Source organism: Streptomyces sp. NPDC041814 (assembly GCF_055590565.1).
In genome coordinates this window covers 569091-619933 of the sequence record NZ_JBVJAM010000003.1, presented here as the reverse complement: position 1 = coordinate 619933, position 50843 = coordinate 569091, and the positions used below count along the sequence as shown (strand labels likewise).

Here is a 50843-nt window from a genome sequence, read left to right as displayed (position 1 = left end):
CGCCGCGGGGGGGGGGGGGGGGGGGGGGGGGGGGCGGGCGGGGGGGGGGGCCGGGCCGGGCGGCGGGGGGGGGGGGGGGGGGGGGGGGGGGGGGGGGGGGCCCCCCCCCCCCCCCACCCCCGCTCCTCAATCGCCGGAGGGGCTTGAAGTGCTCAGAAGAACGTGCGGACGAAGTCCGTGACCGTGCCGTCCGCCTCCACGAGCGGGATCAGCTGCCACTTGTCGAAGCTGGTGCAGGGGTGGGACAGGCCCATCCCCACCCAGTCCCCGACCTCAAGGCGCGCGCCCTCGTCCGTGCGGACCCAGGTGTGCTGGTCGGACAGGCCGGTCACGGTGATCCCCTCGGCCGGGCGCACCGAGCCGTCCCGGCCCGAGCGCACCACCTGCGCCTCGGGCAGGTCCAGGTCGTACGCCGCGTCCCGCTTGCCCGCGTTGAGGAACGCCTGCCCGGCGGACGGGCGCGACACCACCTGCGCCCAGAGCCGGAACGCGGGCTGCAGGGCGCCCTCCTCCGGGACGCGGTTGAACGGTGTCAGGTGGCGGTAGTGGCCGTCGTCGTGCGAGACGTACGCCCCCGAGCGCAGCAGCTTGAGCACGGGGGCGGAGAGCTCCGGGATTCCGGCGAACACGTCCGCCACCGCGTCGAACCAGGCGCTGCCGCCCGCGCTGACCACGATGCGCTCACCGGCCCCCAGCGCGGCGAAGCGGCCCGCCGCGTCGAAGTCCGCCGCCAGCGCGACGAGCCTGCGCAGCCAGGCCCGGACCCGGTCACCGTCCGCGTCCGGCACCTCGCCCTCGTACCCGGCCACGCCGACCAGGCGCAGGGCCGGCGCCCCGGCCACCGCGTCCGCCACGGCGGCGCAGTCCGCCTCGGTCCGGGCGCCGGTGCGCGCGCCCTCGCCCGCGCCCAGCTCCACGACGACGTCGACCGGGCGGGAGGCGCCCGCAGCCCGCAGGGCCTCGTCCATCAGCTCGACCCCGCGCACGGAGTCCACGTAACAGACGAAGGCGAAGTCCGGGTCGGCGTCCAGCTCGCCCGCCAGCCAGCGCAGCGCGGCGGCGTCGACCAGCTCGTTGGCGAGGAAGATCCGGCCGATCCCGTACGCGCGGTAGACCCGCGCCTGGTGGGGAACGGCGGCCGTGATGCCCCAGGCGCCGTGCTCCAGCTGGCGGGCGAAGAGCTGCGGGGACATCGACGTCTTGCCGTGCGGGGCGAACGCGAGGCCGTGGCGTTCCGCGTACGTCTCCAGGAGCGCGAGGTTGTGCTCGACCGACTCGGCGGAGAGCGCGAGCACGGGGGTCGTGAACCCGCCGCCGAAGAGGTTGCGGCGCTCGGCCGCCAGGGCACCGACGGTCAGGCCCTCGGCGTCGGGCGGGAGGCCCTTGAACCGGTGGTCGACCGGTTCGTCGGCGAGAGCGGTCACGTCGTGCGCGGCGGCCATGGGGGTCTCCTCGGTCCGGGTCCGGTCAGCAGTCGATTGCAACATATGCAACACCCATTGCGTATATCGCTCAGGGCTGTCTAACATCCGAGCCGACGCCCGGTCAATGGTGAGTGCCGGTGCCGCCGCCCGACTGCTGAGGAGCCCCGCGTGTCCGGAACGACGCCCGCCGATGTCGTGTGCCTCGGTGAGTCCATGGTGACGTTCCTGCCCTCACGGCCCGGACGCCTCGCCGACGTGCCGTCCTTCGACCGGGGCATCGGCGGCGCCGAGTCCAACGTCGCCTGCGCGCTGGCCGCGGCCGGGCACCGGGCGGCGTGGGTGAGCCGGGTCGGCGCGGACGGCTTCGGCGACCACCTCGTGGAGGCGGTCGCCGCGTACGGCGTGGACACGTCCTTCGTGCGGCGCGATCCCGCGCGGCCGACGGGGATCTACTTCCGTACGGCCACGGACCGGGCCACGGATGTCCACGAGGTGGCGTACTACCGGGCCGGGTCCGCGGCCTCCGCGATGTCGCCCGCGACGGTGCCGTGCGACGGCCTGCCCGCCGGGCGCGTCCTGCACCTCTCCGGGATCACCGCCGCGCTGTCGGCGGACTGCCTGGCCCTGCTCCACGAGCTGACCGCCCCGCGGGCGGAGCGGCCGTTGATCTCGTTCGACGTGAACTACCGGCCGGGGCTGTGGCGGGGGGAGCCGGCCGGGGTGCTGCTGGAGCTGGCGCGGCGGGCGGATGTGGTGTTCGTGGGGGAGGACGAGGCGGAGGAGGCGTGGGGCGTCGTGGGCGCCGCCGCGATCCGGGAGGCGCTGCCGGAGCCGGGGGTGGTCGTGGTGAAGCGCGGTGCCGACGGCGTGACGGTGTTCTCTCATGACCCGGGGCCCCGCCCCGGACCCCGCGCCTCGAACGCCGGCGGGGCTGATGAGGTCACCCACGTCCCCGCGCTCCGCGTCGACGTCGTCGCCCCCGTGGGTGCCGGCGACGCCTTCGCCGCCGGGTTCCTGTCCGCCACCCTCCGCGGACTCCCGGTCCGGGAGCGGGCGCGGCACGGCCACCTCATGGCCGCCGCCGTCCTCACCGTCCCCGGCGACCTCACCGCGCCCCCCGCCCGCGAGCACGCGGACCGCCTCGCGGCACTGGACGACGACGCGTGGGGGAGACTGCGACTCGGCCCCGGGTGGACGGGGGACGACACGGAGGTACGTACGCCATGAGCCAGACCGTCGACCGCGCGCTGAGCATCCTGCCGCTCCTCGCCCAGGGGCCCGCCGACCTCGGACAGGTCGCCGACCGCCTCGGCGTCCACAAGTCCACCGCGCTGCGCCTGCTCCGTACGCTCCACGAGCACGGGCTCGTCTACCGGCAGCAGGACCAGCGCTACCGCCTCGGCGCCCGGCTGTTCGCGCTCGCGCAGGAGGCGGTCGAGAACCTCGACGTACGGGAGATCGCCCACCCGCACCTCGCCGAGCTGAACGAGCTGTGCGGCCACACCGTCCACCTCGCCGTGTACGAGGAGAACGAGGTCCTCTACATCGACAAGGTCGAGAGCCGCTACCCGGTCCGGATGTACTCGCGGATCGGCAAGCCCGTCGCCATCACCGTCGCCGCCGTGGCCAAGCTGCTCCTCGCCGACCTGAGCGAGGCCGAGCGGCGGGCCATCGCCGAAAAGCTCGACTACCCCATGTACACGTCCCGTTCGACGCCCGGCGCCGCCGCGTTCCTCAAGGAGCTCGCCGCCGTACGCGAACAGGGCTGGGCCACCGACCTCGGCGGCCACGAGGAGTCCATCAACTGCGTCGGCGCCCCCATCCGCGGCGCCGACGGGCGCGTCGTCGCCGCGATGTCGGTCTCCGCGCCGAACGTGGTCGTCACGGCCGAGGAACTCCTCACCCTGCTCCCGCTGGTCCGTCGCACCGCCGACACCATCAGCCGGGAGTACTCCGGCAGCAACCGACCCAAGAAAGCCTGATCCCCGATGACCGACAAGACCGCGCTCACCCCCAGCACCCACACCACCCCGCCCGCGAAGTTCTCGCACGGCGTGCGCAAGGGCAACATCCTCCAGGTCGCCGGCCAGGTCGGCTTCCTGCCCGCCGTCGAGGGCCAGGCGCCCACCCCGGCCGGCCCCACCCTGCGCGAGCAGACCCTCCAGACCTTCGCCAACGTCAAGGCGATCCTGGAGGAGGGCGGCGCGACCTGGGACGACGTGATGATGATGCGCGTCTACCTCACGGACGTGGACCACTTCGCCGAGATGAACGAGATCTACAACGCGTACTTCGCCGAGCAGAACCTCAAGGAGGCCCCGGCCGCGCGCACCACGGTCTACGTCGGCCTGCCGAAGGGCCTCCTCATCGAGATCGACGCCCTCGCCGTCCTGGGCTGAGCCATCCCCGTAATCCGCACCCCGCCCGGCACGGCGCCGCACATCCCCGAGGCGCCGTGCCGCGGTCCCCCCTGCCCAGAAACATGGACGAACAACGGAGTTACCCATGCAGCTCGCCGCAGGTCCCACCCCCGCCGAGGCGCCACCCCACACCGGCGGATTCCTCCTCCTCGTCGACGGCACGCCCGGTCTGCTGACCGTCGCCGCCCTCGGAATCGCGCTCCTCCTCTTCCTGATCATCAAGGTCAGGCTCCAGCCGTTCGTCGCGCTGCTCGCGGTCTCCATAGCCGTCGGCCTGGGCGCCGGGCTCTCCGTGACCGAACTCTTCGGCACCGTGCAGAAGTCCGCCGCCGTCTCCGTCATCGAATCCGGCATGGGCGGCATCCTCGGCCATGTCGCGATCATCATCGGCCTCGGCACGATGCTCGGCGCGATCCTGGAGGTCTCCGGCGGCGCCGAGGTGCTGAGCGCCCGGCTGCTGCGGCTCTTCGGCGAGAAGCGCGCCCCGCTCGCGATGGGCCTGACCGGTCTGATCTTCGGTATCCCGGTCTTCTTCGACGTCGGCATCTTCGTCCTCGCGCCGATCGTCTACGCCGCCGCCAAACGGTCCGGAAAATCGATCCTGCTGTACTCCATGCCGCTCCTCGCGGGTCTCTCCATGACCCACGCCTTCCTGCCGCCGCACCCCGGACCGGTCGCCGCCGCCGGTCTCTTCCACGTCTCGCTCGGCTGGGTCATCCTGATGGGCGCCCTCGTCGGCATCCCGTCCGTGCTGGCCGCCTGGGGCTACGCCGCGTGGATCGGCAAGCGGATCTTCGTGGATGTCCCGCAGGACATGGTCGAGGCAGCCGAGGAGGCGAAGGCCGCCGTCGTCGCCGAGCAGCGGGCCGCCGGGGTCACCCCGCGCGAGGAGCCGGTCGCGCTCTCCACCGTGCTCGCCATCATCGGCACCCCGCTGATCCTGATCCTCGCCGCCACGTTCTCCTCGATCGCCATGGACCCCTCGACGGGCCGCTCGGTCATCGAGTTCTTCGGCAACCCCTTCGTCGCCCTGACGATCGCCCTGCTGCTCGCGTACTACCTGCTCGGCATCCGGCGCGGCTGGTCCCGCAAGTCCCTGGAATCCGTGTCGACTTCCTCGCTGAAGCCGGTCGGGAACATCCTGCTCGTCGTCGGCGCGGGCGGCATCTTCGGCGCCGTGCTCAAGGGCAGCGGCATCGCGGACGCGCTCGCCGACACCTTCAACGACGTCGGCCTGCCCGTCATCCTGCTCGCCTGGCTGATCTCCGCCGTGCTGCGCATCGCCCAGGGCTCGGCGACCGTCGCCATCGTCACCACCGCCGGCATCGTGGTGCCGCTCGTGGAGAACCAGGGCTTCTCGCAGGCCCACCTCGCGCTGATCATCATGGCGATCTCGGCCGGATCGATCATCGCGTCGCACGTCAACGACGGCGGCTTCTGGATGGTGTCGAAGTACTTCGGCATCTCCGAACGCGACACCCTGAAGTCCTGGACCGTGCTCGAAACCGTCCTGTCGGTCGCCGGGTTCGCCGTCGCGGCGCTGCTCAGCCTGGTGATCTAGGGCCTGCTACGCGTACGGGTCAGGCCGCCGAGGCGCAGATGATGCTGCGGCCCTGGTTGACCTGCCAGTACCAGAACCGCTCGCCGGGCCCCGCCGGACAGGTCCAGTTCTGGCCCTTCTTCGGGGCCCGGTAGAAGCCGGTGATCCGCAGGATCGACTGGCCCGCCTTGGGCACCTTGGCCGCGTTGCAGCGCCACACCACCGTCAGGTCCGCGTTGGTCTCCCCGTTCACCTTCGCCGGGAAGCACTGGCCCGCCCTGTACACCCGGTCCAGGCACAGCGTCCGTGTGATCCCGTCGTCGCCCGACCGGCTCCACCAGGTGAAGCCGGCGCCCGTGTCGCAGGAGCTGGACGCACCGGTGCGGGTGCTCACCCGGTTGACGTGCATGTACGCGTTCGAGGCGTCGCAGTTCACACGGTTCGGGCGGCTCGCGCTCATGTTGTCGTAGCCGTCGTTGTAGACGTTGAGGCAGTCGCCCACGTGCACGGCGGCGAACGCGCGGTCGGTGGCGTCCATGGTGGGCGTGGGGGTGGGTGTCGGGGTCGGCGTCGGCTCTTCCGTGACGGTGTCGTCGGAATCGGTGTCGGTGTCGGTGTCGCTGTCCGTGGAGCCGCCGCCGCTGCTCGATGTGTCCGTGTCCGTGTCGGCGGTCGTGCTGTCGTCCGCGTGCGTGTCGAGGTCGCTGCCCGAGGTGACGGAGCCGGACGCGCTGCTGCCCGACGCCGAACCGCCCCCCGCCTTCTCCCACGGCTGCCAGGTCAGCAGCCCCGCCACGGCGACCAGGGCGAGCAGCCAGCCCAGGGCGGCGGCGCCGGAGGACGACGAGCCGGTGCGCGGGCCCGCCGGGGCGGGTACCGGGGTGGGCGAGGCGGTCCGGGCCCGGGCCGCCCGCTCGGCGCGCTCCCGCTCCGCGCGCTGCCGGGCCGCCCGCTCCTGCTCGGCGCGCTCGCGGTCGGCCCGCTCCTGGGCGGCCCGCACCCGCGCCACGCGCTCGGCCTCCAGGCGGGCGGCTTCGCGGCGGGCGGCTTCGCGGCGGGCGGCCTCCGCGCGCTCACGTTCCTCCCGCTCGGCCCGCACCCGGGCAAGGCGCTCCGCCTCCTCGCGCTCCGACTGCTCCCGCTCCGCGCGCTGCCGCTCGGCCAGCTGGGCGAGGGCCGCCATCTCGCGGCGGGTGCGGTCGCGGTCGGCCCGGGCCTGCCGCTGCGGCGAATACACCAGCGTCGGGGGCGGCTTCGGCACCGCGCGCGTCCGCTGCGTCACGGTCGGGGCGTGCGACGGGCCGCCCGGGGCCCGGCCGCCCGCCCACTCCAGGCCCTGCTTCGCGTACGCGTCGATCAGCGCCGTCCAGCGCGGCGGCAGCCAGCGCGTGCCGCTCGTCGTCACGGGCAGCCCGGCCTGCTGTTCCCGGAAGCGGGCCAGCAGCTCGGCGGGGGTCGGACGGTGCCGGGGCTGCACGGCCAGGCACGGCCGGATCGTCGCGACCAGCTCCTTGGGCAGCCCGGTCAGATCGAGCTCGCCGCGCTGCACCCGGGCCAGCAGCCGCAGCGTGTCGCCGTCCGCGCGGTAGGGCGCCCGGCCGGTGGCCAGCAGGAAGAGCGTGGCGCCCAGCGAATACACGTCGGACGCGGCGGTGGACTCCTCGCCACGCGCCTGCTCCGGCGAGGTGAAGGCGATCGTGCCCAGCGTGAGGCCCGTCAGGGTGAGGTCGCTGGCGTGCGAGATGCCGAAGTCGATGACCCGGGGCCCGTCCAGCGGCAGCAGCACGTTCTGCGGCTTCACGTCGCGGTGGACGATGCCCACCCCGTGCAGGGTGACCAGGGCCTGGGCGGTGCCGGCCGCGATCCACCGCACGGCCGATGCGGGCAGCACCCCGCAGGAGCGGACCAGTTCGGAGAGCGGGGGCGCGGCGATGTAGTCGATGGCCATCCAGGGCCGCTCGGCGTCCGGATCGGCGTCCCGGACGCGCGCGGTGTAGGCGCTGTCCACCCGCTGGGCGACCGCCACCTCACGGGCGAAGCGCCGCCGGTCGGTGTCGCTGACCCGGCCCTCCGCGAGGAGCGTCTTCACGGCGACGAGGTCCCGGCCGCCCGCCCGGGCCAGATAGATCCGGCCCATGCCGCCGGACGCCAGCCGCCCGAGCAGCCGGTACGGCCCGAGCGTCACCGGATCGTCCCCGCCCAGCGCTTCGATCCGCGCCCCGGCCATGTCACTCCCCCTGTCGCCCCAGAACCGCGCCCCACAACCGTGCCACGTGCGAGCGCGGACAGCCATGCGGTGGGGCAACTCCCGTACACGACTGTTGCGTTACCGGTACCGAAGCCGGGCCTTCACGTGCTGCGCCGAGCCACCCCGTACACGCAGCAGCGCCGCCGGGGGAGCGGCGGCGCTGCTGGTCATGGGGATGTGGTTTACGGGAGGCCGTGGACGTGCGGGCCGACCGCGTTCGACCAGGCGTTGCCGGCCGTCGCGTCCCAGTTGGTCGACCAGGTCATCGCGCCGCGCAGACCCGGGTAGGTCTTCGACGGCTTGAAGCTGCCGCAGCCGGTGCCCTTGGCCAGGCAGTCCAGGGCCGCGTTCACGACCGACGGGGCGACGTAGCCGCTGCCCGCGCCCCGGGTGGAGGCGGGGACGCCGAGGCCGACCTGCGAGGGGTCGAGACCGCCCTCCAGCTGGATGCAGGCGAGCGCGGTGAGGAAGTCCACCGAGCCCTGCGAGTAGACCTTGCCGTCGCAGCCGAGCATCGAACCGCTGTTGTAGTACTGCATGTTGACGACGGTCAGGATGTCCTTGATGTTGAGCGCCGTCTTGAAGTACTCGCCCGCGGTGGACTGCATGTCGATGGTCTGCGGGGCCATCGTGATGACGAGGCCGGAGCCCGCCTTCTGCGACAGGGAACGCAGCGCCTTCGTCATGTACGTGGAGTTGAGGCCGTTCTCCAGGTCGATGTCGACGCCGTTGAAGCCGTACTCCTGGATCAGCGCGTAGACGGAGTTGGCGAAGTTGGTCGCGGACGCGTCGCTGTTGACCGAGACCGACCCCTTCTCACCGCCGACCGAGATGATGACGTTCTTGCCGGCCGCCTGCTTCGCCTTGATGTCGGCCTTGAACTGGTCGACCGTGTAGCCGTTCAGGCCCGCCGAGTCCAGGTTGAAGGTGACGGCGCCGGGCGTGGTCGTCGCGTCGGCGAAGGAGACCGCGATGATGTCGTAGTTCGCGGGCACGTCGCTGAGCTTCTGGACGGTCGCGCCGTTGTTGAAGTTCTGCCAGTAGCCGGTGACCGCGTGCTTCGGCACCGAGGTGCCCGGATTCGGGTTGGTGCCGCCCGACGTGGCGGTCCGGCCGCTGACGGTGGCCGACTTCACTGACTCACCGGCCGCGTTGGTGGCGGTCACCGCGAACTGGTAGGCCGTGTCGGCCGCGAGACCGGTGACGGTCGCCGAGGTGCCGGTCGAGGTGGTCGCCTTCACGCCGTCCTTGTAGACCGTGTAGCCGGTCGCGCCGGACACCGAGTTCCAGGACAGGTCGATGGAGGAGGACGTGGTCGAGCCGACCGCGAGCCCGGCCGGGGCGCCGGGGATCGACGGGCCGGGGTCGGTGCCGCCGCCCCCGTCGGGGCCGGTCACCGAGAAGTCGTCCACGAGGTAGGCCGCCTGGCCGTACCAGCCGTGCGTGTACACGGTGACGGACGTGGTGTTCGCACCGGTCGTGAAGCTGGTCTTCAGTTGCGTCCAGCCGGTCGAGCCGGGCGTCCACGTCGAGACGTCGGTGGTGCCGGTGCCGCTGGCGCCCAGGTACGCGTAACCGCCCTGGACCCAGGAGCTGAGCTGGTACGTCGAGTTGGGCTTGACGGCCACGGTCTGCGAGCACTTGGCGTTGTCCTGGCCGGCCGGGGTGGCCTTGAGGGCGGAGGTGCCGCCGTGCACGGGGGAGGAGACGGTGGTGCCGGAGTTCCCGGTACACGTCCAGTTGGCGAGGCCCGATTCGAAGCCGGCGTTCTTGGCGACGTTGACGTCGGCGGCCTCGGCGCTGGTCACGAGGCCGGTGAGGGTCAGGGCGCCGGCCGCCACGACGGCCATGGCGGAGCCGAGGACCGGGCGGGTGCGGCGTCGTCTGCGGCTCGGGGCGGGGGAACGATCCACTTGCTGCCTCCGGGAGGAGTCGGGGATGGCGGGGGGACGACACGGGGGTGCCGGGGTGTGGAATCGAGGAACGGTGGCCACCGCTGGCCGATAAACTGGTCCAGACCAATCAAGTTGTCAAGACCTCTGGCGGTCTCCGGTCCCCCCGGAGCCGCCCGTGACCTCATCACCCGTGCTCCGCGGGCTTCTTGAAAGTGTTCTCTGTCCTGCCGTACGTGGATAAAGTGCTCAGGCGGGAGCATCCGAGCGGAAGCACCCGGCGGGAGCGAGTGCGGCCGTGCGCGGCGGCCCGAGGAACGGGGAGCGGCGTGCCGACAGCCATAGCAGTGACCGGTCCCGGCCTCGCCCTGCCCCCGCAGGACCGCCAGACGCCCCCGGCAGTCGTCCTGCGCGCTCCCGGCGAACAGTCCCTGGACCAGGCGGTGGACGACATGCGGCTCCTCCTGGAGCAGCACGGACACGTCATCGCCGTCTACCCGGCCGGCATCCCCGCCGCGCACGAACGCCGCCTGCACACCGTCCGCTCGGTCCTGGAGAGCGACCGGATCGCCCTGCTCAAATCGGACCTGCCGCCGCTCGGCGTGGCCGTGCTGGTGCGCCAGTTACGCCAGTTGTCCGTCTGCGACTTCAGCGCCGGGGTGATCGCCTCCGCCGCGCGGCTCCTCTCCCACTACGTGCACGCCGGGGCGCTGCTGCACTCCGTGACCCGGCTCGACCGGGTGCCCGTCAGCCTCAAGTCGCACGCCAAGTCCTGGGTCCCCGGCGCCCAGTTCGGCGTGCTCGCGAACCCGGAACCCCAGCTCGTCAGGGCCGGTACGGGGGAGCTGTCCGGCCCCCGGTACGCCACGCACCTCCTGGTCGCCCGGGGGCAGTCCCCGTCCGAGTGGGTGACCGGGACGCTGGCCCGCGCGTGGCAGGTGCAGGCGGTGCACGAGGCCGTCCTGCCCGACGAGTCCCCCGGCTGGTGGGGCACGCCGAAGATGATCGAGTTCGTGGCCTATCTGCCCGACATCTCACTGATCTACCAACTGGTCTCCTCGGTGCGCAGAGAGGTCTGTACGTGGTGCGGAAACGAACTCATCGGCGACCGCTGCGGCCTGTGCAACGCCCCCCTGAACCCGCCCGAGGACCGCACGCGCGGCCCCGCCGCCCTGAATCCCTGAGGTCCCCCGAACCGCCCCGACCGTCGGCCCACATACCCCAGCGAGGTCGCTCCGCCCATGAATTCACGGCAACGCCGCGGCGTCATCCTGCTCGTTCTCTCGGTCCTGTGCGCCCTCGCCGCCTTCGCCGGTGTGATCTGGGTGATCGGTGACGTGAACTCCAAGGTGGGCCCCGAGGTGACCGCGTACCGGGTGAAGACCACCATCGCGCCCTACAAGCCGCTGGAATCCAGTCAGTTCGAGAAGATCTCGATGCCCGAGCGGTGGCTCTCCAAGAGCGCCGTCACCGACCTCTCCGCGCTCCGCGGAAAGATCGCTGTCACCGAACTGCACCCGGGCTCCCTGCTCCAGGAGGACATGCTGGTCGACCGCCCGAAGGTGAAGGGCGGGCAGCAGGAGATCGCCATCATGATCGACGCGGCCACCGGCGTCGCCGGCAAGATCCGGCCCGGCAACCTCGTCAACATCTACGCCACCTTCGCCGGCCGCACCGACAAGGAGAAGCCCACGTCGCGCGTCATCGTGGCCAACGCCCGCGTCATCGACGTCGGCACGCTCACCTCGCTCGACCCCAAGCCGGAGAACCGCGGCGAGGGCCCCACCGAGGCCGTGCCGATCACCTTCGCCCTGGACACGGACGACGCCCAGCGCGTCGCCTACGCGGAGTCCTTCGCCGAACACGTACGCCTCGCCCTGCTCCCCGCCGGCGGCTCGACCACCCTGCGCCCGGGCGAGGGCAGCTACGACCTCGACGAAGACAAGAGCAAGTGAGGACCGGATGAGCACACGCATCCTCCCGGCCGTCGGTGACGCCGACGCCGCCCGCGCCGTCTCCGGGCTCCTCGGCCAGCTCCCCGACGCGGAGCCGGCCGCCCCGCTCGGCGACTCGACCTCACTGCTCGACACCCTCGCCCGGCTCGCCGCCGAATCCCTGGACGAGCTCCCCGAGGTCGTCCTCGTGCACGAACGGATCGGCCCGGTCCCGGCCCTGGAGCTGATCCGCGAAGTGGCCCTGCGCTTCCCGGCCGTCGGCGTCGTCCTCGTCACCGCCGACACCAGCCCCGGGCTCTACTCGGCCGCCATGGACTCCGGCGCCCGCGGCCTGGTCGGCCTGCCCCTCTCGTACGAGGAGCTGGCGCAGCGCGTCCAGGCCGCCTCCGGCTGGTCCGTCGGGGTGCGCCGCCACCTCGGCGCCGGTGCCGAGCTGCACACCGGACCCGGTGGCACCGTCGTCACCGTCAGCGGTGCGAAGGGCGGCGTCGGCACCACGGTCACCGCCGTCCAGCTGGCCCTGGCGGCCGCCGCCTCCGGGCACACCGTCGCGCTGGCCGACCTGGACCTGCAGTCGGGGGACGTCGCCTCCTACCTCGACGTGCAGTTCCGCCGGTCCGTGGTCGACCTCGCCACCATCCAGGACATCTCGCCCCGGGTCCTCCAGGACGCCCTGTACAACCACGAGTCCGGCGTGGCCCTGCTCCTGGCCCCGGCCGACGGCGAGCGCGGCGAGGACGTCACCGACCGGGTCGTACGCCAGACCGTCAGCGCCCTGCGCCACCGCTACGAGGTCGTCGTCATCGACTGCGGTACGTACATGAACTCGGCCAACGCCGCGGCGGTCGAGATGGCCGACCGCACCGTGCTCGTCACCACCCCGGACGTGATCACCGTCCGGGCCGCCAAGCGCATGGTCCGGCTCTGGGACCGGCTCCAGGTCCGCAAGGCCGAGGAGACCATCACCCTCGTCAACCGGCACACCCGCCACACGGAGATCCAGCCCGCGCTGATCGAGAAGATCACCGCAACCAAGGTCGCCCGGCTCGCCGTCCCGGCCAACTTCAAGGAGCTCCAGGCCGTCGTGGACGCCGGACGCCTCCAGGACCTGGACGCCAAGTCCACCGTGAAACAGGCCCTGTGGGGGCTGGCCGGAGACCTCGGTCTGGTCAAGAACGCGGAAGCGGCCGCCCGGGTGGGCAGGCTGAAGGGAGACCGCGGCGCGTCGGGCGGCCGACGGGCGCGGGCGAAATGAACACCGAGGGGGAGTGCCGTGCCATGAACCTCTTACCCGCGCACCGGCGCCGGGCGGCGGCGGGCCGTGACGCCCGCTCCGACCGGGGCCAGACCGCGATCGAGTTCGTCGGCACCCTGCCCCTGATCCTGCTCACCCTCGCCCTGCTCTGGCAGGCGGGGCTCGTCTGCTACACGTACATCCTCGCCGGGAACGCCGCCGACAAGGCGGTCCGGGCCGCCGCGGTCGCGGAGGGGGACCCGGGGGCGGCATGCGCGCGGGCGGTACGCGAGGACGTCCCCGGCGGCTGGGCGACCCAGGTGGACTGCGGCGGCTCCGGCGAGCTGGTCACGGCGACCGTGCGCATCGACGTACCGCTGCTGTTCCCCGGGGCGTTCAGCGTGCCCATGCACGCCACGGGTGAGGCCAGTGCCCGGAACGAGCGGCGGGAGGCGTGGTGACCCGCCGCCGTACCGGCTCCCGGCAGCGTGGCCAGGCCGCCGTCGAGTACGTGGGCGTGCTCGCCCTGCTCCTCCTCGTCGCGCTCGCCGTGGCGCAGCTCGGCATCGCCGTGTACGCCGCCCAGCAGGCGGGAACGGCCGCGCGGACCGCGGCCCGGGTGGCCTCGACCGAGGACCAGCAGGGCCGGGCCGCGGCCGTCGCGAAGCAGTCCATGAGCGGCTGGCTGGCCGACGGGGCCAGTGTCGGCGAGGAGACTGGCGCCGAGGCCGTGACCGTACGGGTGCGCGTGCGCATCCCCAGCCTGCTGCCGGTGCTCTCCTTCGGCTCCGTGGAGAAGAGCGCCACCATGCCCCGTGACTGACCAGGACCGAAGCGGCGCCGACCGGAATCGAAGGAGTTGAGCACATGAGCCTGCGGGCACGCATCACCAGTCCCGAACCCGCGAACGGGATGAGCGAGGAGACCCGGCTCGTCGGCGCCTACCGCGCCAAACTGCTGGAGGAGATCGACCTCGCCGAGATGTCCGCCCTCCCGGCGGCCGACCGCAGGGCCCGGCTCGAACGCGTCCTCGGCCACATCATCAGCCGTGAGGGCCCCGTCCTGTCCTCCGTGGAGCGCTCGCAGCTCATCCGCCGGGTCGTGGACGAGGCCCTGGGCCTCGGCATCCTCGAACCGCTCCTGGAGGACGCCTCCATCAGCGAGATCATGGTCAACGGCCCCGAACAGGTCTACGTGGAGCGCGGCGGACGCCTCGAACTCCTCCCGATGCGCTTCTCCTCCCACGAGCAGCTGATGCAGACCATCGAGCGCATCGTCTCCACGGTCAACCGCCGCGTGGACGAGTCGAACCCGATGGTCGACGCCCGGCTCCCCTCCGGCGAGCGCGTCAACGTGGTCATCCCGCCGCTCTCCCTGTCCGGCCCGATCCTCACCATCCGGCGCTTCCCCCGCGCCTTCACGCTCCAGGAGATGATCGCGCTCGGCTCGCTGGACGAGCACATGCTGCTCCTGCTCGCCGGCTTCGTCCGCGCCAAGTTCAACGTGATCGTCTCCGGCGCCACCGGCACCGGAAAGACCACCCTGCTCAACGCGCTCTCCGGGCTGATCCCCGACGGCGAGCGCATCGTCACCATCGAGGACTCCGCCGAGCTACGGCTCCAGCAGTCCCACGTCATCACGCTGGAGAGCCGCCCGCCCAACGTCGAGGGCAAGGGCCGGGTCACCATCCGCGACCTCGTCCGCAACTCCCTGCGCATGCGGCCGGACCGCATCATCGTCGGCGAGGTCCGGGGCGGTGAGACCCTGGACATGCTCCAGGCCATGTCCACCGGCCACGACGGCTCCCTGGCCACCGTCCACGCCAACAGCGCGGAGGACGCGCTGATGCGGCTTCAGACCCTCAGCTCCATGTCCGAGGTCGAAATCCCGTTCGCCGCGATCCACGACCAGATCAACAGCGCGGTCGACGTCATCATCCAGCTGACCCGGCACGGTGACGGCTCCCGCCGCGTCACGGAGATCGCCGTGGTGGACTCGTACGGCCGCGAGGGCTACCGCATCGTCTCCGTCTGCCGCTTCGACGCCCTCCCGATGGCCGCGGACGGGCGCGTGTACGGGCAGTTCGCCTACTTCCCGGTGCCCCGCCGGGTCGCGGACCGCTTCTACATGGCGAACGAGACGGTCCCTCCGGCGTTCGGGGTCGCCCATGCGGACGAGCAGCTGCTGACCCGTACGCCGACGGCCTGAACCCCCACCCCCCGCTTGGAAGGCGCTCCCCGACATGGACAACCTCCCGCTCCTGACGGTCGGCGTGACCCTGCTCGCCGGTGTGCTCGCCGTCGTCGGCCTGCATGTCTTCGCGTCCGGCAGGGAACAGCAACGGGCGCTCATCGAACGCCTGTCCAGGACCGGCCCCCTGGCGATCGAGGGGCGCGTCCGGCGCTTCCGGTCCGTCGACCGCAGGCTGCGGCGGACCGGCCTCGGCAAGCGCATCGAGCGGAAGCTCGCGGTCACCGGCCTCGACCTCACCCCTGGCGAGTACGCCGTGTACGTCGCCGCGGCCCTGCTCGGGCTCTACTTCGTCACCGCGGCCGTCTTCGCCCCGTTCTTCGGGCTCCTCGCCGTCCTCATCGGTGCCTGGGGCGGCAACGCCTTCCTCAACTGGCAGCGCGCCAAACGCACCGAGGCGTTCATCAGCCAGCTCCCCGAACTCACCCGCGTCCTGGCCAACGCCACCCAGGCCGGACTCGCCCTGCGCACCGCGATCTCCATGGCCGTCGAGGAGCTGGACGACCCCGCCCACGAGGAACTGCGCCGGGTCGCGGACCGCCTGGCCATCGGCCACTCGCTGGACGACGCCCTGAACGAGCTCGTCGAACGGCTGCCCTCCCGCGAGCTGACCGTCCTCGTCTCGACCCTCATCCTCTCCAACCGGGCGGGCGGCACCATCGTCTCCTCGCTGCGCAACCTCACCAACACACTGGAGGAGCGCAAGGAGACCCGGCGCGAGGTCACCACCCTCCTCTCGCAGGTGAAGGTCACCGCCGTCGCCGTCCCCGTCCTCGGGCTGCTCTTCCTGCTCCTCATCAACACCATGAGGGGCGGGGCGCTGGACGACATGGCCGCCGCGACACCCGGCCGCATCGCGATCGTCGCCGCCGCCGGGCTCTACGGCCTCGGCTTCTTCCTGATCAACCGCCTGACCCGCGTCCGCATCTGACGGCCGGAGAGGAGACGCACATGGAGATCCTGCTCGCCGCCGTCATGGGCCTCGCCGTCCTCGGCGCCTTCCAGGGCGTCCGCATGTACCGCGCGGACGCCAAGCTCCCCGGCGACCTGGCCGTCGCCCTGGAGATCGGCGCCAGCCGCACCAGCGCCACCGGATCGGCCATCGACCGCATCGGCATGCGGTACGCCCCCCGGGTCCTGTCGCTGATGGGCCCCCGGCGCGTCGACCGCATCCGCCGGAAGCTCGACATGGCGGGCAACCCGCGCGGCCTGACGGTCGACCGCTACGCCGCCCGCCGCGCGGTCTTCGGCGGGCTCGGCATCCTGGCCGCCCTGGCGATGCTGATGAACGGGCAGGTGTTTCTGGCCGTCGTCCTGCTGGTCTACGGCCTGTTCTGGACGGACGTAATCATCCGGGCGGCCATCGCCCGACGCAAGGACGACATCGAGCGCACCCTGCCCGATTTCCTGGACGTCCTCGCGGTCGTCGTCTCGGCCGGTCTCGGCTTCCGGCAGGCGCTGGAACGGGTCGCGGAGAAGTACACCGGCCCGTGGTCCGACGAGCTCCGCATCACCCTGCGCCAGATGGACATGGGCGTCAGCAGACGCGACGCCTTCGACCAGCTCCGCCGCCGCAACGAGTCCGAGCAGGTCTCGATGTTCGTCTCCGCGCTCCAGCAGGGCGAGGAGCTGGGTGCGCCCATCGTGGACACACTGATCCAGATCGCCAACGACATGCGCCGCACGGACGCCCAGAACGCCCGCCGCAAGGCGTCCAAGGCGGTCCCCAAGGCGACGCTGATCGTCACGAGCTTCATGCTCCCGGGCACGATCATCCTGATCGCGGTCGGCTTCTACTACGCGGCGAACGTGAACATCAATGAGATCTTCGGCAGCTGAGCCCGCGAAGTGGTCTCTCCAGAGGGCTATTTGTGGGACATTCGGAGCTGAGGGGGGCGGGAGGGGACGGCATGGCTGAAAGCGATACGTCTGACGGGCCCCGGGAGCGGGAATGGGCCCGGCAGCCCACGACGAAGGCCACTGCACCGACGTACTTTGCCCGTAGCACACGGACTTACGGACCAACATCGACCGATTCCCGGTCGGTCGAACCCGGAGGGGGACATCGCCATGAAGGACATCGCGCTCAGGGCGGCGGTGCGGACGCAGACTTATGTGAACCATTGGGCGCACACCACGGTGGACCGCATGAAGCGCCGGAAGGACGAGGGGCAGGGGGCGATCGAGTACGTCGGGATCACGATTCTGGTGGTGGCGATCGTGATTGCCCTGCTGAACACGGATATGGGCTCCACCATCGGGAACAAGTTCACGGCGAAGATCAACTCAGTTCTCAACAGGTGATTGGCTGGCGGAAAGCCGAAGCAGGGCAGGCTTCGCCGCTTTACCTCGCGGCGGTGGTGGGGGTGCTCTTCGTTGCGCTGGTTCTATTCGCGTTTGGCGAAGCCGATATTCGCCGCAATGGAGCACAGGGCGCGGCAGATGCCGCCGCGCTGGCGGCCGCCAAGGAATCGCGCAGCCTTCTGGAACCGGATCTGAAGGCCCACCTCATGGACCCCGAATACTTCGAATCCGTGTTTGGTGAGTCCTTCCCCGGGGGGCCGGTCAATGCTTGCTGGAAGGCATCGGACTTCGCCGCCCGGAACAAGGCGGGCGACGTCCGGTGCCGTCCACTGACCGATGGCAGATGGGGATACAAAGTCCGTCTGAAGTCGGGCAAGGGTGTGAGCACGGACATCGTTCCGGGCACGGAAGGGAAGAGGGCGGAAGCCATGGCCGTGGCCGTGATCGAGCCCCGTTGTGCGTTTGTCCCAGCCGAAGTCCCGACGCCCGCCCCGGACGCGGGCACGGATCCGCCATCCGCGTCGATCGGCAGGATCCATTGTGACGATGGCCCGGACTGGTCGGTTGACCCAGAGGATCCGGCCCTCGTACCGGCCGTGGCTGATCTTTTCACCGTACGTCTTGCCGAAGACTGACTGAGACTGACCGCAAAGGATAGGGATCGATGACTGCTCGGTACGTGAGGAAAACGCGCCGGACCGGTGTTGCCGTGCTCCTGGTGGCGATGCTGGCCCTCTCCGCGGCCGCGTGCGGCGGCGATGACGAAGGCAGCGGCCAGGACAAGGGGGCGCCGAGTCCTACGACGACACGGGATTCCGGGAAGGCGAAGAGTAAGTCCGAGACGACTCCGGAGACCGACACGGTCCTGGCGAACGTCAAGGGGGACTCGGGCGTGGAGATGGTCATCACTTCAGCGATGCGAGACTCTGGTGGATTCCTGACGGTGAACGGGCAGTTCAAGAACACTGGGAGCGGCGCCTACACCACACCGATTCAATGGAGCGGCCGGGAAACCGCGGTTGCGGCCAACGGCCGGTCTCTCGCAGCGATGATGCTGGTGGATTCCAAGGCGAAGAAGCGCTACTACGTCCTCCGTGACACGGACAACCGTCCGCTGACGACGAGCGGCTATGAGCCGAGCATCGAGGCCGGTGCCGCGCTCACGTTCTTCGCCCAGTTCCCCGCGCCCGAGGCGTCCACCCACGAAGTGGGCGTGCAGTTCCCCGGCTTCCCCAACGCAACGATCGAGATCTCCGGATGACCCCCCGCCGCGTCGCGACAACCCTCCTCGCCGGGGTGGTCGCCCTGGGGGGTGTCGGGGCCGTGGCCCCGGAGGCGGTTGCCGGGGACAGCCCTTATCCGTCCGCGTCCGCCGAGCCCCCCGTCGAGATCGACCCCCACGACACCGACCTGAAGCTTCCCGAAGGCGCCACCCTCGCCCCGCCCAAAGTCCTGGACATCAAGTCAGTCATCGAGGACCTCGGCGGCGAGGAGCGTCGCGAGGACACCAACGCCGACATCAAGTTCGCCCTCCAGGCGGAAGTGCTCTTCGGCAAGGACAGCGCCAAGCTCAGCGGTGAGGCCAAGGGGCGGATCAACGCCATCGCCGAGGAGATCAAGCGGCAGGACGCCAAGAAGGTCAGGGTCTTCGGGTTCACCGACGACCTCGGCTCCTCCGAGCACGGCGACGTGCTGTCCAAGAAGCGCGCCGAAGCCGTCCACAACGTGCTGGACGAGGCTCTCGGCGGCTCCGGGATCACGTTCGAGATCCGGGGCTACGGCGAGGACTACCCGATCGCCAGCAACGAGGACGAGGACGGCCGCCGGAAGAACCGCCGCGTGGAGGTCTCCTTCCAGCGCGGCGAGACCGGCTCGCAGAGCTGACCCGCACCGTGCGGCGGCGGCACCGCGACCGGGCCGCCGCCGCACGGGCGAATCAGCGCAGGGCCTGGTAGATGTTGAAGCCGTAGCCGATCCGGATGCGCTTGTTGATCTGGCCCGTCCCGGTGGACGTGTAGCGGTACAGATCGCCGTAGCCGTTGACCCCGACCAGGTCGGTCCGGCCGTCACCGTTGAGGTCGCCGATCGCGGCGAACTTGTTGTAGATGTCGAAGCCGGAGCCGATCTTCACGCGCGCCTTCAGCGGCGCGGACGCCTTGCCCGTGCCTTCGTACAGGTACAGCGTGCCGTCCTTGGCGATCCCCGCCACGTCCGCCCGGCCGTCGCCCGTCAGGTCTCCGGCGCCGACGATGTGGCGGTACGAGCCGTAGCCGTAGCCCACCTTGATCTTCGCCGCGAGCGCGGTGCCCTTGCCGTTCCCCCGGTACAGGTACAGGTCGCCCTTGGCGTCGCGCGCGAGGATGTCGCCCGCGCCGTCACCGCTGAGGTCGCCGGGGCCGATGAGGTCGTTGTAGCCGCCCCAGCCGCCGCCGATCCGGTGGCCCGCGATGTACAGCACGCCGTCGTCCACCCAGAGGTTGTCGGCCTGCCCGTCGTCGTTTAGGGAGACGGCGAGCCACCCCTCGGGCTGGGGGAACCGGCCCACGCGGCTGAAGAGCTCGCCGTTGTTCCTGGAGTCGTACCAGAATCCGCCGCCCTTGGCGTTGACGCCCAGGATGCTGCGCTTGGCGGCGCCCGGGTTGCCGCCCGCCCCGACGAGCATGGCCGCCTTGTGCCACCCGAAGGTGCCCGGGATCCTCATCCGGAGGTGGCCGTTGGAGAGGGCTCGGTAGATGTACGTGTCCCCGTTCTCCTTGCGGCCCATGAGGTCGCCGAGACCGTCCCCGTTGATGTCGTCGACACCCACGAGCTGGTTGTACGTGTCGAACCCGTAGCCGATCCGGATCGGTTCCTTGAACGGCTTCGACGGGCTCCCGGTGCCGGCGCGGAAGTACAGGTAGCCGCTGGGGGTCCGGGTGACGACATCGCCGATCCCGTCGCCGGTGGAGTCGTTCATGCCGACGATCTGGTCGTACGCCTCCCAGCCCGACGCCACCTTGACGGCGGGTTCGAAGGGCTCGCCGTCGATGCGACCGGTGGAGACATAGAGAAAGACGTCACCGGCGGGCGTGCGCGCGATCAGGTCGTTGTGACCGTCACCGGTCAGGTCGCCGGGCGCGACGATCTTGTTGTACTTCTGCCAGCCCTTTCCGGACCAGGTCGGGGGGTTCCCCGTCGGATCCATGCCGAACAGCGGGTGGAGGGTGAGGGTGCCGGACGCCGTCAGGGTGAGGAGCTCGGGCATGCCGTCGCCCTGCAGGTCGCCCGGAGCGATGATGTCCTTGTACACGAGCTGTTCGTCGGGGTCGTCGGGGTCGTTGAACCCGACGGGGTAGTCCGCCACCGGCGCGCCCACCGACTGGAACAGACGGCCCTCCCGCGTCTGGTAGAGGATGTCGCTCTTGCCGTCGCCGGAGATGTCCATGCGCGGCGTCGAGCCGACGGCCTTCGTCGCGTCGGCTCCCTTCGCGTCGTCGGCCGAGGCCGGGGCCGCCAGCAGCATGCCGGCGGAGAGGACGAGCGCGGTGCAGGCCGCGATCCGGCTCGCGCGCTTCGAGCGAGCGCGGCCGGTGCGGCCGTATTTCAGTGAAGACAGGTGCAAGGCCCCCCCAGGGGTTGTCCATGAGCCAGCTGTCCCTATGTCGGCTGGTGTTCATATGACCGATACCGGCCCCCTGTGGAGGGGGCTGTTTTCCGCCATCGCGCCAGGGGTTCACCAGCCAGTCACGCCGCCTCCGTACGCTCCACCACCCGTCCACCGTCCAGTTCCAGCCGCCTCCCGCGGAAGCGCTCCCGCAGTCGCCGGTCGTGCGTGACGACGACCACCGCACCCCCGAACCCGGCCAGCGCGCCCTCCAGTTCCTCCACCAGCGCCGGGGAGAGGTGGTTCGTCGGCTCGTCCAGCAGCAGCAGGTCGACGGGTTCGCCGACCAGACGGGCCAGTTCGATCCGGCGCCGCTGCCCGTAGGACAGCTCGCCCACCCTCAGGCGCAGGTCCGCCGGGCCGAACAGGCCCAACGACAGCAGGTGTTCCGTGTGCGCGTCGAGGTCACCGCCGCGCCCGTGGGCGTAGGCCTCCGGGAGCGTCAGACCGGCCGGCCACGGCGTCTCCTCCTGCCGCAGGTGCCCGACCCGCCCCCGCGTCCGCACGGTCCCCGCGTCCGGCCGCAGCTCACCCGCGAGCACCCGCATCAGCGTCGACTTGCCGGCCCCGTTCGCCCCCGTGACCAGCAGCCGTTCCGCGCCCCCGATCCGCAGCGCGGGCACCGACAGGCGACGGCCGACGCGGATCCCGGCCAGCTCCGCCGCGATGGGGGGAGCGGACGCCTCCGCGGTGGTCACCCGGGCGGCGAACACCAGCGGATCCGGCGGCGGCGCGACCGGCCGCTCCGTGAGCCGTTCGACGCGCTCCTTCGCGTTGCGGATGCGGACCATCGCCCCGTGCCCCCGCCCCCGCGCCCGGAACCCCCCGTGCCCGAACACACTGAGCGGCACCTTGCGCGGGATCGCGTCCAGCCGGGCCACGTTGGACGCGGCCAGCTCGCGGTTGCGGGCCAGCTCGTCGCACCAGTCCGCGTACTCCCGCAGCCGGCGCCGGCGATCGGCGGCCTTCGCGGCGAGGTAGCCCTCGTAGCCGTCCCCGTACCGGGTCACCCGGCCCTCGCCGACCTCCAGGACCGTCGTGGTGACCCGTTCCAGGAACACCCGGTCGTGCGTCACCGCGAGCACCGTGCCCCGGTGCGCCCGCAGGTGGTTCTCCAGCCAGTCCACCGCCCGGTCGTCCAGGTCGTTGGTCGGCTCGTCGAGCAGCAGCAGCTCCGGCCGGGAAGCCAGCGTCCCCGCCAGCGCCAGCCGCGACCGCTCGCCGCCCGACAGGGTGGACAGCGGCCGGTCCCGGTCCAGACCGGGCAGCCCGAGACCGTGCAGGGCGATGTCCACCCGCGCGTCGGCCTCGTAACCCGCCCGCGCCTCGTACCGCGCGACCAGCCGCGCGTACGCGTCGAGCGCGGCGGCCAGCTCCGCGCCCGCCAGGCCCGCGAGCCCGGCCTCGGCCCGGCGCATCCGGGCCTCCAGCTCCCGCAGCCCGGCGAGCGCCACGTCCACCGCGTCCTGCACGGTGGCCCCGGCGGGCAGGGCGAGCGACTGGGCGAGGTAGCCCGTGCCGCCGGGCGCGACGACGGTCAGCTCACCATTGTCGGGCCGGTCGAGCCCGGCGATCAGCCGCAGCAGCGTGGACTTGCCGGCCCCGTTGTCGCCGATGACGCCGGCCCGCTCGCCGGGCCTGACGGTGAAGGTGACGTCGTCCAGCACGACGCGGTCGTCGAAGCGGCGGGTGACGTTCTGCAGTGTGAGTTGTCCGGTGTGCATGCGAAGCCCCTGATTCTCGGCCCGTGCCGATCGATGCGCGGTGGTCGGGGCGCGTCCGCGCACGCCGACGGCACACCGCGGGCGCGTGCCGGAAGGGCAGCGTCACGGAGCCGCGAAGGCGTGGGAGAGCGGATGCGCGGGAGAACGCGCTACTGCGGAGCCGGGCTCAACGCAGGCGCGGGGGGAGTATCACAGAGAACCCATGCGCACCAAGGTAGGCGGGGGCCGGGGCCTCAGCAAACGGATTCCGGTCGCTCAGCGCTCGCTTTCCGCCGAAAGCTCCGCGATGAGGTCCGGGTCGCGCATGCCGGGCAGTTCGTAGCCCCTCGCCTCGTCCCACTCGACGTCCAGGTCGTCCATGTGCACCTGCCAGTCGGCGTCCGGCAGCGCCCGGCGCAACTCCGTGACCGAATCCAGCACATGGGCGACCACCGGCAGCAGTCGGCCGGGGTCGAACGGCATCTTGGTGGAGCCGTCGAGGACGGTCCCCGGCTCCGCCGCCCGGGGGTCGTACACGTACAGGCTCTCCTCGTCCTCGTACGAGAACGACGTCTGGCGTGCGCTGACGATACGGGTGACGGCGGCCGATTCGGACCCGGTCAGCGGGGTCGCGCGGCGCGCGGTGTAGTAGAGGGAGACGCTCATGGGGGGAGCGTACGGGCGGGGTACGACAAGGAGGGGCCGACGGCTCTCCCCGGTGCGGAACGGGGTGTACCGGGCGGGAACGCGAGCAGAAGAGGAAGGGCGGGGGCGGGCCCGGCTCCGTACCCCGACGCAGCCCCGTTCACCCCGCTCACGTCCTCGGAGCCGCAACCGTGTCCAGTCAGTCCAGCGGCACCGCCGCCGGGGCCCCGCCCCACCCGCGCAGAACCTCGCAGACCGCCCCCGGCCCCCGTCCCGGAGGGCCCCGGCGCTGGCCGCTCGCGCTGCGCCGCACGCCCGTCTCGCTGTGGAACGACGACATAGCGGACTGGGCCGCGGCCCTCACGTACTACGCGATCCTCGCCCTGCTGCCCGCGCTGCTGGTGACCGTGTCCGTCATCGGGCTCGCCAGCCCCGGCGCCACCGGTGCGCTGATCGCCGACATCACCGCCCTCGCGCCCGCCGAGGCGGCGGCAGCGCTGCGCGAGCCGCTGGAGGCCGCCACCCAGCAGCGCGGCGCCGTCTGGCTGCTCGTCGCGACCGGGTCCGTCAGCGCGCTGTGGTCGGCGTCCAGCTATCTCGCGGTGTTCCGGCGGGCGCTGCACGCCATGCACGGCGTACGCGACACCCGGCCGGCGCTGCGCCAGGCGCACATCATCGTGGCGTGGGCGGTCGGGCTGCTCCTGCTGATGATGACCAGCGCGTTCGCTCTCGTGCTCACCGGGCCGCCGGCGCGCTGGGCCGGGCGCCGGCTCGGCCTGACCCATGTGGGGGACGCGGTGTGGGCGGTGCTGAAGTGGCCGCTGCTGCTGTGCCTGGTCGCCGGGCTGATCACGGTCCTCTTCCGCACCGGCCCGGCCCCGGCCCGCCGGGCCCGGCAGGCGCTGCCCGGCGGGGTGCTCGCGGCACTGCTGTGGCTGGTCGCGTCGGCGGGATTCGCGCTGTACGCCACGTACATCGGCTCCTACAGCCGGCTGTACGGCTCACTGGCGGGGCTGGTGGTGTTCCTGATCTGGGTCTGGTTCACCAACCTGGCGCTGCTGTCCGGGGCCCAGTTCAACGTCGAGCTGGACCGGGCCCGGCCTTCCGCAACACCCCTTAGTCCCCGGTGACCCCGTCCACGATCTCGCGGATGATGTCGATGTGGCCGTTGTGACGGGCCGTCTCCTCGACCAGGTGCAGCAGGATCCAGCGCAGATCGGGACTCGTGCCGTTGGAGCGCTTCCGCTCGGCCCGGGTGTCCAGACCGTGGGCCGCGACCAGCTCCCGGTAGCGGGCGCACTGCTCCTCGTACTCCCGCAGCACATCGGCCAGCGGCATGTCGACGGCGATCCGCATCTCGCGGTCCGGGTCCTCGTCCGTCCACGGGCCCTCGTCCTCGCCGCCGAGGAACACCACCTCGAACCAGTAGTACTCGACCCAGCGCAGATGGTTGACCACCCCCGCGATCGTCATCAGCGGGGAGCCGGGCAGGGGAGCGCGGACGGCGTCCTCCTGCGAGAGCCCTTCGCACTTGGCGACGGCCGTGGCGCGGGTGTAGTCGAGGAAGGTGGTCAGCTGGGTGCGCTCGTCCCATGCGGGAGGCGTATCGGTGCGTGTCATCGCCGCACAGCTTCCCGGGGCGGGACCGGGTTGTCCAACGCTTATGCCCCGGCGCGCAGGGCCGGATCCCGCAGCGCCGGGTGTTCGGGGCCGAGGAACACGGCGATGTCCGGGCCTTCCGCCGGGCCGGGCACCCGGCGCCAGCCGAGCCTCCGGTAGAGGCGCACCGCGGGCTCGGCGTCCCCCGAGGTCAGCAGCCAGCAACGGCCCCCGGGCGCGGACGCGGTGACGGACTCCAGCAGCGCGGCCGCCAGGCCGGTCCCCCGGGCGTGTGGGCTGACCGCGAGTGCGTCCACCTCCAGCGCGCCGACGAGCCAGGCCGCCGGGCGTCCGCGCACGGGCTTCCTGGACCCGGGCCCCGGACCAGGGGTTGCCCGTACGCTCGGATACCGACCACCCGCCGGCCCCCACGCCGCCGCCCCGTGCGGTGGACGCGCGCGGGGCGGGCAGCCACCACGAGTTCCGAGGTGACGCGCCGATGAGTGACGGTTTCTTCTGCTCGTACCACCTGTGCTGGAGTCGCCCCGACGCCGAGTCGCTGCTCGGTGACCTGGAGGCGGCGGGGGTGCGGGCGGACCACCCGGTCACCCGCCGCATCACCCTGATCAGCCCCGGCACCGAACCCTCCGGTACGCAGTCCTGGGTGAGCCGGGACCAACTCGTGCTGCTGGCCGGGCTGCAACGCCTCGACCGGATCGACTTCCTGCTCTGGCTGCCCGACGGCGAGGAGATACGGGCCAGGATCGGCCGGACCGACGACGGCACGGTGGAACTGCGCTTCGGCCTCGGCGCGCTGGACCGCGACGCCCGGGAACGGGTGGTCCGCGCGGTGCGCGAGGCGATCGGACGGGCCTCCCTGCTCTGCGTGGGCTTCGTGCTCGACCGCGAGGGGGCCTCGACGGCCACCGACTGGGCGGGCTTCATCGTCAAGGGGTCGGTGTACTTCGACTGCTGGCCGGACACGCTCGCGCTGCTGCCCGAAGTGGCCGCCGCCCAGCCGCAGCTGTCCGGCGTGAACTCCTTCCAGCAGTCACCGTGGGTCGTCTACGGCAGCGACGTGCCCCGCAGATAGCGCATGGGCCCCTACGGAGCCTGCTCGACCCGGACCTGTACGCCCGGCCGCAGCCCCCACGCCGTCATCGCGCCCGCCTCCGCCTCGATCACATGACGGCCGCGCGGCCGGGGCAGTCCCAGCCGGCCCGGCTTCATGGTGTGGACCGCCAGTACGTTGAACTTCCGGTCCAGGTAGGCCACATCGATCGTGAACCGCATCCGGAAGGAGTGCACGCTGCCGCACGGCGTGATCATCAGCGCCCCGTCCACCCCGTCCCGGCCGAGCAGCCCACGCGCCCGGTGCCGGTACGAGGCCGCGATCCGCAGCGGCACCCGGGTCTCGGTCACCCCGTCCCGGTCCGTGATCGTCAGGGTCCCCGCGCCATCGCGCCATCGAGCCATGGCCCGACGGTAGCGGCGCCGGCCCGCCGCCGGGCCCGAATCCACAGGCGCAACCCCCGTCCGGGGCACGCCGATTAGGATCGCCCAGGTGTACGCCATGCTGATAGGGGTCGCCGCACTCTGGGGCGCCGCGACCGGGCTCCTGGTCCCGCGCGCCGCCTACCGGTTCTCCGTTCCGCCCGGCGAACCCTGGCGGGACGCCTGCCCGGCGGGCCACCCCCTCACCGGCCCCGGCCGTGCCTGGCTCGGCGCGGCACGCTGCGGCGGGTGCGCGGAGCGGGCGATCGCGGAAGTGCCCACGGGGGCGCCCGGCGCCGTCCCGGCGGCCGGGGGCGCGCCACGGCCCGCCCCCCGATACGCCCCCCACCGCCTCGCCCCCGTCGTCACCGCGCTCGCCTGCGCCGCCCTGGCCTGGGCCACCGGTACGCGTCCCGAGCTGGCGGCCTGGCTGCTGCTCGCGCCGGTCGCCGTGCTCCTCGCGAGCATCGACCACCGCGTGCACCGGCTGCCGGACGGGCTGACCCTCCCGGCCGCCGGAGCCTCCGCCGTACTCCTGGGCCTGGCCGCGCTCCTGCCGGAACACGCGGGCTCCTGGCTCTCGGCCCTGCTCGGCGGGCTCGTCCTCGGTGCGTTCTACTTCCTGCTCTTCCTCATCAACCCGCGCGGCATGGGCTTCGGCGACGTCAAACTGGCCCTCTCCCTGGGCACGGCCCTCGGCTGGTACGGCTGGCCCGTCGTCTTCGCGGGCGGCTTCGCGGGGTTCCTGTTCGGCGCGGTGTACGGGGCGGCGCTCGTCGCACTGCGCCGCGCGGACCGCAGGACGGGCATCCCGTTCGGCCCGTTCATGATCGCGGGGGCGTTCCTGGGGCTGCTGTTCGGCGCGCTGGCGGCGTGACCACGGAGGGCTCGGCGCGCCCGGGCGCCGTTGGCGGGCGTGAGCCGACCCGTAATGCGGTCGCCGTCCCCCCGGTCCGGCTGGGACCATGGGGCCATGCCCGCAACGCCCGACGCCATCCCGCCCACGCCCCGCGAAGCCGCCCGGTTCGATGCCCTCGTCGCGGAGGCGGACCGTGTTTCCGTCGACGGGTGGGACTTCTCCTGGCTCGACGGGCGGGCCACCGAGCAGCGGCCCTCCTGGGGGTACGCGCGTGCCATGGGGGAGCGGATGGGGCGGGCGCGGGCCGCGCTCGACATCCAGACGGGCGGGGGTGAGGTGCTGGCCTCCGTGCCGGAGTTGCCGCCGCTCGCCGTCGCCACCGAGTCCTGGCCGCCGAACATCGCCCGGGCCACCGCGCTGCTGCACCCGCGCGGGGTGGCCGTCGTCGCGGACGAGGACGAGCCGCCGCTGCCGTTCGGGGACGGGGCGTTCGACCTGGTGGTCAGCCGGCATCCGGTGACCACGTGGTGGGCGGAGATCGCCCGGGTGCTGGCCCCCGGCGGCACGTACTTCTCGCAACAGGTGGGCCCCGCGAGCGTCTTCGAGCTGGTGGAGTACTTCCTCGGGCCGCAGCCCCCGGAGGTGCGCGGCGCCCGCGACCCGCAGCGGGCGCGGGCCGAGGCGGAGGCGGCCGGGCTCGACGTGGTGGACCTGCGGTCGGAGCGGCTGCGCACCGAGTTCCTGGACATCGGGGCCGTCGTCTACTTCCTGCGCAAGGTGATCTGGATGGTGCCCGGCTTCACCGTCGAGCGGTACCGGCCCCAACTCGCGGCGCTGCACCACCGCCTGGAGACCGAGGGCCCGTTCGTCGCCCACACCACCCGCTTCCTGATCGAGGCCCGCAAACCCGCGTGAGACCAACACCCCCACAGGACCCGAACAATGGCACCCTGGTCCCGAGCGCTCGGGGAAGGAGCTGGCCATGAACCTCGGCACCGACGGGGATGCCGCGCGCGGCCCGCGCCGGGGTGGCGCCGAGTGGCTCAAGGGGGCCAGGATCGTCCGCGTCCTCGGGGTCTTCTACCGCCCCGAGGGGCGAATGGGTGAGCCGGAGGCCGTCTCCTTCATCCTGGACGACGGCCAGTCGGTCCGCCTGACCTGCGCCTCCGACGGCACCCTGCACGTGGGCGCCGGCACCTGGCCGCGGCTGCCCGACTGGTGTGTGCCCGCCGCCCAGTGGGAGTTCGCCGGTCTGGCCGGTCTGCCTCAGCCCCCGGAAGGCGGCTGGACGGTGCTGAGCACGGACGAGCGCCGGGACGAGCGCGGCGAGGTCCACGAGGCCGTGATCCGCTGCGAGGGCGGCCGCTTCGTGGTCGTCGGCGGGGACACCGTGGGCGTCCGCTTCACCCGTGGCCACCGCGGCGCGGCGGCCGCTACGTGACGGAACGGCATCGGGTGGCAACTCCCGCCGCCACCTGCCGGGTTGATCTTCCATACTCGTACCCATGACCTCCGCGAGACGTACGGCCGCCCTGCTTCTGACCGCCTCCGCCCTCACCGGCTGCGGTGACGTCCGGGCCGCCCCCGGCGACGCGGCGCCGCCTCCGGCCTCGGCCGTCTCGGTCCCCGCGAGCCCGAGCGCCGCGCCCGGCACAGAGCCGAGCGCCCCGCAGGGCGGTGACGCCAACCCGCACTACGCCGAGAACCACGCCTTCCAGTCCACCCTCGACCTGTCCGACGCGGACCGCGTCCGGGGCGAGACGGAGGTGAAGCGGGTGAAGCAGGGGCTCGCCGCGCTCGCGGAAGGGGGCAAGTCCACCGAAGAGACGGTCTCGCAGGCGCTCCGCGCCCTCGGATACCCCGAGGGATCGGTCACCACGAGCACCTTCGGAACGCACCGCACCTCGTTCACCCTGACCCTCGGGACCCTCTGCGTGGACGGTTCGCTGGACGGCGTCGTCAACGGACTCGTCAACGCGGAGGCGCACGGTCGCTACATGGAGGGAACGGGCTGTGTGAAGCCCCGGGGCGGCCACTGACGAGCGGAATGTGGACATCCTGTGGACGTCTCGGGCGTGTCTCCGTTGCCGATCCCGGGCCGGACGAGGTCCCCGCAGGTCAGAGGCGTACGGCGAGCGCCGACCAGCGACCGGAGCGAAGCCTCTCACTCTCGGAGAGTAATTATTTCGCGCCGCGGCACCCAGCATCACTTACGAAGGGTTATGGTGGAAACCCCCCCTCGGGCCGGTCCGTAACCCCCCCCCACGGACCGGCCCGTTTTTTTGTGCCCGGCACCGGGCCGGGCGCGCGTTCAGCCCCGCGCGGCCCAGATGTTGGTGCCCTCGGTGTCGACGGCGAAGACGTCGATCTCCTTCAGCTCCTCGGCCGACAGCTCCGGGCCTGCCAGCGCCGCGACGTTCTCCTCCAGCTGACCCACGCTCGACGCGCCGATCAGGGCGGACGTCATCCGGCTGTCGCGCAGCACCCACTTCAGGGCCAGCTGGGCGAGCGACTGACCCCGGCGGCGCGCGATGTCGTTCAGCCCGTTCAGCCGGCGCACCACCTCCCGCGACAGCAGGTCCGGGTCCAGCGACTTGCCCTGTGTGGCCCGCGAGCCCTCCGGGATGCCGTTGAGGTACTTCCCGGTCAGCAGGCCCTGGGCCAGCGGCACGAACGAGATGCAGCCCATCCCGGCCGCCTCCAGCGTGTCCAGGAGCCCGTCCTCCTCGGTCCAGCGGTTGATCATCGAGTAGGACGGCTGGTGGATCAGGGCCGGTACGCCCATCTCCCGCAGCAGCCGCGCCGCCTCGGCGGTCTGCGCGGAGTCGTACGAGGACACCCCCACGTACAGCGCCTTGCCCTGCTGCACGGCGGAGGCCAGGGCCCCCATCGTCTCCTCCAGCGGGGTGTCCGGGTCGAAGCGGTGCGAGTAGAAGATGTCGACGTAGTCCAGGCCCATCCGCTTCAGCGAGGCGTCCAGCGACGACAGCAGGTACTTGCGCGACCCCCACTCCCCGTACGGCCCGGGGTGCATCTCGTAGCCCGCCTTGGTCGAGATCAGCAGCTCGTCCCGGTACGGGGCGAAGTCCTGGCGGAAGAGCTTGCCGAAGTTCAGCTCGGCCGAGCCGGCCGGCGGGCCGTAGTTGTTGGCCAGGTCGAAATGGGTCACACCGAGGTCGAAGGCGCGGCGCAGGATGGCCCGCTGGGAGCCGAGCGCGCGGTCGTCGCCGAAGTTGTGCCAGAGGCCGAGCGAGACGGCGGGCAGCTTGAGCCCGCTGCGTCCGCTGCGGCGGTACTCCATGGAGTCGTAGCGGGTCGCGGCGGCCTGGTAAGGGGAAGAGGAATCAGTCACGAATCTCTCCTTATCACGGACTTGTGACAGGCCGGGTTGGGTGGGTGCGGGGCCCGCGCAGTAATGTGGCCTGACGGGACTGCCATGACACGGCGGGGCGATCCGCCCCCTTCCAGTGCGGCGATCCGATCCCCAGGGGACGACCCCGGACCCCTGGCGAAGGGGCCGGCGGGCCCGCACGGAACCGAGAGGTGGACTCAGTGAACTTGCGCGACCTGGTGTACGGGCTCTACGCGCGCCGGGTGGAGGCCCGCCTCGACCACTCCCAGGTGCCCAAGCACATCGGCGTCATCCTCGACGGCAACCGGCGCTGGGCCAAGGCGTCCGGCGGCACGGCGGCCGAGGGCCACCAGGCCGGGGCCGACAAGATCAAGGAGCTCCTGGGCTGGTGCAGCGAGACCGACGTCGAGGTCGTCACGCTCTGGCTGCTGTCCACCGACAACTTCGACCGGCCCGAGTCCGAGCTGACCCCCCTGCTCGGCATCATCGAGAACACCGTGCGCGGCCTGGCCGCCGACGGCCGCTGGCGGGTCCACCACGTCGGCACGCTCGACCTGCTGCCCGCCCACACCCAGACCGTGCTCAAGGAGGCCGAGCAGGCCACCATCGGGGTCGACGGGATACTCGTCAACGTCGCCGTGGGCTACGGCGGCCGGCAGGAGATCGCCGACGCCGTGCGCTCCCTGCTCCTGGACCACTCCGCCAAGGGCACCTCCTTCGAGGACCTGGCCGAGATCGTCTCCACCGACCTGATCTCCGAGCACCTCTACACGCGCGGCCAGCCCGACCCCGACCTCGTCATCCGGACCAGCGGCGAGCAGCGCCTCTCCGGCTTCATGCTCTGGCAGAGCGCGCACTCCGAGTACTACTTCTGCGAGGTCTTCTGGCCGGCCTTCCGCCGGGTCGACTTCCTGCGGGCCCTGCGCGACTACGCCGCCCGCCACCGGCGCTACGGAGGCTGAGCCGGGGCGGGGCCCGCCTCGCAGTCCCCGGAAGAGATCCGGTCGGCATGGCCGGCCGGGTATGAGGGCATATCCCTGACAGGCCGGCGCCCGGTCGCCAACCAGGTGGGCGCCGATGACAAGCGGGATGCTCCGCGACGGCCCGCCGTCGCACGCCAGCCTCTTCCGAGGGGGTACGTCCTTCCGTGGTGACCAGCACAAAGCGCCGCCTGCCCGACAGGCGCACCTACGTCCTCGACACCAGCGTCCTGCTGGCCGATCCGAACGCCATGGCCCGCTTCGACGAGCACGAGGTCGTGCTCCCCGTCGTCGTGGTCACGGAACTGGAGGCCAAACGGCACCATCCGGAGCTCGGCTACTTCGCCCGCCAGGCCCTGCGCCTGCTGGACGACTTCCGGGTCCGCTACGGCCGGCTGGACGCGCCGATCCCCCTCGGGGATCTCGGCGGGACGCTCCGCGTCGAGCTCAACCACTCCGATCCCGGCGTCCTGCCCGCCGGCTACCGGCTGGGGGACAACGACTCACGGATCCTGGCGGTCGCGCGCAATCTCCAGGCCGAGGGGTACGACGTCACGGTCGTCTCCAAGGACCTTCCGCTGCGCATCAAGGCGTCATCGGTCGGCCTCCTCGCCGAGGAGTACCGCGCGGAGCTGGCGATCACCGACTCCGGCTGGACGGGCATGGCCGAACTGTCCCTCGCCGCCGACCAGGTGGACCTGCTCTTCACCGAGGAGACGCTGTACGTCCCCGAGGCCGCCGAGCTGCCCGTGCACACGGGCCTGGTCCTCCAGTCCGAACGCGGCAAGGCGCTCGGCCGGGTCACGCCCGAGGGCAACGTGCGGCTCGTCCGAGGCGACCGGGAGGCGTTCGGCATCCACGGCCGCAGCGCCGAACAGCGCATCGCCCTGGACCTGCTGCTCGATCAGGAGGTGGGCATCGTCTCGCTGGGCGGCCGGGCCGGCACCGGCAAGTCGGCGCTGGCGCTCTGCGCGGGGCTCGAAGCGGTGCTGGAGCGCGGGCAGCACAAGAAGGTGATGGTCTTCCGCCCGCTGTACGCGGTGGGCGGGCAGGAGCTCGGCTATCTCCCCGGCAGCGAGGCCGAGAAGATGAGCCCCTGGGCGCAGGCCGTCTTCGACACCCTCTCGGCCGTCTCCGGGCGCGAGGTCATCGAGGAGGTGCTGGGGCGCGGCATGCTGGAGATCCTGCCGCTCACCCACATCCGGGGCCGTTCCCTGCACGACGCCTTCGTGATCGTGGACGAGGCCCAGTCGCTCGAACGGAACGTCCTGCTGACCGTGTTGTCCAGGATCGGCACGAATTCCCGGGTCGTGCTCACGCATGACGTGGCCCAGCGGGACAACCTCAGGGTCGGCCGTTACGACGGAGTGGTCGCCGTGGTCGAGAAGCTGAAGGGGCACCCGCTCTTCGCTCATGTGACGCTCACGCGTTCGGAGCGTTCCCGCATCGCCGCACTGGTGACCGAAATGCTGGAGGAAGGTCAGATCTGATACGGGTTGGGACGTTGACGCCGCCCGGCGGGCCAAGCAGCCTAGCCGGGCGGCGGCGTGTTGCGGCGTCTTTTCCGTAATTCAGGTCCGCCAAACGGGGTGTGACCTTTCACACGCAACGGAGAATTGCTTCCCGCGGTCCCGTTCCGGCAGAGTCTTGCTTCCGTCAGGCCCCGCATACGGCACACCGGCACCTCCAGAGGCGCCACGCACCACACAACTCAACAACCGCCGTCCGTATGCCGCCCGCGAGCACCACGCGGCGCTCCCTCCGGGGAGTCGCCCACCGGGCCCGTGCCTTCCCGTGACCCAAGCAGTAGGGAGGCCAGTGCCAGGGGCACGATTGCGCCCGCGAGGTCACCTAAGCGGGCGATGCTGGAAGGACACCGTGTGAGCCGGATTTCGGTCCGGGGGTTCGCCGTGGCATCTGCCACCGCGGTCACCACCGTAGGCGCCGTCGTAGGCGTTGCATCGGGCAGCACCCCTGCTGCCGACGACAACAACTTCGAGGCGACCGCAGCCGACACCACGCTGCTCGCAGACATCCCCGCGGGCCAGCAGGCCCAGGTGCAGACCGCTTCGCTGACGCAGCAGGCCGACGCCCAGGCGTCCGCCGCCGACGCCGCGGCGAAGAAGTCCGCGGAAGAGACCGCCCGCGTCCAGGCCGCCAAGGACGCGAAGTCCAAGAAGCAGGCCGCCGAGGACAAGCTGGAGCGCGAGCGCGAGGCGAAGAAGAAGGAGGCCCAGGAGCGCGCAAGCCGCTCCGAGGTCCGCTCCACCTCGTTCGCCCAGCAGAGCTCGTACACCGTGGCCGAGGTCCAGGCCATGGCGCGGCAGATCGTGCCGGCCGACCAGTTCCAGTGCTTCAGCAACATCGTGAACCACGAGTCGAGCTGGAACTACCGGGCGAGCAACCCGGGCTCGGGCGCCTACGGTCTCGTACAGGCCCTCCCCGGCTCCAAGATGGCTTCGGCCGGCGCCGACTGGATGACCAACCCGGCCACCCAGATCAAGTGGGGCCTCAGCTACATGGACAACCGCTACCAGAGCCCCTGCGGTGCCTGGTCCTTCTGGCAGGCCAACCACTGGTACTAGAACCAGGGTTCACCAGCTCAACCTCGTGAAGCCCCCCACCGTCCTTCGGTGGGGGGCTTCACGCGTGTACGGTCGTGCGGAACGCTCCCGGGGGAGCGGTGGGGAGAGCGGACGGGGGTAGAGGAAGCGTTATGTCGAAACTGCCGGGGTGGCTCGGACAACTGGGTGCTGAGCTGAGCAGGCTGAGCGAGCGTCTTGACGAACGCCGGGCCGAGACGGAGGCCGACGACCCCCTGGCCGGGGGTCCGTCCGGTCCGGCCACCGCGGGGACCGGGAAGGACGAACCCGCGCACGTCGACCAGGTGCCCGCCCCGCCCAGCTACGCGCCCACCGTGGCCGCGCGGCCCGATCCGGTCGCTGCGATCCCGTGGGGGATGCGGGTCGCGGCCGAGGCGGGCTGGCGGCTGCTGGTGCTGGCGGGGACCCTGTGGGTGCTGATGCGCGTCATCAGCGCCGTGCAGCTGGTCGTGCTGGCCTTCGTCGCCGCGCTGCTCGTCACCGCGCTGCTCCAGCCGACCGTGGCCCGGCTGCGGCGCCACGGGCTGCCGAGGGGGCTGGCGACGGCCGTCACCGCGATCTCCGGCTTCGTCATCATGGGCCTGGTCGGCTGGTTCGTGGTGTGGCAGGTCATGGACAACATCGACACCCTGTCGGACAAGGTGACGAAGGGGATCGACGACCTCAAGAACTGGCTCCTGGACAGCCCGTTCCATGTGACCGACAAACAGATCAACGACATCGCCAAGAACCTCAGCGACACCGTCGGCACCAACACCGAGGCGATCACCACCGCGGGCCTCCAGGGTGTCACCGTGGTCGTGGAGTTCATGACGGGCGCGCTGCTCGCGATGTTCTCGACGCTCTTCCTGCTCTACGACGGCGCGCGCATCTGGCAGTGGGTGCTCAAGCTGGTGCCCGCGCAGGCGAGGCCCGGGGTCGCCGGGGCCGGTCCGCGCGCCTGGCGGACGCTGACCGCCTATGTGCGCGGCACGGTCATCGTGGCCCTGATCGACGCGATCTTCATCGGGCTCGGGATCTACTTCCTCAACGTGCCGATGGCGGTGCCGCTCGCCGTCTTCATCTTCCTGTTCGCCTTCATCCCGCTCGTCGGCGCGGTGGTCTCCGGGGCGCTGGCGGTGGTCGTCGCCCTCGTCACGGAGGGCGTGTTCACCGCGCTGATGGTGCTGGCTGTCGTCCTCGCCGTGCAGCAGATCGAGGGCCATGTCCTCCAGCCGTTCATCCTGGGCCGGGCGGTGCGGGTGCACCCGCTGGCCGTGGTGCTCTCGGTCGCGGCGGGCGGCATGATCGCCGGGATCGGCGGTGCGGTGGTGGCGGTGCCGCTGGTCGCGGTGACCAACACGGTGGTCGGCTATCTGCGCAGTTACGGGCAGGAGGAGTCGCGCCGCCACTCGCCGCCCCCGCACGGGTCGACGGCGCTGGACGCGGCGCCCGCCCCGGACTCCGCCGGCCCGCCGGAGAAGGCGGACAAGGGCGGGGACGAGCCGTCGCCGGACGCCTCGTAGCGCGCACGCACAGGAAGAAGGGCCCCTCGGACGGTCGGTCGTCCTCGGGGCCCTTCTCGTATTCAGGGTACGGCGCCTACTCGGCGAGCACTGCCTCGGCGTCGAGGGTCACACCCACCGCCTGGATCACCGAGGCGATCTTGACGGCTTCCTGGATGGTCTCGCGGTCCACGCCGGCCTTGCGGAGCACCTGCTCGTGCGAGTCGAGGCACTGGCCGCAGCCGTTGATCGCGGAGACGGCGAGCGACCACAGCTCGAAGTCGATCTTCTCCACGCCCGGCTTGCCGATGACGTTCATCCGCAGGCCCGCGCGCAGGTTCCCGTACTCGGGGTCCGAGAGCAGGTGGCGGGTGCGGTAGAAGACGTTGTTCATCGCCATGATGGCGGCGGCCGACTTCGCGGCGGTGTACGCCTCCGCGGAGAGGTTGGCCTTCGCCTCCGGCTCCAGCTCGCGCAGCACCTTCGGCGAGCGCGAGGCGATCGCGCAGGCCAGGACGGTGCCCCAGAGCTGCTGCTGCGGCAGCTCGCTGTTGCCGATGACCGAGCCGAGGTTCAGCTTCAGGTCCTTGGCGAAGTCCGGTATGGCGGACTTCAGTTCGTCGAGAGCCATGGGGGTATCAGCTCACTCGCCCGAGAGGAGCGCGACCGGGTCCAGGGTGTTCTCGCCCTTGGTCCAGTTGCACGGGCACAGCTCGTCGGTCTGCAGGGCGTCGAGGACCCGCAGGACCTCCTTGGGGTTACGGCCCACGGAACCGGCGGTCACCATCGTGAACTGGATCTCGTTGTTCTGGTCCACGATGAAGACGGCGCGCTGCGCGAAGCCGTCCTCGCCCTCGATGCCGAGGTCACGCATGAGCTCGTGCTTCGAGTCGGCCATCATCGGGAAGGGCAGGTCGGTCAGGTCCGGGTGGTCCTTGCGCCAGGCGTGGTGCACGAACTCGGAGTCGCCGGAGAAGCCGAGGATCTGGGCGTCACGGTCGGCGAACTCGTCGTTCAGCTTCCCGAAGGCGGCGATCTCGGTGGGGCACACGAAGGTGAAGTCCTTCGGCCACGCGAAGACGATCTTCCACTGACCCTCGTAGGTCTTGTGGTTGATCTGCTCGAACTCCTTGCCGCTCTCCAGCGACACGCAGGCGGTCAGGTCGAACTCGGGGAACTTGTCACCGACAGTGAGCACGCGCTCTCCTTGCAGCGTAGGTTCTCCCCTTTTGAGGGAGTTCCTGGGGGTTGGACGATCTCCACCTTGGCACAGAGTGCATTGATCGCGGAAATAGCTACACTCGGTCGTGATGATCGGAGGTACCTATCAGTGGTGCAGAGCAATCCGGGCAACCGGCTCAAACAGCCCAGCCTCTCGCAGTTGCGAGCCTTCGTCGCCGTCGCCGAATATCTGCACTTCCGGGACGCCGCGGCCGCAATCGGGATGAGTCAGCCCGCGCTCTCCGGGGCCGTGTCCGCGCTGGAGGAGGCACTGGGTGTCCAGCTCATCGAGCGTACGACGCGCAAGGTGCTGCTCTCGCCCGCCGGGGAACGGCTCGCGGTGCGGGCGCGGGTCGTGCTCGACGCCGTCGGCGAGCTGATGGAGGAGGCCGAGGCGGTCCGCGCCCCCTTCACCGGGGTGCTCAGGCTCGGCGTGATCCCCACCGTCGCCCCGTATCTGCTGCCGGCCGTGCTGCGGCTGGTCCACGAGCGCTACCCGGCCCTCGACCTCCAGGTGCACGAGGAGCAGACCTCCTCGCTGATCGAGGGGCTCGGCGCCGGACGGCTCGACCTGCTGCTGCTCGCCGTGCCCCTCGGAGTCCCCGGGGTCAGCGAGCTCCCACTCTTCGACGAGGACTTCGTGCTCGTCATGGACCGCGGCCACCCGCTCGGCGGGCGCGCCGACATCCCCCGCGACGCCCTCCGGAAGCTCCCGTTGCTGCTCCTGGACGAGGGGCACTGCCTGCGCGACCAGGCCCTCGACATCTGCCGCGAGGCCGGCCGTACGGAGGGCGCGCCGGTCACCACGACCGCGGCCGGGCTCTCGACGCTGGTGCAGCTGGTGGCCGGGGGCCTCGGCGTGACGCTGCTGCCGCGCACCGCGGTCACCGTCGAGACGGCCCGCAACGAGGCGCTGACCACGGGGTGCTTCGCGGACCCGGCCCCGACGCGGCGGGTGGCGCTGGCGATGCGGACCGGGGCGGCGCGGCAGGAGGAGTTCGAGGAGCTGGCGGGGGCGCTGCGCGAGGCGATGCGGGCGCTGCCGGTACGCGTGACGGAGGGCGGCCGGACGTAGATCGCGTCGTCCGGCCGCCCTCCGCGGGGTCACTCGCTGCGCAGCCCGTCCGGGCGCATCATGCGCCACAGCGGCGGCAGGGACAGCAGCGTGACCAGCAGGATGAGCGCCCCGCCCGCTCCCGCGAGAGGCAGGAACACCAGCCAGTCATCGACCTCCTTGCCGACCATCCAGCACAGCGCCGCGCCCAGCGAGAGGCCGCCGGCCACCGCCACCGCGAGCCCGATGACCACCGGGAGCGCGGTCTGCCAGAGCACCGACCAGGCGAGGGTGGTCCGCCGGGTGCCGAAGGCGACCAGCACCGAGAGCAGCCGCTTGCGCTCGCGCAGCTGTTCCAGCTGGGAGACCAGCATGGAGGCGGCGATCAGCAGCAGCGTGACCGTGGCGCCGACCTGGAGGCCGGTCTGGACGCTGGCGTACTGGCGGTCGCGTGAGACGGACGTGAGGGTGACCAGGCGCATGCCGGGGTCGATGCGGGCCGCGGTGTTGCGTACGTACTCGGCGGCGTCCGGGACGCTCTCGTCGATGCGGATCTGCGAGGCGGTGATCGCACCCGGCAGGGTGGTCGCGTCGATCGCCCCGGGGGTCACCATGATCCCCCAGCGGTCCTCACCGATCGGGTCCTTGCGGCTGACGACGGTCTTCGCGTCGGCGGGCAGCGTCCAGCGCAGCTTCCTGCCGCTCCCCGACTCGAACTCGACCTCCTTGCCCTTGCGGGCGGTCTTGTCCATCCAGCCGGCCATCTCCTTGTCGTTCCTGGGGTGCACGACGAAGGAGTCGCCGTCCTGGCAGGAGTCGATACGGGCGACCTCGCGCAGGGTGGCGCAATCGCCGACGTTCAGCGAGGTGGTGGGCTGGATGTCGTCCTCGCCGTACGTGCCGGGCTTGCTGACGTACGCCTCGACCATGCCGATGACCTGGGTGACGCCCTTGGTGGCGCGGAACTCCTTGATGGTCTCCACGGCCGCGTTGCCGCCGACCTGCTGCGACACGGCGTAGAACTGGGCGCGGCTGGGGTCCTGCCCGGTGACCTTGTTGAAGTCGGCGTTCATCGAGGCGAACAGCATCTGCACGGCCACCGCGCCGGCCACCGCCACGGTGACGCCGCTGACCGCGCGGGAGGCGGTCCCGCTGCTCAGCTGGAGCCTGCGGGTGGCGAGCTGCCAGGGCACCGGGCCGCCGCGCAGCCGGTTCACGCACGCCTCGACCAGCCACGGCAGCAGCAGGGCGAGTCCGACGAGGACCAGGATCGCGCCGGTGGCGATGGCGTACGGGTTGACGACCTCGTACTCGCCGGACTGGCCGTTGAGTGCGAGGACGCCGAGCCCGGCGAGCGGGAGCAGCAGCCGCCACCACAGACGGCGCTTGCGGGCCCGGCTGTTGCGTACGACCCCGAGCGGTTCGATGACCACGGAGCGCATCGCGGACAGCGTGACCAGCACGGCGGTCAGCGGGACGGCGAGCGCGATGAGCAGGCACAGCCGCCGGTCGGGGGCGAGGTCCGCGGGGAAGGCGCTGACGTCCCAGACCTCGATGTGGCTCACGAACTGACGCCCCACGAGGAAGAGGACGAGGCCGATGAGCACACCGAGCACGGAGCCGAACAGGGCCTCGCCCGCCGCGATCCGCCGGGTCGACCTGATGTCCGTACCGACCAGGCGCAGCGCGGCCAGCCGGCGGTCGCGGCGGTCGCCGCCGAAGCGCACGGCGGTGGCGATGAAGATGGCGACGGGTGCGAGCAGCACCACGCAGCCCATGATCACCAGCACGACGAGCAGCGGGGCGAGCGGCGGGGTCGGCTCGGGGTCGCCGTATCCGGTGACGCGGTGGCCGCCCGAGGCCGTGGTCAGGGTGTCGCTGCCGGCGTAGAACCACAGCTCGTTGGGCGACCGCAGGCCGTCGTCCGCGATGGTGCCGGTGATCCTGTACGGGTACCGCTCCTTGAGCAGAGCGTTGTCCGGGTCGTCCAGCAGGTCCTTCAGGGCGGGGGAGACGACCATCTCGCCGGCGGCGGGTATGGCGTCGATGCCCGGCGGGAGCACCGGGTGGCTGCCCTCCGCGCGCATCAGATAGCCGCTGATGCTGCGGTCGTGGTATTCGCTGTCCGCCCCGATCCGCAGGACGGAGGTGTCGGACTTCTTGCCCTGCGCGTCGGGGTTCTCGGAGATCTTCGTCTCGCTGCGGGCCGTGTCGCGGTCGTTGCGCGCGTCGAGCGCGTGCGGCACGGAGGCGGCGAGGAAGAGCAGCGTGACGCCGAGGCCGACGCCGATCGCGGTGAGCAGCGTGCGGGTCCAGCCCTCGCGCCCGCCGGCGGCGGCGAACCGGACGCCGAGGGCGAGGTCGCGCAGCCAGGGGGCGGTGCGGGATGCGCGGGCCGGCGGCGCGGGGGCGGGGGCCGGGGTCCGCTTCTCGTCCAGGAGCGTCATACGGCGTGCTCCAGGTCGAGGGCCCGGCCGTCGCGCACGGTGACGTCGCGGTCGGAGTAGGCGGCGACGCGGGCCTCATGGGTCACCAGGACCACCGCGACGTTGGAGGAGCGGGCGGCGTCGGTGAGCAGCTGCATGACGCGCTCGCCGTTGAGGGAGTCCAGCGCGCCGGTCGGCTCGTCCGCGAAGATCACCTTCGGGGACGCGGCGAGCGCGCGGGCCACGGCGACGCGCTGGCCCTGGCCGCCGGAGACCTCGCCGGGGCGCTTGGCGCCGATGTCCTCGACCTCCAGGCGCTCCATCCAGGAGCGGGCGGTGCGCTCGGCGTCCTTGCGGCGGGTGCCGCCCAGGCGGAGCGGCAGGGCGACGTTCTCCACGCAGGTGAGCTCGGGCACGAGCTGGCCGAACTGGAAGACGAACCCGAAGTCGCTGCGGCGCAGGGCGCTGCGCTCCGCGTCGGACATGGCGGACAGCTCGCGGCCGTCGTAGGTGATGGTGCCGGAGTCCGGGGTGATGATTCCGGCGAGGCAGTGCAGCAGCGTGGACTTGCCGGAGCCGGAGGGGCCCATCACGGCGACGACCTCGCCGGGGTGGACGGAGAACGACGCGCCGTCGAGGGCGGGGGTCGAGCCGTAGGTCTTGTGCAGGTCGTGCGCGGAGAGCAGGGAGCCGGCGGGGGTCACGGGGCCACCACTTTCTGGAGCTGGCCGAGGCGGGCGGCGGTCAGTTCCAGCCAGCGCAGATCGGCTTCGAGATGGAACAGGGCGTGGTCGCAGATCAGCTGGTCGGCGAGGTCGCCCCGGCGCTTGCGGTCGGTGAGGATGCGCATCAGGCGCAGGTGCTCGGAGCGCTGGGCGTCCAGCACGTCGGCCGCGTCGCGGCCGGTGAGCATGGCCAGGACGACCTTGGTGTACAGGGTCGACTGGAGGTACGGCTCCGGCTTCTCGGGCTGCGCGAGCCAGGTGGCGACATCGGTGATGCCGGCGTCCGTGATCGCGTACCGCTTGCGCTCGGGGCCACCCCCGCTCTCCACGCCGTCGACCTCGACAAGGCCGTTCTTCAGCAGCCGGGACATGGTCGAGTAGACCTGCCCGTAGTGCAGGGGGCGGTCGTGCCCGAACTTCTCGTCGAACGTCCGCTTGAGGTCGTAACCATGGCGTGGGCCGGACTCCAGGAGCCCGAGCAGGGTGTGGCCGATAGACATGCGGAGCACTCTACATGGTGTGTATACCTGCCGTGTATACCCGGGGGGTACACCCGAAAGGCGCACGTCAGAGGCCCGCCCCTCGCGGGACGGGCCTCTGACGTGTCACTCCTCGCCCGGTGGCTCCTCGGGGGCCTTCGGCGGGCGCCCCCGGCGGGGGATGGGTGCCGCGCCGCCCGGCAGCCGTCCCGTCTCGGCGAGTGCCCGGCGCAGCAGGAACTCGATCTGCGCGTTCGCGCTGCGCAGCTCGTCCGACGCCCAGCGGGCCAGCGCGTCGTACACGGCGGGGTCCAGCCGCAGCAGCATCTGCTTGCGCTGCCGCGGCCGGGCGCGGGGTGCTTCCCCCGGGCTCTCCTCGGTCACTGGTACAGCGTGCCCGTATTGAGGACCGGCTGGGCGGCGCGGTCACCGCACAGGACCACCATCAGATTGCTCACCATGGACGCCTTCCGCTCCGAGTCGAGCTCCACGATGTCCTGCTCGGCGATCCGGGTCAGCGCCATCTCGACCATGCCGACCGCGCCCTCGACGATCTGCTGGCGGGCCGCGACGACCGCGCCGGCCTGCTGGCGCTGGAGCATCGCGGAGGCGATCTCGGGGGCGTACGCGAGGTGGCTGAAGCGCGACTCGATGATCCGAACGCCCGCCGCCTGCACCCGGGCGGTCAGCTCGACAGCCAGCTTCTCGGTGATCTCCTCGGCGTTGCCCCGCAGCGACAGGCCGCCCTCCTCGTGGGCGTCGTACGGGTACTCAAGGGCGATGTGCCGGACGGCGGACTCGGTCTGGGTGGCCACGAACTCCAGGAAGTCGTCCACCTCGAAGAGTGCCTGGGCGGTGTCCTCGACCTTCCACACGACGATCGCGGCGAGTTCGATCGGGTTGCCGTAGGCGTCGTTGACCTTGAGGACGGCGGTCTCGTGGTTGCGGACCCGGGTGGAGATCTTGCGGCTGGAGGTCAGCGGGTTGACCCAGCGCAGTCCGTCGGTGCGGATGGTGCCCACGTACCGGCCGAACAGCTGGATCACCCGGGCCTCGCCCGGTGCGACCATCTTCACACCGCCCATGCAGAAGAACGAGGCGATGGCGAGCAGGACGCCCAGGACGCAGAGCGGGATGCCCACGGCGTTGTTCCCGTTCGAGCCGATGACGCCCCCGACGATGGCGAGCGCGATGCCGGCGATCACGCCGATCACGGTCAGCAGCAGGCCGAGGCCGCCGGCGATGCTGTGGGCCCTCGTCTCCCGGACCTGCGGTTCCGGCATGTCGGGCGCGTCCGGGGCGAGCCCGGCGGACGGCGTGGCGGCGGTGGTGGGGTCGTGCGGATCGGTCATGGTGGCCCCCGTCGTGGTCAGCTAGCCAGTCGCTAGCAATGTGATTACACATTAACGGTTCTCGCAACCTTGCGCACCCCTCAGGAGTCGGTTCCATCGGGGACGGGTGCTGATTCTCACGTCCGTAAAATCTCGGATCGTCGGCTTTTCGGCCTTGCCAACGGTGTTAGCTGGCAGGTCCGGGCTGAATCGGCAGAGCAGAGCAGAGAAACGGGAGCGACCAAGCGATGGGTCGAGCGGAAGCGCGACGAGCCCAGCGGCGGGCTGCGAAGAGCGGCGGCATACGCAGGCTCTTCACCTGGCGCAAACTACTGGGCACCGCCCTCGGGGTGATCCTGCTGGGCATGGGCGCCTTCGCCGTGCTCTACATAATGGTGCCCGTGCCGGAGGGCAACCCCAAGATGGAGTTGCAGGCGAACGTCTACAAGTACGCCGACGGCACCCTGCTCGCCAGGACCGGCGAGGTGAACCGCGAGATCGTGAGCCTCGCCGAGGTGCCCAAGGAGGTCCAGGACACCTTCGTCGCCGCCGAGAACAAGTCCTTCTACAAGGACCACGGCGTCGACTTCAAGGGCACCGCGCGCGGCCTGCTCAACACCCTGTCCGGCAAGGGCAAGCAGGGCGGCTCGACCATCACGCAGCAGTACGTCAAGAACTACTACCTGGACCAGGACCAGACGGTCAGCCGGAAGCTCAAGGAGCTGGTCATCTCCCTGAAGCTGGACCAGAAGAAGACCAAGAAGGAAATCCTCGCCGGCTACATCAACACCAGCTACTACGGACGCGGCGCCTGGGGCATCCAGGCCGCAGCCCAGGCGTACTACGGCGTGGACGCCAAAGACCTGAACGTCTCGCAGGGCGCCTACCTCGCCGCGCTGCTCCAGGCGCCGAGCCAGTACGACTGGGCGGTCGCCGGTCCGAACGGCAAGCGGCTCGTCAAGGCGCGCTGGGCCTACACCCTGGACAACATGGTCGAGGAGGGCTGGCTCGACTCCGGCAAGCGCCAGAAGCAGACGTTCCCGGTGCCGCACGAACCCAAGCCGCTCAACGGCACGGCCGGCCAGAAGGGCTACATCGTCCAGGCGGCCCGCGAGGCCGTGATCAAGCAGGCGGGCATCACCGAGGACCAGTTCGACCGCGGCGGCTGGACGATCACCGTCAACATCGACCAGAAGAAGCAGGCGCAGCTGGAGAAGTCGGTCGAGGCCAAGCTGCTCGACAAGCTGGACACCAAGAAGCGCAAGCTCGACCAGGACATCCAGGCGGGTGCCGCCTCGGTCGACCCGAAGACCGGCGCGGTGGTCGCGCTGTACGGCGGACGCGGCCAGAGCGAGCACTGGATCTCGAACGCCGGGCGCAGGGACTACCAGCCCGCTTCCACCTTCAAGCCGGTCATCCTCGCCTCCGCCCTCGACAACGAGTCGAAGACGCAGGACGACGAGAAGATCACCGCGAACACCCGCTACGACGGCACCAGCAAGCGCCCGGTCGTCGGCGGCGACCGGTACTTCGCGCCGGAGAACGAGGACGACCAGGACTACGGGAAGATCACCGTCCAGTCCGCGATGAACTCGTCCGTCAACTCCGTCTTCGCGCAGATGGGCGTGGACGTCGGCATGGACAAGGTGCTGGCGACCGCGGGCAAGCTCGGCATGGACGTGAAGGGGCTGGAGGCCGCACCCGCGATGACTCTCGGCTCCATGGGCGCGAGCCCGCTGGAGATGGCCGGGGTCTACGCCACGCTCGACAACCACGGCAAGCAGGTCACCCCGCAGATCGTGAAGACGGCCGTGCACCAGGGCGACGCCCCGCTCGACCTGCCCGACGCCATCGGCGACCAGGTGATCTCCCGCCAGGCGGCGGACTCCGTGACGTCCGTGCTGACCGGCGTCGTCGACGACGGTACGGCCCGCAAGTCGGTCCGCAACGCGGAGGGGCTCTCCGACAAGGACATCGCCGGCAAGACCGGTACCTCCGACGACAACAAGTCGGCCTGGTTCACCGGCTACACCTCCAACCTGGTCACCTCGGTCGGGCTGTTCGGCGAGGCCGCCTTCGACCGCACCGACGACGACGGCAAGAAGATCAAGAAGAACGCGCAGGTGACCCTCCAGGGCGCCGGTGGCGGCGGACGCGTCAACGGTGGCGGCTTCCCCGCCGAGATCTGGGCCGACTACATGGGCCACTCCGTCGGCAAGGCCCGCGAGTTCGACCTCGACACCGACATGGGCGCCGGGGTCAGCCCGCCGCCCGCGTCCCACTCGCCTAGCCCCAGCACCTCGCCCTCGGACGACCCCACGCCCTCCCACTCGCCGTCCACGTCGCCCTCTTCCGAGCCGCCGCCGGCCAGCGAGTCGCCGGAGAGCTCCCCGCCCGCCTCGCCCTCGGGCGGCCCGACGAGCGAACCGCCGCCCGACCCGTCGACCGAACCGGGCCCGGACCCCTCGTCCTCCGTGGGCCTCCCGGACCTCTCGGGGGACAGGCGGCCGGACAAAACCGACGAGCGGTGACCGGCTGATCCACGCGCCGAGGCCGATGAGGAGACAGCCCCGACCACACCGGGCATGCCGGTGAAGTCAGGGTTTGCCCTCATCGGCCTTGGCGTATCTACGACACGTAACTCCCTTTTCCTGGCTGTTCCTTGTATGCGTCACCTAACGTCGTCACGAACTGCCGTCATGGACAGGCGTCGACGCAGACCAGGGAGCATTCTTGAGAGCCGGAAGATCCGTCGGACCGTTCCCCATACCCGTGGTGCTGGCGGTCAGCGCCGTACTGACCGGCGGTCTGGTCCAGGCCGCGCCCGCCGTCGCGGCGGCCCCCGTACCGAAGACCGCTCCGGCTACGAGCAGTACCGCGCCCGCCCCTCCGGTCCGGGTCACCGACCCGGACCGGCAGCTCGGGAAGGGCTGGAAGAGCTCCAAGGACCGGGCCGTGGTCGCGGCGGCCGACACCGACGGCCTCCACATCCTGGTCGCCGACAGCGCGAACGCCTACACGTGGAAGACGGCGGCCAGGCTCTCCGAGCCCGGCATGCCCGCGGACTCGTGGATCGGCAACACCTGTGTCATGGACCGCTCCCATGCCGCGGTCGCCTACGCGCCCAGGGCCTTCACGAACAAGCCGGACCTGATGCAGGGCGGCGCCTTCACCGCGATCGTGGATCTGGACACCGGCCGCGTGACGAAGCTGCCGTTCACGGCGTCACTGGCCTACTTCGACCCCACGTGCAACGCCGAGCAGGGGACGGCCGCGTTCACCGCGTACCGCGGGATGAACGACGTGCGCACCATGAAGACGCGCCTGATCACCGTGAACACGGCCGGCAGGACGCGCGATGAGGCCACGCTCGACGGGCAGTTCACCAGCGCGGTGCCGGCCGAGGGCGGCATGCTCGCCGGGCACGGGCACGGAGTGGTCCGCGTGGACCACGCGGGCAAGGTGACCAAGCTGGCCACCGCGGACAGCGTCCCGTTCGACATCCGTCCCGCCAAGGACGGCCGGATCGCGTTCGTGGACCGCAAGGGCACCTCCGTATCCCAGGCCAAGGTGTTCACCGGCCGGGGGAAGCCGGACCTCCTGGCCAAGGGGAAGGTCGGTGAACTCGAACTCCTGCCGGGCGACGCCGGACGCGTGTTCCTCACCGGCCGCCCCTCCGGCGAGCCGCGTGTCCAGGGGAGCGGTGTCACCGTGCTCGACGCGCCCGCCGACACGACGGTGTCCGGCCTGGGCCGACTCGCCGTCGACCCGGTGCTCACTCCGGGGGTGCAGGCGGGTCTGGAACGGATCAAGAACACGGGCCGCGGATTCACCAAGGCCGAGCCCGACCCGCAGCCTCCGGCCGAGGAGGAGTCGGCCGAGCCGGTGACCGTCACCTCGACGGCCGTCACCACCGGGAAGAAGCTCACACAGAGCGTCCTTCCCGCTGCTGCCGACCCCAAGTCTCCGGCCGTCCTCTCGCCGGCTCTGGCCGACCGGACCAGGGCCACGGCGAAGACCGCGCCCTCCGCGCTCAGCGCGACGGCCGCGGCCGTGTCCAGCACGCCGACGGACCCCGACCGCTGGTGTTCGATCTCCCGGAACGATGTGAACGCCCAGGCCCTGCAGCCGACGCCGAACCAGGTCGAGTGGGCCGTGGACATGGCGGTGCGCGGCCAGCTGCGCTCGCAGTGGCTGACCACCGGGGGCTGGCGCAACCAGTACGGTCTCGGCGTCGTGGACCCCCAGGGTCTCTTCCCCAAGCCGAAGCTGGGCGATTCCGAGACCGCCCGCATCCCCGCCAACGTGATGCTCGGCATCCTGGCCCAGGAGTCGAACCTGTGGCAGGCCGAGTCCGGCGTCGTCCCCGGCCAGATGGGCAACCCGCTCGCGGCCGTCGACGGCTACTACGGGCATGACGCGTCAGGCACGACGGATGACTACTGGAAGGTCCACTGGGACGAGTCCGACTGCGGCTACGGAGTCGGGCAGATCACCGACGGCATGCGCCTGGCCGGCCACGAGAAGACCGGTGAGACCAGCCTGTCGCCGGAGAAGCAGAAGGCCGTCGCCCTCGACTATGCCGTAAACGTCGCCGCGGCCGTGCAGATCCTCGCCGACAAGTGGAACGAGGTCCACACGGCCGGGCAGGAGGTCACCGTCAATGACGACGACCCCTCGAAGGTGGAGAACTGGTTCACCGCCGTCTGGAACTACAACCTCGGCTTCAACCCGCCCACCCCGCATTCCAGCGGCCCCTGGGGACTCGGCTGGTACAACAACCCGGCCAACCCGATCTACAAGAAGAGCTGGGGCCATCCCTTCATGGACACCAGCGTGGACCCCGACGCGAACCACGACGCGGCACACCCGCAGGACTGGCCGTACGAGGAGAAGGTGATGGGCTGGTCCGCCTGGTCCATCGACACGGGCTACTCCTACAGCACGGACGGACGGCAGGACTGGCAGGGCGAATCCGGATTCAGCTCCGCCGGCTTCTACCCCGCCTGGTGGGTCAGCAACGCGGAGCGCAGCAGGGTCTCCCCGGACCTGAGCGTCTTCTGCAACGCGTTCAACAACTGCGACTCCCTCAGCCCGCCGGACTGCGACACCGAGGCGTGCTACGCGCAGTACTGGTGGCACAAGGAGAACGCGACCTGGAAGGACGACTGCGCGACCAACTGCGGCCACGAGCACATCAAGTACGAGACGCTGCGCTCGGAACCGGGGCGCGGCTACCGGCTCAAGCACGGCACCCCCGTATGTGACGGCGCGCCGACCGGCTCCCTCGTGGTCGCCTCCGTACCGGACGGCACTCCGTCGTGGAACGATTGCGGGACGATCTCGTCCCAGGGCAGTTTCGCGTTCGGTTTCCAGGCGGACTCCGACAGCCATTACGAGGCGAAGGCCGACCTCCATCAGGTCGGTGGTGGTTACGACGGCCACTTCTGGTACACCCACACCCGCAACCAGGCGCACCTCGGCGACTCCGGGCCCATGACGATCACCGGCACCTGGACCCTGGGGCAGAGCGCCGGCTGGGCGCGCGTGTTCGTACACCTGCCCGACACGGGTGCCCACACCCAGCAGGCCCACTACGTCGTCAAGGGCACCGACGACGGGGACCGGGACCGCTATGTGAACACCCACTACGGCACGAACACCTGGTTCGAACTCGGTACCTACCACTTCACCGGGACACCCCAGGTGGAACTGTCGAACACCACGGCGGACGGTACGGCCGACGACGACATCGCGTTCACCTCGGTCGCCTTCCAGAAGCTCTCGGCCAAGCCGAAGCACATGGTCGTGGCCATGGGCGACTCGTACTCCTCCGGTGAGGGAGCCGGCAGCTACTCGCCCGAGTCCGACCGGGACCACGGCACCTCCCAGTGGAACGCCTGCCGTCGCAGCGCGAACTCCTGGGCCCGCAAGGTCGTCCTGCCCTTCACCAGCAAACCGATCGGCGAGCTCGCCGACGGCGGTGACGCGTCGCTGGACTTCCAGAACGTCTCGTGCTCCGGTGCGAAGACGTGGCAGCTGACGTCCGGGGACCCCAACTCCTGGGGTGCGATGGGCAACTACCACGAGGTGACGCAGATCGACTCGGGCGTCCTCAACAAGGACACGAGCCTGGTCATGCTGACCATCGGCGGCAACGACGGGGACAACTTCACCAACGCGGTCACCGACTGCTACATCGTGGGCATCTGCGACGAGGACGACTTCACCGGCAAGGCGCACACCGCGGTTCAGGACACCGAGGCACTCATCACCGAGATCACGGGGCAGGCGTACAACGCCCGGGTCGTGCTCATGGGTTACCCGCACATCGTCGCCGACGATCCCTGCACCACGGGGAACTTCGACGTGCTGAACAACCTGGCCGACTACATGCGCGACGAGCAGAAGGCCATGGTCGATCGCCTGGCCGCGAGTGGTCACAAGGTCACGTTCGCCGACGCCATCCCGGCCTTCCACGGCCATGGGGTGTGCGACGGCGACCCGTACATCCACGACATCGTCGCCGGACCGAACGGTGACGGCGACTTCCACAGCGGGGACGACGCGACTCCGACCCCGTGCCTTCCCTGGCCCGGGGACGACATCTGCGCGAGCCTTGAGTCCTTCCACCCGAACGGCTCGGGAACGGCGAAGTACGCCCAGGTCATGGATCAGGCCCTGGCCGACGCCAAGTACACGGGGAGCTGATGGCCCCGATTCCCAGTAGCCCGGTGGTGACGCGGCGGCCCGGCCGTCGCGTCACCACCGGCTGTCTGCTTCTGCTGATGGTTCCGGCCGCGTTGCTCGCGTACTTCTGGTACGCGGCCTGGCACGCGGGCCGTGTGAACGAGAGGCGGCAGGAGGCGGCCGCGGCCTCCGTGCTCGCGCAGGCCCGGCGTTCCTCGGACGATACGGTCCGTGCGCTGTCGGCCACGCGGTCCACCAACCCCGACGCGCTGGTAGGCGTCATCGGGCAGCACACGCACGCCCCGGTCATCGCGTACGACCCGGAGCACGGGACCTACGCCGCCACCGCCGCGTGGTCGTCGGACCACGACGAGAAGGGGGTCGTGCTCGCCGGCGGGTCCGTCCGGACGGAGCGCTGCTTCACCCTGACGTTCACACGGAAGGCGGCCGCCACGACGTGGACGGCGAAGCGGGCCGAGCGGGACGACAGCGCGTGCCGGAGCGGCCGGGTGATCGACTTCGACGTGAAGCTCGCGCGGAAGCGCCTGGCGGCCATGGCCGACCGGGTGACCCCGGCGGAGGCGACCCGGGTCCTCGACCCGGCGCACCGGCAGCGCCCGTACTCCGTGAAGCAGGTGAGGAGGTCCGGCGACGCGGACGTCGTCACGGTGCTCGTCCGGGAGAGTGTCGGCGGCGGCGCACCCGTACAGCAGTGCTACGCCTTCACCCGCGGCCGCGGGGCGGACGCCGCTCCCGTGACCGCCGTCCCCGTGGCCACCTGCTGAACCGGCGGGTCACCGCTGCCCGGTCGGCATCTCGAACCAGACCACCTTGCCCGTCGACAGGCGCGTCGCGCCCCAGCGGCGGGCCAGGCGGTTGACCAGGAACAGGCCGCGCCCGTTCTCGTCCATGTCCTTGGCGCGGCGCTGCCGGGGCAGCTGCGGGGAGTCGTCGCCGACCTCGCACCGCAGTGTCTCGGTGCGCAGCAGCCGCAGGGTGACCGGGCGCTCCGCGTACCGCACGGCGTTGGTGACCACCTCGCTGATCAGGAGCTCCACCGAGTCCGACAGCTCGTCCAGGCCCCACCGGCCGAGCGCCCTGCGCGCCAGCCTGCGGGCCCGGCCGGGGGCGGAGTCGTCCGGGTCCAGGAACCAGTAGGCGACGTCGCTCGGCGCGATCCCGTCGAAGCGGGCGGCCAGCAGCGCGATGTCGTCGTCGCGGTCACCGGGGCCCAGCATGTCCAGCACGTCGTCGCACAGGGCCTCCAGCGGCGGCGAGTGGTCCGGGC

General features: G+C 71.3%; 48 protein-coding genes (1 of these 48 only partly in view). 30 read left to right on the top strand and 18 right to left on the bottom strand.

Features of this window, described 5'->3' with window-relative positions; genetic code table 11:
• Positions 1-152: 152 nt before the first annotated feature.
• Positions 153-1442, bottom strand: a complete 1290-nt coding sequence (locus ACZ6C6_RS12445) for an alanine racemase (RefSeq protein ID WP_469201821.1) — start codon at positions 1440-1442, stop codon at positions 153-155.
• Between the two features lie 150 nt (positions 1443-1592).
• Between ACZ6C6_RS12445 and ACZ6C6_RS12440 the strand changes: the two genes are divergently transcribed.
• The 4 genes from ACZ6C6_RS12440 to ACZ6C6_RS12425 all read left to right on the top strand — a co-directional run bounded on the left by ACZ6C6_RS12440 (position 1593) and on the right by ACZ6C6_RS12425 (position 5405).
• Positions 1593-2651 carry a sugar kinase gene (locus ACZ6C6_RS12440; protein ID WP_469201819.1) on the top strand — a complete coding sequence of 353 codons (1059 nt, stop codon included), beginning with the start codon at positions 1593-1595 and terminating at the stop codon, positions 2649-2651.
• Positions 2648-3406 carry an IclR family transcriptional regulator gene (locus ACZ6C6_RS12435; RefSeq protein WP_469201816.1) on the top strand — a complete coding sequence of 253 codons (759 nt, stop codon included), beginning with the start codon at positions 2648-2650 and terminating at the stop codon, positions 3404-3406. Before ACZ6C6_RS12440 ends, ACZ6C6_RS12435 begins: the two co-directional genes overlap by 4 nt.
• Before the next feature lie 6 nt (positions 3407-3412).
• Positions 3413-3823, top strand: a complete 411-nt coding sequence (locus ACZ6C6_RS12430; RefSeq protein WP_469201814.1) for a RidA family protein — start codon at positions 3413-3415, stop codon at positions 3821-3823.
• Positions 3824-3929: 106 nt separating this feature from the next.
• On the top strand, positions 3930-5405 hold the full coding sequence (locus ACZ6C6_RS12425) for a GntP family permease (RefSeq protein WP_469201812.1): 1476 nt from the start codon (positions 3930-3932) through the stop codon (positions 5403-5405).
• Positions 5406-5424: 19 nt separating this feature from the next.
• On the opposite strand, the gene ACZ6C6_RS12420 is transcribed toward ACZ6C6_RS12425, so the two are convergent.
• Together ACZ6C6_RS12420 and ACZ6C6_RS12415 are read right to left on the bottom strand one after the other, a co-directional pair.
• Positions 5425-7611, bottom strand: coding sequence for a serine/threonine protein kinase (locus ACZ6C6_RS12420; RefSeq protein ID WP_469201811.1), 2187 nt, complete (start codon positions 7609-7611; stop codon positions 5425-5427).
• A 203-nt stretch (positions 7612-7814) separates the two neighbouring features.
• Positions 7815-9482, bottom strand: coding sequence for a chitinase (locus ACZ6C6_RS12415; RefSeq protein WP_469201871.1), 1668 nt, complete (start codon positions 9480-9482; stop codon positions 7815-7817).
• A 389-nt stretch (positions 9483-9871) separates the two neighbouring features.
• On the opposite strand from ACZ6C6_RS12415, the gene ACZ6C6_RS12410 reads away from it, so the two are divergent.
• From ACZ6C6_RS12410 to ACZ6C6_RS12355, 12 genes are all read left to right on the top strand, one after another.
• The gene (locus tag ACZ6C6_RS12410; RefSeq protein WP_469201869.1) at positions 9872-10708 is read left to right on the top strand and encodes a hypothetical protein; all 837 of its coding nucleotides are present in this window, start codon (positions 9872-9874) and stop codon (positions 10706-10708) included.
• Positions 10709-10765: 57 nt separating this feature from the next.
• Positions 10766-11479, top strand: coding sequence for a Flp pilus assembly protein CpaB (gene cpaB, locus ACZ6C6_RS12405; protein ID WP_469201809.1), 714 nt, complete (start codon positions 10766-10768; stop codon positions 11477-11479).
• Between the two features lie 7 nt (positions 11480-11486).
• Positions 11487-12734, top strand: coding sequence for an AAA family ATPase (locus ACZ6C6_RS12400; RefSeq protein ID WP_469201807.1), 1248 nt, complete (start codon positions 11487-11489; stop codon positions 12732-12734).
• Positions 12735-12757: 23 nt separating this feature from the next.
• Positions 12758-13174 carry a TadE/TadG family type IV pilus assembly protein gene (locus ACZ6C6_RS12395; protein ID WP_469201805.1) on the top strand — a complete coding sequence of 139 codons (417 nt, stop codon included), beginning with the start codon at positions 12758-12760 and terminating at the stop codon, positions 13172-13174.
• On the top strand, positions 13168-13536 hold the full coding sequence (locus ACZ6C6_RS12390; RefSeq protein WP_469201803.1) for a TadE/TadG family type IV pilus assembly protein: 369 nt from the start codon (positions 13168-13170) through the stop codon (positions 13534-13536). Before ACZ6C6_RS12395 ends, ACZ6C6_RS12390 begins: the two co-directional genes overlap by 7 nt.
• A gap of 44 nt (positions 13537-13580) precedes the next feature.
• A complete protein-coding gene (locus tag ACZ6C6_RS12385) occupies positions 13581-14921 on the top strand; it encodes a CpaF family protein (RefSeq protein ID WP_469201802.1) in 1341 nt (446 codons plus the stop codon).
• Between the two features lie 34 nt (positions 14922-14955).
• On the top strand, positions 14956-15894 hold the full coding sequence (locus ACZ6C6_RS12380) for a type II secretion system F family protein (protein WP_469201800.1): 939 nt from the start codon (positions 14956-14958) through the stop codon (positions 15892-15894).
• A gap of 20 nt (positions 15895-15914) precedes the next feature.
• Positions 15915-16802, top strand: coding sequence for a DUF5936 domain-containing protein (locus tag ACZ6C6_RS12375; protein WP_469201798.1), 888 nt, complete (start codon positions 15915-15917; stop codon positions 16800-16802).
• Between the two features lie 231 nt (positions 16803-17033).
• Positions 17034-17267, top strand: a complete 234-nt coding sequence (locus ACZ6C6_RS12370; protein ID WP_450819552.1) for a Flp family type IVb pilin — start codon at positions 17034-17036, stop codon at positions 17265-17267.
• Positions 17264-17902, top strand: a complete 639-nt coding sequence (locus ACZ6C6_RS12365; protein ID WP_469201796.1) for a pilus assembly protein TadG-related protein — start codon at positions 17264-17266, stop codon at positions 17900-17902. The genes ACZ6C6_RS12370 and ACZ6C6_RS12365 overlap by 4 nt, the downstream gene beginning before the upstream one ends.
• Positions 17903-17931: 29 nt before the next feature.
• Positions 17932-18528, top strand: coding sequence for a hypothetical protein (locus tag ACZ6C6_RS12360; RefSeq protein ID WP_469201794.1), 597 nt, complete (start codon positions 17932-17934; stop codon positions 18526-18528).
• Entirely contained in the window at positions 18525-19151 is a 627-nt protein-coding gene (locus ACZ6C6_RS12355; RefSeq protein WP_469201792.1) for an OmpA family protein, read from the top strand. The genes ACZ6C6_RS12360 and ACZ6C6_RS12355 overlap by 4 nt, the downstream gene beginning before the upstream one ends.
• Positions 19152-19203: 52 nt before the next feature.
• Here the strand turns inward: ACZ6C6_RS12355 and ACZ6C6_RS12350 are convergent, their stop codons facing one another.
• From ACZ6C6_RS12350 to ACZ6C6_RS12340, 3 genes are all read right to left on the bottom strand, one after another.
• On the bottom strand, positions 19204-20868 hold the full coding sequence (locus tag ACZ6C6_RS12350; RefSeq protein WP_469201789.1) for an FG-GAP repeat domain-containing protein: 1665 nt from the start codon (positions 20866-20868) through the stop codon (positions 19204-19206).
• Between the two features lie 122 nt (positions 20869-20990).
• On the bottom strand, positions 20991-22634 hold the full coding sequence (locus tag ACZ6C6_RS12345) for a TlrC/CarA/OleB/SrmB family ABC-F type ribosomal protection protein (protein ID WP_469201786.1): 1644 nt from the start codon (positions 22632-22634) through the stop codon (positions 20991-20993).
• Between the two features lie 255 nt (positions 22635-22889).
• Entirely contained in the window at positions 22890-23279 is a 390-nt protein-coding gene (locus tag ACZ6C6_RS12340) for a hypothetical protein (protein WP_469201784.1), read from the bottom strand.
• A 170-nt stretch (positions 23280-23449) separates the two neighbouring features.
• On the opposite strand from ACZ6C6_RS12340, the gene ACZ6C6_RS12335 reads away from it, so the two are divergent.
• Positions 23450-24388: a YihY/virulence factor BrkB family protein gene (locus ACZ6C6_RS12335; RefSeq protein WP_469201782.1), complete on the top strand. Its 939-nt coding sequence runs from the start codon at positions 23450-23452 to the stop codon at positions 24386-24388.
• Here the strand turns inward: ACZ6C6_RS12335 and ACZ6C6_RS12330 are convergent.
• Positions 24375-24878 (bottom strand): DinB family protein, encoded by a 504-nt coding sequence (locus ACZ6C6_RS12330; RefSeq protein ID WP_469201781.1) that lies wholly within the window; start codon positions 24876-24878, stop codon positions 24375-24377. The two genes, ACZ6C6_RS12335 and ACZ6C6_RS12330, sit on opposite strands and share 14 nt — an antisense overlap.
• Positions 24879-24919: 41 nt before the next feature.
• Positions 24920-25216, bottom strand: coding sequence for a GNAT family N-acetyltransferase (locus ACZ6C6_RS12325; RefSeq protein ID WP_469201779.1), 297 nt, complete (start codon positions 25214-25216; stop codon positions 24920-24922).
• A 140-nt stretch (positions 25217-25356) separates the two neighbouring features.
• Between ACZ6C6_RS12325 and ACZ6C6_RS12320 the strand changes: the two genes are divergently transcribed.
• Positions 25357-25950 (top strand): hypothetical protein, encoded by a 594-nt coding sequence (locus tag ACZ6C6_RS12320; RefSeq protein ID WP_469201777.1) that lies wholly within the window; start codon positions 25357-25359, stop codon positions 25948-25950.
• Between the two features lie 11 nt (positions 25951-25961).
• On the opposite strand, the gene ACZ6C6_RS12315 is transcribed toward ACZ6C6_RS12320, so the two are convergent.
• Positions 25962-26333 carry a DUF192 domain-containing protein gene (locus tag ACZ6C6_RS12315; RefSeq protein ID WP_469201775.1) on the bottom strand — a complete coding sequence of 124 codons (372 nt, stop codon included), beginning with the start codon at positions 26331-26333 and terminating at the stop codon, positions 25962-25964.
• 88 nt (positions 26334-26421) lie between these two features.
• On the opposite strand from ACZ6C6_RS12315, the gene ACZ6C6_RS12310 reads away from it, so the two are divergent.
• From ACZ6C6_RS12310 to ACZ6C6_RS12295, 4 genes are all read left to right on the top strand, one after another.
• Positions 26422-27228 carry a prepilin peptidase gene (locus tag ACZ6C6_RS12310; protein ID WP_469201773.1) on the top strand — a complete coding sequence of 269 codons (807 nt, stop codon included), beginning with the start codon at positions 26422-26424 and terminating at the stop codon, positions 27226-27228.
• Positions 27229-27324: 96 nt separating this feature from the next.
• Entirely contained in the window at positions 27325-28125 is an 801-nt protein-coding gene (locus tag ACZ6C6_RS12305) for a class I SAM-dependent methyltransferase (RefSeq protein ID WP_469201771.1), read from the top strand.
• 67 nt (positions 28126-28192) lie between these two features.
• Entirely contained in the window at positions 28193-28651 is a 459-nt protein-coding gene (locus ACZ6C6_RS12300) for a hypothetical protein (RefSeq protein ID WP_469201769.1), read from the top strand.
• A gap of 64 nt (positions 28652-28715) precedes the next feature.
• Positions 28716-29249: a hypothetical protein gene (locus ACZ6C6_RS12295; RefSeq protein WP_469201767.1), complete on the top strand. Its 534-nt coding sequence runs from the start codon at positions 28716-28718 to the stop codon at positions 29247-29249.
• A 272-nt stretch (positions 29250-29521) separates the two neighbouring features.
• On the opposite strand, the gene mgrA is transcribed toward ACZ6C6_RS12295, so the two are convergent.
• Complete coding sequence (mgrA, locus tag ACZ6C6_RS12290; protein ID WP_469201764.1) at positions 29522-30562, bottom strand: L-glyceraldehyde 3-phosphate reductase; 1041 nt, start codon at positions 30560-30562, stop codon at positions 29522-29524.
• 200 nt (positions 30563-30762) lie between these two features.
• Between mgrA and ACZ6C6_RS12285 the strand changes: the two genes are divergently transcribed.
• The 4 genes from ACZ6C6_RS12285 (at position 30763) to ACZ6C6_RS12270 (ending at position 35650) form a co-directional block, all read left to right on the top strand.
• Complete coding sequence (locus ACZ6C6_RS12285; RefSeq protein WP_469201762.1) at positions 30763-31524, top strand: isoprenyl transferase; 762 nt, start codon at positions 30763-30765, stop codon at positions 31522-31524.
• A 185-nt stretch (positions 31525-31709) separates the two neighbouring features.
• A complete protein-coding gene (locus ACZ6C6_RS12280; RefSeq protein WP_161212621.1) occupies positions 31710-33032 on the top strand; it encodes a PhoH family protein in 1323 nt (440 codons plus the stop codon).
• A 390-nt stretch (positions 33033-33422) separates the two neighbouring features.
• Entirely contained in the window at positions 33423-34127 is a 705-nt protein-coding gene (locus tag ACZ6C6_RS12275) for an aggregation-promoting factor C-terminal-like domain-containing protein (protein WP_469201760.1), read from the top strand.
• A gap of 131 nt (positions 34128-34258) precedes the next feature.
• Positions 34259-35650, top strand: coding sequence for an AI-2E family transporter (locus tag ACZ6C6_RS12270; protein ID WP_469201758.1), 1392 nt, complete (start codon positions 34259-34261; stop codon positions 35648-35650).
• A gap of 76 nt (positions 35651-35726) precedes the next feature.
• On the opposite strand, the gene ACZ6C6_RS12265 is transcribed toward ACZ6C6_RS12270, so the two are convergent.
• Together ACZ6C6_RS12265 and ACZ6C6_RS12260 are read right to left on the bottom strand one after the other, a co-directional pair.
• Positions 35727-36260, bottom strand: coding sequence for an alkyl hydroperoxide reductase (locus ACZ6C6_RS12265; protein WP_073964208.1), 534 nt, complete (start codon positions 36258-36260; stop codon positions 35727-35729).
• Between the two features lie 12 nt (positions 36261-36272).
• Positions 36273-36827, bottom strand: a complete 555-nt coding sequence (locus ACZ6C6_RS12260; protein WP_037688641.1) for a peroxiredoxin — start codon at positions 36825-36827, stop codon at positions 36273-36275.
• A gap of 132 nt (positions 36828-36959) precedes the next feature.
• Between ACZ6C6_RS12260 and ACZ6C6_RS12255 the strand changes: the two genes are divergently transcribed.
• Positions 36960-37925: a hydrogen peroxide-inducible genes activator gene (locus ACZ6C6_RS12255; protein ID WP_469201755.1), complete on the top strand. Its 966-nt coding sequence runs from the start codon at positions 36960-36962 to the stop codon at positions 37923-37925.
• 29 nt (positions 37926-37954) lie between these two features.
• On the opposite strand, the gene ACZ6C6_RS12250 is transcribed toward ACZ6C6_RS12255, so the two are convergent.
• From ACZ6C6_RS12250 to ACZ6C6_RS12230, 5 genes are all read right to left on the bottom strand, one after another.
• The gene (locus tag ACZ6C6_RS12250; protein ID WP_469201753.1) at positions 37955-40351 is read right to left on the bottom strand and encodes an ABC transporter permease; all 2397 of its coding nucleotides are present in this window, start codon (positions 40349-40351) and stop codon (positions 37955-37957) included.
• A complete protein-coding gene (locus ACZ6C6_RS12245) occupies positions 40348-41034 on the bottom strand; it encodes an ABC transporter ATP-binding protein (RefSeq protein WP_469201751.1) in 687 nt (228 codons plus the stop codon). The genes ACZ6C6_RS12250 and ACZ6C6_RS12245 overlap by 4 nt, the downstream gene beginning before the upstream one ends.
• Complete coding sequence (locus ACZ6C6_RS12240; protein WP_365678084.1) at positions 41031-41555, bottom strand: PadR family transcriptional regulator; 525 nt, start codon at positions 41553-41555, stop codon at positions 41031-41033. The genes ACZ6C6_RS12245 and ACZ6C6_RS12240 overlap by 4 nt, the downstream gene beginning before the upstream one ends.
• A 105-nt stretch (positions 41556-41660) precedes the next feature.
• Positions 41661-41918 carry a type II toxin-antitoxin system antitoxin gene (locus ACZ6C6_RS12235; RefSeq protein WP_469201749.1) on the bottom strand — a complete coding sequence of 86 codons (258 nt, stop codon included), beginning with the start codon at positions 41916-41918 and terminating at the stop codon, positions 41661-41663.
• A complete protein-coding gene (locus ACZ6C6_RS12230) occupies positions 41915-42886 on the bottom strand; it encodes an SPFH domain-containing protein (RefSeq protein ID WP_469201747.1) in 972 nt (323 codons plus the stop codon). The genes ACZ6C6_RS12235 and ACZ6C6_RS12230 overlap by 4 nt, the downstream gene beginning before the upstream one ends.
• A 227-nt stretch (positions 42887-43113) precedes the next feature.
• Here ACZ6C6_RS12230 and ACZ6C6_RS12225 point away from each other — a divergent pair, with 227 nt between their 5' ends.
• From ACZ6C6_RS12225 to ACZ6C6_RS12215, 3 genes are all read left to right on the top strand, one after another.
• Complete coding sequence (locus tag ACZ6C6_RS12225; RefSeq protein WP_469201745.1) at positions 43114-45396, top strand: transglycosylase domain-containing protein; 2283 nt, start codon at positions 43114-43116, stop codon at positions 45394-45396.
• Positions 45397-45598: 202 nt separating this feature from the next.
• A complete protein-coding gene (locus ACZ6C6_RS12220) occupies positions 45599-49576 on the top strand; it encodes an SGNH/GDSL hydrolase family protein (protein ID WP_469201744.1) in 3978 nt (1325 codons plus the stop codon).
• On the top strand, positions 49576-50340 hold the full coding sequence (locus ACZ6C6_RS12215; RefSeq protein ID WP_469201742.1) for a hypothetical protein: 765 nt from the start codon (positions 49576-49578) through the stop codon (positions 50338-50340). The genes ACZ6C6_RS12220 and ACZ6C6_RS12215 overlap by 1 nt, the downstream gene beginning before the upstream one ends.
• Before the next feature lie 9 nt (positions 50341-50349).
• Here the strand turns inward: ACZ6C6_RS12215 and ACZ6C6_RS12210 are convergent, their stop codons facing one another.
• Positions 50350-50843 carry the 3' end of a SpoIIE family protein phosphatase gene (locus tag ACZ6C6_RS12210; protein ID WP_469201740.1) on the bottom strand. The gene runs 1399 nt beyond the window's last position, so the window shows 494 of its 1893 coding nt (coding positions 1400-1893); the start codon falls outside the window, past its right edge; it ends in the stop codon at positions 50350-50352.

Bases quoted from the DNA above. Each gene is read 5' to 3' on its own strand.
- ACZ6C6_RS12315 (WP_469201775.1), bottom strand. From the start codon at position 26,333: ATGGCTCGATGGCGCGATGGCGCGGGGACCCTGACGATCACGGACCGG.
- ACZ6C6_RS12395 (WP_469201805.1), top strand. From the start codon at position 12,758: ATGAACCTCTTACCCGCGCACCGGCGCCGGGCGGCGGCGGGCCGTGAC.
- ACZ6C6_RS12230 (WP_469201747.1), bottom strand. From the start codon at position 42,886: ATGACCGATCCGCACGACCCCACCACCGCCGCCACGCCGTCCGCCGGG.
- ACZ6C6_RS12270 (WP_469201758.1), top strand. From the start codon at position 34,259: ATGTCGAAACTGCCGGGGTGGCTCGGACAACTGGGTGCTGAGCTGAGC.
- ACZ6C6_RS12380 (WP_469201800.1), top strand. From the start codon at position 14,956: ATGGACAACCTCCCGCTCCTGACGGTCGGCGTGACCCTGCTCGCCGGT.
- ACZ6C6_RS12425 (WP_469201812.1), top strand. From the start codon at position 3,930: ATGCAGCTCGCCGCAGGTCCCACCCCCGCCGAGGCGCCACCCCACACC.
- ACZ6C6_RS12430 (WP_469201814.1), top strand. From the start codon at position 3,413: ATGACCGACAAGACCGCGCTCACCCCCAGCACCCACACCACCCCGCCC.
- cpaB (WP_469201809.1), top strand. From the start codon at position 10,766: ATGAATTCACGGCAACGCCGCGGCGTCATCCTGCTCGTTCTCTCGGTC.
- ACZ6C6_RS12320 (WP_469201777.1), top strand. From the start codon at position 25,357: ATGAGTGACGGTTTCTTCTGCTCGTACCACCTGTGCTGGAGTCGCCCC.
- ACZ6C6_RS12250 (WP_469201753.1), bottom strand. From the start codon at position 40,351: ATGACGCTCCTGGACGAGAAGCGGACCCCGGCCCCCGCCCCCGCGCCG.
- ACZ6C6_RS12265 (WP_073964208.1), bottom strand. From the start codon at position 36,260: ATGGCTCTCGACGAACTGAAGTCCGCCATACCGGACTTCGCCAAGGAC.
- ACZ6C6_RS12305 (WP_469201771.1), top strand. From the start codon at position 27,325: ATGCCCGCAACGCCCGACGCCATCCCGCCCACGCCCCGCGAAGCCGCC.
- ACZ6C6_RS12240 (WP_365678084.1), bottom strand. From the start codon at position 41,555: ATGTCTATCGGCCACACCCTGCTCGGGCTCCTGGAGTCCGGCCCACGC.
- ACZ6C6_RS12330 (WP_469201781.1), bottom strand. From the start codon at position 24,878: ATGACACGCACCGATACGCCTCCCGCATGGGACGAGCGCACCCAGCTG.
- ACZ6C6_RS12370 (WP_450819552.1), top strand. From the start codon at position 17,034: ATGAAGGACATCGCGCTCAGGGCGGCGGTGCGGACGCAGACTTATGTG.
- ACZ6C6_RS12295 (WP_469201767.1), top strand. From the start codon at position 28,716: ATGACCTCCGCGAGACGTACGGCCGCCCTGCTTCTGACCGCCTCCGCC.
- ACZ6C6_RS12400 (WP_469201807.1), top strand. From the start codon at position 11,487: ATGAGCACACGCATCCTCCCGGCCGTCGGTGACGCCGACGCCGCCCGC.
- ACZ6C6_RS12375 (WP_469201798.1), top strand. From the start codon at position 15,915: ATGGAGATCCTGCTCGCCGCCGTCATGGGCCTCGCCGTCCTCGGCGCC.
- ACZ6C6_RS12355 (WP_469201792.1), top strand. From the start codon at position 18,525: ATGACCCCCCGCCGCGTCGCGACAACCCTCCTCGCCGGGGTGGTCGCC.
- ACZ6C6_RS12360 (WP_469201794.1), top strand. From the start codon at position 17,932: ATGACTGCTCGGTACGTGAGGAAAACGCGCCGGACCGGTGTTGCCGTG.
- ACZ6C6_RS12385 (WP_469201802.1), top strand. From the start codon at position 13,581: ATGAGCCTGCGGGCACGCATCACCAGTCCCGAACCCGCGAACGGGATG.
- ACZ6C6_RS12415 (WP_469201871.1), bottom strand. From the start codon at position 9,482: ATGGCCGTCGTGGCGGCCGGCGCCCTGACCCTCACCGGCCTCGTGACC.
- ACZ6C6_RS12225 (WP_469201745.1), top strand. From the start codon at position 43,114: ATGGGTCGAGCGGAAGCGCGACGAGCCCAGCGGCGGGCTGCGAAGAGC.
- ACZ6C6_RS12445 (WP_469201821.1), bottom strand. From the start codon at position 1,442: ATGGCCGCCGCGCACGACGTGACCGCTCTCGCCGACGAACCGGTCGAC.
- ACZ6C6_RS12215 (WP_469201742.1), top strand. From the start codon at position 49,576: ATGGCCCCGATTCCCAGTAGCCCGGTGGTGACGCGGCGGCCCGGCCGT.
- ACZ6C6_RS12345 (WP_469201786.1), bottom strand. From the start codon at position 22,634: ATGCACACCGGACAACTCACACTGCAGAACGTCACCCGCCGCTTCGAC.
- ACZ6C6_RS12420 (WP_469201811.1), bottom strand. From the start codon at position 7,611: ATGGCCGGGGCGCGGATCGAAGCGCTGGGCGGGGACGATCCGGTGACG.
- ACZ6C6_RS12435 (WP_469201816.1), top strand. From the start codon at position 2,648: ATGAGCCAGACCGTCGACCGCGCGCTGAGCATCCTGCCGCTCCTCGCC.
- ACZ6C6_RS12340 (WP_469201784.1), bottom strand. From the start codon at position 23,279: ATGAGCGTCTCCCTCTACTACACCGCGCGCCGCGCGACCCCGCTGACC.
- ACZ6C6_RS12300 (WP_469201769.1), top strand. From the start codon at position 28,193: ATGAACCTCGGCACCGACGGGGATGCCGCGCGCGGCCCGCGCCGGGGT.